The organism is Streptomyces sp. NBC_01017, from assembly GCF_045162795.1.
GTDB lineage: Bacteria > Actinomycetota > Actinomycetes > Streptomycetales > Streptomycetaceae > Streptomyces > Streptomyces machairae.
This window is the reverse complement of the sequence record NZ_CP108683.1, coordinates 7788276-7845946: the sequence shown is the minus strand read 5'-3', so window position 1 is coordinate 7845946 and position 57671 is coordinate 7788276. Positions and strand designations below refer to the sequence as shown.

Here is a 57671-nt window from a genome sequence, read left to right as displayed (position 1 = left end):
TCGCGTGCTGCGCCGGTCAGCGCGGGCAGTTCAGCGGGGCGACGGCGCGGCGGTCCGCGCCGGTCAGCGCGGCGGTGCGCACAGGCCGATCGCGGCGCCGGTCAGGGGGAACGTGAACGGGGCGACGCCGAGGCTGGTGACGGTCGGTGCTGATGACGGCCGCCAGGGACGTGCCTCGGCCGACGTGGGCCCCGTCGGACAGGGCCACGGCGACCGCCCGCCGGTCCGCGCCGGTCAGCGAGGCAGTTCCGCCCCGCGCAGGTCCCGGGCGCACAGCCCGACCGCCCCGCCGAACCCGCAGACGACCGCGCTGGCGACGAAGACCGGGCCGGTGCCCCACAGGCCGATCGCGGCGCCGGTCAGGGGGAACGTGAGCGGGGCGACTCCGAGGCTGAAGAAGGTCGCCACGGACGTGACACGACCGACGTAGGCCGGGCCGGACTCGGCCTGCAGCAGCGCCCCGCACAGGACGCCGTTCAGACCCGAGATCAGGCCGATGGACAGGGCCACGGCGACGGCGACCGCGACGTTCGGCACGAAGGCCAGGGAGCCGATCGCCGCCGCGCTGACCACGCCGGACACGGACAGCACGAGCCCCGCGCGCGGGACGCGCCCTCGGGCGGTGAGGAGCAGCGAGGCCGCCCCCGCGCCCGTGCCGAACCCGGCGAGCACCCAGCCGACTCCCCCGGCTCCCCAGCCGCGTTCGTCGGCGAGCAGGGTCAGGCCGACGTTGAGCGGGCCGACGAAGCCGAGGTCGCTGAGCGCGATGACGACGATCAGCGGCAGCAGGACGCGGTGGCCGCGTATGTGGCGCAGACCGCCGGTCAGGTCGCTCCACGCGCTGCCACGCGCGTGTGTGTCGTCCGCGGGCCGCTTCGCCACCCGGAGCGCGATCAGCAGCGGCAGCGAGGCCGCGAACAGGAGCCCGGCCAGGCCGAATGCCCCCGCGGTGCCCCCGAGGGCCACACCGAGGCCGCCGAGCGGTGCGCCGACGACGTTGGCCAGCCGTACGGCGAGGCTCCGCATGCCGTGCACCCGGGCGAGCTGGCCGCGTCCGGTGATCCGGGTCGGCAGGGCACCCAGGGCGGGCATCATCACGGCGTCGACGGCCCCGAAGACCAGCGCCAGCACGGCCAACGGCCACAGGCCCGGCCGGCCGACGAGCAGCAGCAGGGCGACCGCGAGGACCGCCGCGCAGCGCACGGCGTCGCTGCTGATCAGGACCCGGCGCGGGCCGAACCGGTCGGCGACCACTCCCCCGCCGAGCATCAGCACGGCCCGCGGCACCGCACTCAGCGCGGTGACCAGGCCGGCCTGCGCGGGCGTACCGGCCTGGACGGCGGCCCAGGACAGGGCGAGGTAGTAGACGTTGTCGCCGACGGCCGACGAGGCGTACGCGCCGAGCCAGCGCAGCACGTTGGGGTCGCGGTGGGCGGCGCGCTCCGCCCCGGCTGCGGTCGCGGAGCCGGTCTGCGTCGACGTCACGTCGGTCCTCTCACGGCCGGAACGGGAAGGCGTACGTGTGCACCGCGACGTTCTCGCGGCCCTCGGTGTCACCGGCGGCGTCGGCGGCCCGGCCCTGTTCGTCGTACCGGCGCAGGAGGGCCAGCAACTCCTTGTTCAGCTCGGCCAGTTCGTCCGCCGTGAGCCGGAGGCTGGACTCGGAGGACTCTGCCGCCCGGTTCCACTCGGGGCCCCAGTGGGCGCGCTCGTCGAGCCAGCGCCGGTACATGTCCGTGCGCTGCTCGGCGAAGAGCCGGCTGGCCGCGGTGTGCGCGGCAGCCTTCTCGGGGGCGTCGCGGAAGTCCTCGTCACGGATGCGCACACCGTCGGAGGCGGGCCGCCACCAGCGCTCGCGGCCGTCGGCGCTCTGCGGCTCCGCCTCCTCGATGAGCCCGTGTTCGGCGAGCTTGCGCAGGTGGTAGCTGACCAGCGACACCGCCTCGTCGACCTGCTCGGCGAGCTGTGAGGCGGTGGCGACCCGGGCGATCGTCAGCCCTCGGAGCAGGTTCATCCGCAGCGGGTGGGCGAGCGCCTTGAGGGTGCCCAGATCCGTGATCCGGCGGTCTCTCTCCTTGTCCGTCATGCCCTGACCGTAGATACGAAAGAAAAATTGCACAACAGATTTTGCGCAACTTCCCTTTCGTATCGGGCTACGAGAAAGCCCCGGCCGCTTCCAGCGCGGCCGGGGCTCAGCCCGATGTCAGCGGACGGGGTGACCCGCCGTCCGAAGCGTCTCCTTCACCTCGCCGATCCGCAGATCCCCGAAGTGGAACACCGACGCCGCCAGCACCGCGTCCGCCCCCGCCTCGATGGCCGGCGGGAAGTCGGTGAGCCTGCCGGCGCCGCCGGAGGCGATCACCGGGATCGTCACGTGCTTACGTACGGCCTGGATCATCTCCAGGTCGTAGCCGTCCTTCGTGCCGTCCGCGTCCATCGAGTTGAGCAGGATCTCGCCCGCGCCCAGCTCGGCCGCGCGGTGCGCCCACTCGACGGCGTCGATGCCGGTGCCGCGACGGCCGCCGTGGGTGGTCACCTCGAAGGTGCCCTCGGGCGTGCGCCGCGCGTCGACCGACAACACCAGCACCTGCCGCCCGAACCGCTCGGCGATCTCACGGATCAGCTCGGGGCGCGCGATGGCGGCGGTGTTGACGCCCACCTTGTCCGCGCCCGCCCGCAGCAGCTTGTTCACGTCCTCGGCCGTACGGACTCCGCCGCCGACCGTCAGCGGGATGAACACCTGCTCGGCGGTGCGGCGCACCACGTCGTAGGTCGTCTCGCGGTTGCCGGACGACGCGGTGATGTCCAGGAACGTCAGCTCGTCGGCGCCCTCGGCGTCGTACACCTTGGCCATCTCGACGGGATCGCCCGCGTCGCGGAGGTTCTGGAAGTTGACGCCCTTGACGACCCGGCCGTTGTCCACGTCCAGGCAGGGGATGACTCGGACCGCCAGGGTCATGAAACCGGCTCCTCCAACGTCCTTCTGAATGCTTCTATTTCCACTTCGACCAGTACGCGCGAGTCCACGAACCCCTCGACGACCAGCAGCGTCGAGACCGGGCGCACCGCGTCGAAGAGCTCCTTGTGGGCCCGGCCCACGGCGTCCACGTCGCGCGCGTGGGTCAGGTACATCCGCGTACGGACCACGGACCCGACGTCGAGCCCGAACTCGCCGATCGCCTCGATGGCGTTGGCGAAGGCCGCCTTGGCCTGTTCGTACGGGTCGCCCTCGCCGTACAGCACGTCGCCCTTGAAGGACGTCGTGCCCGCGACCAGGACGCGGTCGCCCGCCGCCACGGCACGTGCGAACCCGAAGGACTCTTCCCAGGGACTTCCGCTCTGCACACGCCGTACGGCATCCGACGTCATGACACTGTGTCCGTTTTCACGACGTAGCCTCCAAGGCCTCTTCCAGGGTGAACGCCTTCGCGTACAGGGCCTTCCCGACGATGGAGCCCTCGACACCGAGGGGGACCAGCTCGGCGATCGCGCGGAGGTCGTCCAGCGACGAGACCCCGCCGGAGGCGACCACCGGGCGGTCCGTCGCCGCGCAGACGTTCTTCAGCAGCTCAAGGTTCGGCCCCTGGAGCGTGCCGTCCTTGGCGATGTCCGTGACGACGTAGCGGGCGCAGCCCTCGTTGTTGAGGCGCTCCAGCGTCTCGTAGAGGTCACCGCCGTCACGGGTCCAGCCGCGACCGCGCAGGGTCGTACCGCGTACGTCGAGACCGACGGCGATCTTGTCGCCGTGCTCGGCGATGACCTTGGCGACCCAGTCGGGGGTCTCCAGCGCGGCCGTGCCGAGGTTCACGCGCGTGCAGCCCGTGGCGAGCGCTGCGGCCAGGGAGGCGTCGTCGCGGATGCCGCCGGACAGCTCGACCTTGATGTCCATCGCCTTCGCGACCTCGGCGATCAGGTCGCGGTTGTCGCCGGTGCCGAAGGCGGCGTCCAGGTCGACCAGGTGCAGCCACTCGGCGCCCGAGCGCTGCCAGGCCAGGGCGGCCTCCAGGGGGGAGCCGTAGGAGGTCTCGGTGCCGGACTCGCCGTGCACGAGGCGGACGGCCTGGCCGTCACGGACGTCTACGGCGGGGAGGAGTTCGAGCTTGGCCATGTCTCTACAGGGTTCCGATCCAGTTGGTGAGCAGCTGCGCTCCGGCGTCGCCGGACTTCTCGGGGTGGAACTGCGTGGCCCACAGGGCGCCGTTCTCCACGGCGGCCACGAAGGGCTTGCCGTGCGTCGACCAGGTGACCAGCGGCGCGGTCATCAGCGGGTTCTCGGTTTCCAGGGTCCAGTCGTGGACTGCGTAGGAGTGCACGAAGTAGAAGCGCGCGTCCGCGTCCAGCCCGGCGAACAGCTCGGAGCCGGCCGCCACGTCCACGGTGTTCCAGCCCATGTGGGGCACGATGTCGGCCTGCAACGGCTCGACCGAGCCGGGCCACTCGCCGAGGCCCTCCGTCTCGACCCCGTGCTCGATGCCGCGCGCGAACAGGATCTGCATGCCGACGCAGATGCCCATCACGGGGCGCCCGCCGGAGAGCCGTCGCTCGACGATCCAGTTGCCGCGGGCCTCCTTCAGGCCCTGCATACAGGCGGCGAACGCGCCGACGCCCGGCACCAGCAGGCCGTCGGCGTTCATGGCCTTGTCGTAGTCACGCGTGATCTCGACGTCGGCTCCCGCGCGCGCGAGGGCGCGTTCGGCGGACCTCACATTGCCGAAGCCGTAGTCGAAGACCACGACGTTCTTGTTGCTCAATTCCACACCTCCAGCCTCAGGACGCCGGCCACGAGACACATGGCGGCGCCTATGGAGAGCAGCACGATGAGGCTCTTCGGCATCTCCTGCTTGGCGAAGGAGATGATGCCGCCGACCAGGAAGAGGCCGACGACGATCAGGATGGTGGACAGCCCGTTCATCGGTTACAGCGCGCCCTTCGTCGAGGGAAGGATGCCCGCCGCGCGCGGGTCACGCTCGGAGGCGTACCGCAGGGCCCGCGCCAGCGCCTTGAACTGGCACTCGACGATGTGGTGGGCGTTGCGCCCGTACGGCACGTGCACGTGCAGCGCGATCTGGGCCTGGGCGACGAAGGACTCCAGGATGTGCCGGGTCATCGTGGTGTCGTACTCGCCGATCATCGGCGCCATGTTCTCGGGCTCGGTGTGCACGAGGTAGGGGCGACCGGAGAGGTCGACGGTGACCTGGGCGAGCGACTCGTCCAGCGGGACCGTGCAGTTGCCGAACCGATAGATCCCCACCTTGTCGCCGAGCGCCTGCTTGAAGGCGGCGCCCAGCGCGAGGGCGGTGTCCTCGATGGTGTGGTGCGAGTCGATGTGCAGGTCGCCCTCGGTCTTCACGGTCAGGTCGAACAGACCGTGCCGGCCGAGCTGGTCGAGCATGTGGTCGTAGAAGCCGACGCCTGTCGACACGTCGACCTTGCCGGATCCGTCGAGATCGATCTCGACGAGGACCGAGGTCTCCTTCGTCACCCGCTCTATGCGGCCTACGCGGTTCATGTGCTCTGCTCCTTCGGGGGCGTGGGGGTGTCCCCCACAAAACGCTGCAAGTCACGTACCGCGTCGAGGAACGCGTCGTTCTCTTCGGGGGTTCCGGCGGACACCCGCAGCCACCCGGGGATGCCGTTGTCCCGGACCAGGACACCTCGGTCGAGGATCTTCTGCCAGGCGGTGTGCGAGTCCTCGAACCGCCCGAACTGCACGAAGTTCGCGTCGGACTCGACGACCTCGTAACCGGCCGCGCCCAGCTCGCTCACCAACCGGTCCCGCTCCGTCTTCAGCTGCTCGACGTACTTCAGCAGGACGTCCGTGTGCTCCAGGGCGGCCAGCGCGGTCGCCTGGGTGACGGCCGACAGGTGGTACGGCAACCGTACGAGCTGGACGGCGTCCACGACCGCCGGGTGCGCGGCGAGATAGCCGAGGCGCAGGCCGGCGGCGCCGAAGGCCTTCGACATCGTCCGGGAGACGACGAGATTCGGCCGACCTTCGAGCAGCGGCAGCAGCGAGTCGCCATGGCTGAACTCGACGTACGCCTCGTCGACCACGACCATCGACGGCTTGGCGGCCTGCGCGGCCTCGTACAGCGCGAGGACCGTCTCGCGCGGGACCGCGTTGCCCGTGGGGTTGTTGGGGGTGGTGATGAAGACGACGTCGGGCCGGTGCTCGGCGATCGCCTTCCCGGCGGCCGTGACGTCGATCGTGAAGTCGTCGTTGCGGGGGCCGGAGATCCAGCCGGTGCCGGTGCCGCGCGAGATGAGGCCGTGCATCGAGTACGACGGCTCGAAGCCGATCGCCGTACGGCCCGGTCCGCCGAAGGTCTGCAGCAGCTGCTGGATGACCTCGTTGGAGCCGTTCGCCGCCCACACGTTGGCCATGCCGACCTCGTGACCGGACGTGTCCGTCAGGTACTTGGCGAGCTGCGTGCGCAGCTCCACGGCGTCCCGGTCCGGGTAGCGGTTGAGGTTCCGGGCCGCCTCACGCACCCGCTCGGCGATCCGCTCGACCAGCGGCTCGGGCAGGGGGTAGGGGTTCTCGTTGGTGTTCAGCCGTACGGGGACGTCCAGCTGGGGCGCGCCGTAAGGGGACTTGCCGCGCAGCTCGTCCCGCACGGGGAGATCGTCGATACGTACGTCGCTCACTTGCTCTCGGGTACCTTCCAGCCACGCGACATTTGTTCGTCTCCGACAAACCTGGCCTTGATCGCCGCGCCGTGCGCCGGCAGGTCCTCCGCCTCCGCCAGCGTGATCACGTGCTGCGCGACCTCGGCCAGCGCGTCCTTCGTGTAGTCGACGATGTGGATGCCGCGCAGGAACGACTGGACGGACAGGCCCGAGGAGTGGCAGGCACAGCCGCCGGTGGGCAGCACGTGGTTGGACCCGGCGGCGTAGTCGCCGAGCGAGACCGGCGCCCAGGGGCCGATGAAGATCGCGCCGGCGTTGCGTACCCGGTCGGCCACGGCGGCCGCGTCGGCCGTCTGGATCTCCAGGTGCTCGGCGCCGTACGCGTCGACGACCTTGAGGCCCTCGTCGACGCCGTCGACCAGGACGATCGCGGACTGCCGGCCCTTCAGGGCGGGCACGATCCGGTCCTCGATGTGCTTGGTGGCCGCGACCTGCGGCTCCAGCTCCTTCTCCACCGCGTCCGCGAGCTCCACGGAGTCGGTGACGAGCACGGCCGCCGCGAGCGGGTCGTGCTCGGCCTGGCTGATCAGGTCGGAGGCGACGTGCACCGGGTCGGCGGTGGCGTCGGCCAGGACCGCGATCTCGGTCGGGCCCGCCTCGGCGTCGATGCCGATCTTGCCGGTGAAGTAGCGCTTGGCGGCGGCGACCCAGATGTTGCCGGGGCCGGTGACCATGTTGGCGGGCGGGCAGGACTCCGTGCCGTACGCGAACATCGCGACGGCGGTCGCGCCGCCGGCCGCGTAGACCTCGTCGACGCCGAGCAGCGCGCACGCGGCGAGGATCGTCGGGTGCGGCAGGCCGCCGAACTCGGCCTGCGCCGGGGAGGCGAGCGCGATCGACTCGACGCCGGCCTCCTGGGCGGGCACCACGTTCATGATCACGGAAGACGGGTAGACGGACCGCCCGCCGGGCGCGTACAGCCCGACGCGGTCGACCGGCACCCACTTCTCGGTCACGGAACCGCCCGCCACGACCTGGGTCGTGTGCGTCGTACGGCGCTGCTCGCGGTGGACGAGACGGGCGCGGCGGATGGACTCCTCCAGGGCCGCGCGCACGGCCGGATCGAGTTCCGCGAGGGCCTTTTCGAGCGCCTCCGCGGGCACCTTCACCTGGTCGAGCCTGACCCCGTCGAACTTCTCCGCGAAGTCGATCAGCGCCGCGTCGCCCCGATGATGCACGGCCTCGCAGATCGGACGCACCTTCTCCAGGGCGGCCGAGACGTCGAAGTCGGCTCGGGGCAGCAGGTCGCGCAGGGCGGGACCCTCGGGGAGGGCATCGCCGCGCAAATCGATTCGGGAGATCACGGGCTCAATTCTCTCAGACCCGCGTCCGGCACTGTTCGCGCGTATCAATGGCTGATACAGAACCCTCCGGGAACGCGGAAGATCACCTTCACGTCTAGCGTTCGGGGCGTCACTCAGCGGGCATGAACGGTTGTACGAAACCCGTGAGTAGCCAATGCGGAACGAAGCGGAACCCAGCGGAGCCAAGGGGGATGGACGAGACGTGACCGAAGGTGCCGGCCTCCGCGACGGAGACCTGCCGGACGACCTGCCGAACGACCTGACCGCCGCCGAACTCGGCATGTGGCAGGCCTTCCGCAACGGCAGTGTGTACGACCTGAGCAGCGGCGACACCGTCGTCGACGATCCGCACGGCGGGCATCCCTGGGGAGACGAGCGGACGGTACGCGCGCGTATCGTCTGCTGGCTGCTGCTGGACGGCCCGCCCGCCCTCGCCGGCCGGGTCTCCTCGCTGAAGCTGGTCGGCGTGCGGATCAGCGGCACGCTGGACCTGGCGGGCGGCACGGTGGAGCCGTACCTCGAGATGCGCCGCTGCCGCTTCGACCGGGAGATCGTGCTGCCGGAAGCCCGCTTCACCACCCTGCGGCTGGTGGACTGCGCGGTGCCGCGCCTGGAGGCCGCCCGCGTGAACACCGAGGGCGACCTGCACCTGCCGCGCTGCCGCTTCCACAACGGCGTACGGCTCACCGACGCCCACATCGGTACGGATCTGCTGCTCAACCAGGCGATCGTCTACCGCGACCGCAGCGGCCGCTCGATCGCCGCGGACGGCATCAGCGTCGGCCAGGACCTCCAGGCCGAGATGCTGGAGTCGCACGGCGAGATGAGCCTGCGCGGCGCCAGCATCGGCGTGTCGCTGAGCCTGCGGGGGGCGCGGCTGGTCAACCCGTACACGCGGCTCGCACTGAACGCCCCTCAGCTGACCGTGGGACGCACGCTGTACCTGACCCCGGCGGGCGTCGGCAGCCCGCTGCTGAGCGGCCGCACCCCCGCGCGCGGGACGCGCATCCAGCGGTTCGAGTGTCAGGGCGGGGTGCGCCTCGACGACGGGCGGTTCGGGGACGCGGTCGACCTGGAGCGGGCCCGGTTCACCTTCACGGACGAGCAGGAGCTGTCGCTGCGCCGCATCCAGACGCCCGAGCTGCGCTTCCTCGGCGAGCGGGCGGAGCGCGGCGGCGTGGTGCTGTCCGGGGCGCGGGTCGTCAACCTGATGGACCGGGCGGACGCCTGGCCGGGCCCCGGCCGGCTGCACATGGGCGGCTTCCAGTACGAGAATCTGGTGCCGCGTGGCCCGTTCCCGCTGGAGCGGCGGCTGGAGTGGGTGACCGCCGCGACCGCCGAGTACAACCCGGAGCCGTACGAGCGGCTGGCCACCGTACTGCGGGCCGGCGGCGAGGACGAGGACGCGCGCGAGGTGCTCCTCGCCAAGCAGCGCCGCCGCCGCGAGACCCTGCCGCCCGCGGCCAAGCTTGTGGGATACGCGCAGGACTGGATGGTCGCGTACGGCTATCGGCCGGGCCGGGCGGCGGTGTGGATGGCCGTGTTGTGGGCGGCGAGTTCGGTGGCCTTCACCTACGCCGACCCACCACCCCTCAAGGGCGGCGAGCATCCGGCCTGGAACCCGACCCTGTTCGCCCTCGACCTGCTGCTTCCGGTGATCGACCTCGGCCAGGTCGGTTTCTGGCAGCTGAGCGGCGTCTGGCAGTGGCTGGCCGCGGCGATGATCCTGCTGGGCTGGATCCTGGCGACGACGGTGGCGGCGGGGGCGACACGGATGCTGCGCCGAAGCTGAAACTGCTGAGGTCGATGTGGATGATGAGGATGATGTGACTACAGAGCCGAAGATATAGATGTCGGACAGTTGTTGAACAGTGGACCTTTACCTGTTCTTGACCTGACTGCGTACAACTTTCCACGTCTTGCCCGTTCCCTCTGGCGCGGGCGTGACCAGCGGTCCTTCAATGGTCGACACCATGGCTCTGCTGCCCCCGTTCGGCCGGGCGTCCCGGACGACAAGGACCGTAGAACACCCCGCCGCCGGGCTCCCCGTCGACGACGAGGTGCTCCTCGACGCGCCCGACGACCGCCTCGGACCCGCGCTGGTCGCGGCCGGGCGGGGCGCGTACGACACCGCCGCCGAGCTGCTCGCCGCCACGCGCCACAAGGCGCAGTGGGACTACCGCGACGGATACGCGCTGCGCCTGGCCGCGTTCGCGCGCTCACGGCCGGAGTGGCTGGAGGCCTGGTACACCGCCGCCCCGCACGATCCGGACGTCCTGCTGGTCAGGGCCCAGGTCGCCGTGGACCACGCCTGGCAGTCCCCGGCCCGGGCCGAGCTGCTGCGCGGGGTGAGCCCGCTGATCACCGCCGCCGCTCGCGCCGACGACCGCGACCCGGTGCCCTGGCGGATCGCGCTGGACCACGCGCGCGGCTCACGCGCCGGGCACACCTACTTCGGGGAACTGTGGGAGGCGGCCCTGCGCCGCGCCCCGCTCCACTACGGCTGCCATGTGGCGGCCCTGCGCTATCTGGCGTCGTCCTGGCACGGCTCCCACCGCGAGTGCCTCGACTTCGCCGACCGGGCCGCACAGGACGCCCCGGCCGACTCCCTGGTGCAGGCCCTGCCGACCCGGGCGGTCCTCGCGTACCTGAACGACGGCTGCGGTCCGGGGGTGCCGCCCGAGCGGCTGGACGCGGCGGCCGACCGGGCGATCGCGCTCTCCGCCCGGTTCCCGGCGGCCGACCTCTGGCCGGCGGCGATCCGCAACAAGCTGACGTGCGTCCTGGTGGGGCTGGGCCGCTGGGAGGACGCCCTGGAGCAGCTGCGGCTGGTCGGCCCGTACGCCACCTCCTTCCCCTGGAGCCGGTTCTCGGACGATCCGCTGGGCGGGTTCCTGGAAGTGCGCGACGAGGTGCGGCGACGGACGGCCGCCTCCGCACAGGCTCGCGGTGCCCGCGGCGGACATCCACCAAGTGGGCTCGCCGGACGCGTTCACCACGGCGACCACTAGGCTTTGGCGCCGTGACCGTCCGCCTTCCGCTCTTCCCCCTGAACTCGGTGCTGTTCCCGGGTCTCGTGCTGCCGCTCAACGTCTTCGAGGAGCGCTATCGCGCCATGATGCGCGACCTCCTCAAGACCCCTGAGGAGGAAGCGCGCCGTTTCGCCGTCGTGGCGATCCGCGACGGCCACGAGGTGGCCCAGAGCGCCCCCGGCATGCCGGATCCCACGGCGCTGCCCGACCGCGGCCCGGCGGCGGGCTTCGGCCCGGACCCGGTCAAGGCGTTCCACGGGGTGGGGTGCGTGGCGGACGCGGCGACGATCCGGGAGCGGGCCGACGGCACCTTCGAGGTGCTGGCGACCGGCACGTCACGGGTGCGGCTGCTGTCGGTGGACGCGTCGGGCCCCTTCCTCACGGCGGAACTGGAAGAACTTCCCGATGAGACGGGCGAGGAGGCCGGGGCTCTGGCCGAAGGCGTACTCCGCGCGTTCCGCCAGTACCAGAAGCGCCTGGCGGGCGCCCGCGAACGTTCCCTCTCCACCACGGCCGACCTCCCGGACCAGCCGTCGGTCGTCTCCTACCTGGTGGCGGCCGCGATGATGCTGGACACCCCGACGAAGCAACGCCTGCTCCAGGCCCCCGACATCGCGTCCCGCCTGCGCGACGAGCTGAAACTCCTTCGCACCGAGACCTCGATCATCCGTACGCTGCCGTCCCTGCCGGCGTCGGACCTGACGCGCGGCCCGACTAGCCTCAACTGAGCGGGAACTGACCGAAACGACATGGCGAAGAAGTCAAAGAAGCAGCAGCAGTCGGGCGGCACCCCGGCGACCGTGGCCCTGACCGCAGCGGGCATCGACTACACGACCCACTCCTACGACCACGACCCGTCCCACCCCTCCTACGGCGACGAGGCGGCCGAGGCGATGGGTGTGTCCCCCGACAGGGTCTTCAAGACGCTGGTCGCGGACGTGGACGGCAACCTCACCGTGGCCGTGGTGCCGGTCGCCGGCCAACTGGACCTCAAGGCCCTGGCCGCAGCGGTCGGCGGCAAGCGCGCCGCGATGGCCGACCCGGCCCTGGCGGAACGCACCACAGGCTACGTCCGGGGCGGCATCTCCCCCCTCGGCCAGCGCAGAAAACTCCCCACGGTCCTGGACGCCTCGGCCTCCGCCCACCCCACGATCTGCATCTCCGCGGGCCGCCGCGGCCTGGAGGTCGAACTCTCCCCCACCGACCTGACCACCCTCACGAACGCGACCCTGGCCCCCATCGGGCGTGCGTGACCTCTCGACGAACCCGGCCCCCTCGGTTAAGTACGAGAGACATGTCGAAGAAAACCCGGAAACGCAAGTGGCGCACCAAGAAGGGCCGCTCAAACCATGGGCGGCGCCCGGCGTAGGGGCGAGCTCGGTAAAGAGCTTGGTTTCCGGGGCCGCACCTCATGAGTCGACCCCGGATTCCAGCCCACCCGGCACTTGAGAACGACGCCACACGGTCCCCAGCCCCCACCCACCCGTGGGGCCGCCACCTCACGACGCCGGCCCAAGCACTTCAGCCCACCCGACGCTTGAGAACGACGCCACACCATCCCCAGCCCCCACCCACCCGTGGGGGCTCCGCCTCTCGACGCCGGGCTCCAGGTATTTCAGCCCGTCCGGCGCTTGAGAACGACGCCACACCGTCCCCAGCCCCCACCCACCCGTGGGGGCTCCGCCTCTCGACGCCGGGCTCCAGGTATTTCAGCCCGTCCGACGCTTGAGAACGACGCCACACCATCCCCAGCCCCCACCCACCCGTGGGGGCTCCGCCTCTCGACGCCGGGCTCCAGGTATTTCAGCCCGTCCGGCGTTTGAGGACGAGGCCGTTCAGGCCGACAGCGGGGGTCTGGGGGCGGCAGCCCCCAGGGACCGGGGTCGAAGGGGCAGAGCCTCTTCAAGGACGGGACGGGACGGGTAGGGGCGGCGGGGGCGAAATCCACCCGGCCTACCACCAACGTGCCGTCAACCCCGCCCCACGCAAAGCCCTACGCCGGCGGCACCCCATACGGCCCCGCCTGCTGATGCCCCTCAGAGGGCCCTGGCCCCTGATACGGATCCGCATCCCGAGGCCCGAACAACGCCGTCAGCCCAAGGTGCACCACCAACGCCGCAAGCGGCCACGCCAGCCACACTCCCTTCGCCCCCAACTTCAACGGCGCTGAAAACGTAACCCCCTTGCCCACCTCCTGCGCGTGGGCGATCACATCCTCGGTAGGCCCGAGCCACACCCCGACCCGCCACGCCAGCAACGACCCGAGAAACCCCCCGACCGCCAGCGCAACCACCAACGGCACACCCCCACGCCGCCGCCACAGAAACACACCCACCGCACTGACCAGCCCGAACGCAAGCGCAAGCAGAGTGAACGTTCCGTCCACCCCGACGGCCTGCTCCCCCTCGGAGTCCTTGAAGTAGACGACCCAGCTCTTGTCGACGACGTCCCCGACCAGCGGCACACTCGGCGTCAGCCACCACCACAGCACCCCGAGCAGCGCCCCGAAGAACGCCACGACCACCGCGACCACGGCGGCCTCTCGCACTTCGGTCTTCATGCCGGGACCGTCCTGTTCGTACGAGCCAGATATGCCGTACGGGCCGTGAGAGCCATGGGGGCCATGAGGGCCATCAGGACTCGGCGCCCCGGGCGGAGCCCCGTACACGGCGTCGTGCGGAGCACCCTGCGGGGCCCCGTAGGAGGCGGAACCCGCGTGCCCACCGGCGGGCGGCTGCCACGCATCGTTCGAGGACTGGTCACGCGGGTGCGGTGGTGGAGTCAGCGGAGCGGTCACCCTGCCATCGTGCCAGGCCGCCCTGTGCGACGCGTCACCGGACGGCCGCCCGGCGGTACGCCCAGGTGGCAACGGCCAGCGAGACGACGCCGACCAATGCGCACACGGCCAGATCCCCGAGCACGAACGCCCAGTCGGGCCGTTCCCCGAAGGTCCGCGCGAAGGCCTCCACGCCGTACGTCGACGGCAGCAGGTCGCGGGTGAACCGGACCGCCTCCGGCATCCGGTCGGCCGGCAGCACACCCAGCAGCAGGGCCGCGGACATCCCCAGCTGCCCGAGGAGCGTGGCCAGTTCGGGCCGCGGCGCGAGCAGGCCGAGCGCGGCGCCCAGCCCGGCGAGCGCGGCGCCCGCCAGTGGGATCACGGCGACGAGCACCCACAGATGGGCGACCGGCAACCCGAACAGCGCACACCCGAAGGCGGCCGTCACCACGGTCCCCGGCACGGTGAAGGAGGCGTACGCCCCCGCCGCGCCCAGCACCACCGCGGCGGGCGGCACCGGCAGGGTGGCGTAGTGATCGAGCCCGCCGCTGGCCCGCAGCTGCCCGAAGTACTGCGCGAGCAGGTTCAGCGCGACGAAGGCGACCACGAGCACGGACGACCCGGCCACCACGGCCTGGGCCTCGGCCCCGCCGTCCACGACCCCGCGCATCAGGATCATGATCCCGATCGACTGGAAGGTCGCCACGAAGAGCAGCGGGATACGCGCGACCCGCGCCCTGGACAGCTGCGCCCGGTACACGGCGCACAGGGACGGCCACAGCCGCGCACGCGGTCCGAGCTCGGCCACGGCAGGCGCGGCCGTCTCGTCCACGGCCAGGGCACTGCCCGGCAGAACCTCGGCGGGTACGACACTCACGTGGCGCTGCTCCCTTTCACACGGGGGTTCACGGGGGAGGTGGCCCTGTTCCGTACGGATACGGATACGGATACGGATACGGCGGTCTGCGTGCTCAAGCCTTCACCAGCCCCTGCTGTGCGGCGCCGCCCAGCGCCAGGTAGACGTCCTCCAGGCTCGGCGTGGCGAGCGTGAAGTCGTCCAGCGCGGCGAAGGCCGCCCCGCCGGTGACGGTGGCGACGACCGCGCGGGCCTCCTCGGGGGCGAGCCGCAGCGTCCAGCGACGCCCGGACTCCACGACCCGGTCCTGCAGCGCGGCGACCTCCGGCACGTCCAGCGGCGGCCGGTCCCGCCACAGCAGGTCGACCCGGACCTCGCCCGCGACGCGCTCCTTGAGCCCGGACGGCGTGTCACAGGCGATCACGCGGCCCCGGTCGAGCACCGCGACCCGGTCGAGCACGGTCTCGGCCTCGATGACGTTGTGGGTGACGAGCAGCACCGTCGTGCCGCGCTCGGCCCGGCGCCGGTCCACGGCCGACCACACGGCCCGCCGCGCCACCGGGTCCATCGCGGCGGTCGGCTCGTCCAGCACGAGCAGCGGCCGCTCCCCCACCAGCGCGGCGGCGAAGCAGGCCAGCCGCCGCTGCCCGCCGGACAGCTTCTTCAGCGGCCGCCCCGCGAGCGGGGTGAGCCCCAGTTCGTCGAGTACGGCGTCCCGCTCGGCCCGTGCGTCCCGGACGTCCAGGCCGCGCAGCCGCCCGGTCGTCTCAGCGGCGAGCGAGACGGTCAGCTCGTCGAGGGCGGTCGACTCCTGGCCGAGGTACGCCAGAATCCGCGCGGCCCGCTCCGGGTGCCGCACGATGTCGTGCCCGAGGATCTCGACGCTCCCGGCGTCGGGCCGCATCAAGCCGGTGAGCTGGCGCACGAGCGTGGTCTTGCCGGCCCCGTTGGGCCCGAGCAGTCCGAAGATCTCGCCGCGCCGGATGTCCAGCCGTACGTCGTCGGTGGCCCGCACCTCGGGCGTGGCCGGCGCCCCGCGGCGTCCGCGCACGGCCGGGTAGGTCTTCGTCAGCCCACGCAGGGCGCACACGACATCACCATCGTGCCGAAATGCCTGTGCCGCGCGCGTACTCACAAGGGACGAGCCTACGGGGTCCGGACCCCCGTTCCGTGCCCGGGGCGGCGACTGGGCACAAATCGCCTGCTTGTCGTAAGAAACCCGCAGGTAACCCGGAATTCGCCGGGGTCACTCCCCGGCAGGCGCATGTTCCGCAGCCGTGCGTACGTCGATCTCCCGCCAGAAACCGGCACGGATCGCGTACCGGTCGTGCTCGTCGATCTGGTCGTCCTTGTGTGCGAGCAACCCGAACCGGGCCGCGTACCTCAGCAGCTCCCCGTCGATCCGGTGCGGGATCCGCGGATACATCCCGGACAGCTTCTGCAGATTGCTCTGCTCCCCCAGCCGCTCCATCCACCGCCGTGCGAAGACCTGCCCCACCTCGTAGGGATCGCCGCCGACCGTCGTGATGTCCTCCTCCCGGTCGGCCCACCGCTGCTCGGCGGTGGTCAGCTGCGCGAGCGTCGGCATGGAGGCGGCGTCGGGCGGCTCGGCCGCGACGCCGGGCCGGTCGACCCAGCCCTTGTCGGAGGACCAGCGCAGGGTCGCGCTCGCCGGGGTCGGGGCGGGCGGCACACCGGGCGCGCGCAGGGCGGCGAGGTCCTTCGGCGTGGGCACACCCTTGGGCGCGGGCACCCGCTCCTGCGTGCCGTTCTCCGAGGCGGCGGCCTGCGCGTGCTCGCTCTCCTCGGCGGGCCGCCGGGTCGTCGCGCCGAGCGCGGAGTCGGGCAGCGGTGCGGACAGGATCGCGGCGATCTCGGGCCGGGGCACGGGCGGCGGTGCGCACACCCCGGTGAGCTCCTTGGCACGTACGGCCTTGGTGATCCACGAACGGTCGAGGACGCGCCGCTCGTCCGCCTCGGCGACCAGGTCCTCGGACTGGTTGTAGTCACCGTCGGCGGCCTGCACGGCCCACAGATGTACGGCGACCCCATGCTCCTTGGCGGCCATCATGCCCGGCAGCAGATCCCCGTCACCGGTCACCAGCACGACGTCCGAGCAGGCGCGGTTGCGGGCCAGTTCGGTCAGCTCGGCGTGCATCGCGGCGTCCACGCCCTTCTGTGCCCAGCGGCCGTCGCTTCGGGTCAGGGCACCGAGCCGGACGGTGACCCGGGGCATCACCCGCAGCCTGCGGTGCTCGGGCTGGGGGACTCGGTCGGGGGCGCCGTCGAACCAGTAGATGCGCAGCAGGGGCTGCTGGGTGTCGGACTCGGCGCGTTCGCGCAGCCCCTGGATGAGGGCGGTGTGATCGACGGTGATCCGGGACCGGGATGGTTCCCCGGCGAGCAGGCTGGCGGCGGCCCCCAGCAGATACCCGGCGTCCACCAGGACGATGCAGCGGTCCACGCGACTCACCCTCTTCCCGGGAGGTTTGCTTTGGGCTTCCTTCGAGTCTGCCCGACCACGCGGAGGTTAACGGGGCGAACTCGATCTTCGGCGTGGCGTTTCGGGGCATCGAATCCTCAGCGCGCCATGCCTCACGCCCCGACAACCGCTGTTACGCACGGTAATTATCCGAAATGCGTTCTTAGTCAGCCTATGTGAATCTGGTCCCGGCCCTGGCCCCTAGATCCCCCACAGGAGGCATCACCATGGCCAAGAACAAGAAACAGGACCGGAAGCAGCCGCAGTCCGAGCGTGGTCAGCAGCAGGCTCAGCAGTCCGCGATGGAGACGCAGACCGAGCAGCGCGCCTCGCAGGTGACTCCCGGCGACATGGCCCGCAAAGGCCGGCAGAAGCGCTTCGGTCACAACTGACATCTGCATATCGGGTCGTTGAGACCCAGGCACATCAAGAGGGGCGCACCCCGTACAAGGTGCGCCCCTCTCGCGCTTTCAGCGCCGGCGCTTCGGCACGCGGTCGTTCAGCCCGCCAGACAGGACGGCCCGAGCAGCACCTTGAGGTCGCCGAAGAGCGCCGGGTCGGGCTTCACACGGTGCCGGTCCAGCCGCAGCACCGTGGTCTTGGTCGGGCCCTGGAGCTTGATGCGGACCTCGCTGTCGCCCTTGTGATGGCTGAGGATCTCGCCGAGGCGGTTGATCATCGGCGGGGTGACCCTGGTGGCCGGGATGGTGAGGATCACGGGCGCGTTGGTGCCCGCGTTCGACAGGTCGGGGACCTGGAGCTCCATCGCGACCAGCCGCGGCACGTCCTCGCGCTTGTCGAGGCGTCCCTTGACGAACACGACGGCGTCCTCGACGAGTTGGGTCGACACCAGCTGGTACGTCGCCGGGAAGAACATGCACTCGATGGAACCGGCGAGGTCCTCGACGGTGGCGATCGCCCAGGCGTTGCCCTGCTTGGTCATCTTGCGCTGGAGGCCGGAGATGATGCCGCCGATGGTCACGACGGCACCGTCCGCGTGCTCACCGCCGGTCAGCTGGGCGATGCCCGCGTCGGCCTTGTCGGACAGCACGTGCTCCAGGCCGAACAGGGGGTGGTCGGAGACGTACAGACCGAGCATCTCCCGCTCCTGGGCGAGCAGATAGGTCTTCTCCCACTCGTCCTCGGTGAAGACGACGTCAAGTCCGAAGCCGGGCTCGTTGCTCTCCTCCTCGCCCATGCCGCCGAAGAGGTCGAACTGGCCCTCGGCCTCCTTGCGCTTGACCGCGACCACGTTGTCGATCATCGGCTCGAAGTGCGCGGTGAGGCCCTTGCGGGTGTGCCCCAGGCTGTCGAACGCGCCCGCCTTGATCAGCGATTCCGTGGTCCGCTTGTTGCAGGCCACGGCCTCGACCTTGTCGAGGTAGTCGGGGAAGGAGCCGTACTTGCCCTTGGCCTTGCGGCTCCTGATGATCGACTCCACCACGTTCGTGCCGACGTTGCGGACGGCTTCGAGGCCGAAGAGGATCACGTCGTCGCCCTGCGCGGCGAAGTTGTGCACCGACTCGTTGACGTTCGGCGGGAGCACCTTGATGCCCATGCGCCGGCACTCGTTGAGGTAGACGGCCGACTTGTCCTTGTCGTCCTTGACCGAGGTGAGCAGTCCGGCCATGTACTCGGCGGGGTGGTTGGCCTTCAGATAGGCGGTCCAGTACGAGACCAGGCCGTACGCGGCGGAGTGCGCCTTGTTGAACGCGTAGCCGGCGAAGGGGACCAGCACGTCCCACAGGGCCTGGATGGCCTCGTCGCTGTAGCCCTTGTCGCGGGCGCCCTTCTGGAAGAGGACGAAGTTCTTCGCCAGTTCGTCGGGCTTCTTCTTGCCCATCACGCGGCGCAGGATGTCGGCCTCGCCGAGCGAGTACCCGGCGATGATCTGGGCGGCCTTCTGCACCTGCTCCTGGTAGACGATCAGGCCGTAGGTGACGGCCAGGACCTCTTCGAGGGGCTCCTCCAGCTCCTTGTGGATCGGGGTGATCTCCTGGAGCTTGTTCTTGCGCAGGGCGTAGTTGGTGTGCGAGTCCATGCCCATCGGGCCCGGACGGTACAGCGCCGACACGGCGGAGATGTCTTCGAAGTTGTCGGGCTTCATCAGCCGCAGCAGCGAACGCATCGGACCGCCGTCGAACTGGAAGACGCCCAGGGTGTCGCCGCGCTGGAGGAGTTCGAAGGTCTTCGGGTCGTCGAGCGGCAGAGACAGCAGGTCGAGGTCGATGCCCTTGTTGGACTTCACCATCTTGACGGCGTCGTCCATGATCGTCAGGTTGCGCAGGCCGAGGAAGTCCATCTTCAGCAGGCCGAGCGACTCGCACTGCGGGTAGTCCCACTGCGTGATGGTCACGCCGTCGGTGTGCCGCACCCAGATCGGGGCGTGGTCGACGATGGGCTCGCTGGACATGATCACGCCGGCGGCGTGCACGCCCATCTGCCGCACCAGGCCCTCGACGCCCTTCGCGGTGTCGATGACCTTCTTGACGTCCGGCTCGTTCTCGTACATCCCGCGGATCTCCCCCGCCTCGCTGTAGCGAGGGTGCGTGGGGTTGGTGATGCCGTCGAGGTCGATGCCCTTGCCGAGGACGTCGGCGGGCATCGCCTTGGTGAGGCGGTCGCCCATCGCGTACGGGTAGCCCAGCACGCGCGCGGAGTCCTTGATGGCGTTCTTCGCCTTGATCTTGCCGTAGGTGCCGATCATGGCGACCTTGTCGGCGCCGTACTTCTCCGTGACGTACCTGATCACCTCGACGCGCCTGCGCTCGTCGAAGTCGATGTCGACGTCGGGCATGGAGACGCGCTCGGGGTTGAGGAACCGCTCGAAGATCAGGCCGTGCGGGATCGGGTCGAGGTCGGTGATGCCCATGGCGTAGGCGACGATCGAGCCGGCCGCGGAGCCTCGGCCGGGGCCGACCGCGATGCCGTTGTTCTTGGCCCACATGATGAAGTCGGCGACGACGAGGAAGTAGCCCGGGAACCCCATCTGGATGATGACGTCCATCTCGTACTCGACCTGCTTCTGGCGGTCGTCGGGGATGCCGCCCGGGAAGCGGCGCTCCATGCCCCGGCGCACCTCCTCCTTGAACCAGGTGACCTCGGTGAAGCCCTCGGGGATGTCGAACCTGGGCATGAGGTCGCGCTTTTCGAACATGCCGTCGGTGTCGACCATCTCGGCCACGAGGAGCGTGTTGGCGCACCCCTCCTGCCAGGCGTCCGAGGAGTCGACGGCGTACATCTCGTCCGTGGACTTCAGGTAGTAGCCGGTGCCGTCGAACCTGAAGCGGTCCGGGTCGGAGAGGTTCTTGCCGGTCTGGATGCACAGCAGGGCGTCATGGGCGGTCGCCTCGTGCGCGTACGTGTAGTGCGAGTCGTTGGTGACCAGCGGGGGGATTCCGAGCTTCTTGCCGATCTCCAGGAGACCGTCGCGGACCCGGTGCTCGATCTCGATGCCGTGGTCCATCAGCTCCAGGAAGTAGCGGTCCTTGCCGAAGATGTCCTGGTAGTCGGCGGCGGCCTTCAGTGCCTCGTCGTACTGGCCGAGGCGCAGCCGGGTCTGGAGCTCGCCGGAGGGGCAGCCGGTGGAGGCGACGATCCCCTCGGACCACTGGGAGATCGTCTCCTTGTCCATCCGGGGCCACTTCTGCAGCCAGCCCTCGGCATACGCGTCCGAGGACAGCCGGAAGAGGTTGTGCAGGCCCGTCTTGTTGACGGCCCACATCGTCTTGTGGGTGTAACCACCGGAACCGGAGACGTCGTCACGCTTCTGGTGCGGCTGGCCCCACTGGATCTTGCGCTTGTTGCGCCGGGACTCGGGGGCGACATACGCCTCGATCCCGATGATCGGGGTGACTCCGGCCTTCTTCGCGGTGTGGAAGAAGTCGTACGCCCCGTGGAGGTTGCCGTGGTCGGACATGGCGATGTGCGTCATGCCCATCTCATTGCACGCGTCGAACATGTCCTTCAGCCGCGCGGCACCGTCCAGCAGCGAGTACTGGGTGTGGACGTGCAGGTGCGTGAACGGCGGCTTTGACACGGCGTGGCCTCCAGGGAAAACGCTCGGCAACGGGCTGGCGGACAGTTCGGGGGACAGCGTCGAAGTCTATGCCTCGGCACTGACACTCAGAGGGCTGCCCCGCGTACCTTCACAGCGAGGGACGACGGGCACTTTCGTCCGCCCCCGCCCGTTGAAGACGACAGAAACGCTGTCGTACACGTTCATGCACCAGGAGGCACCCAGCGATGTCGGTCCCCAAGCTCAACGGCGAGCAGCGCGGCGACGAGATCCTCGCCGTCTTCGACACCGCCTTCGGCGAGCTCCTGGCCGCCGACCCGGCCGCGTTCCGCGTGAAGTTCCGGAAGATGGCGGCCTCGGCCTTCGCGTTCTACCGCGGCACGGCGTGCCTCTTCTACCACGACCTGGAGCCCGAGAAGCGCGGCGGACCGTACCTCGACGAGCGCACCTCGCGCGTGTGGATCCACGGCGATCTGCACGCGGAGAACTTCGGCACCTATATGGACGCCAACGGCCGGTTGATCTTCAACGTCAACGACTTCGACGAGGCGTACGTCGGCCCCTTCACCTGGGACCTCAAGCGCTTCGCCGCCTCCGTCGCCCTGATCGGGTACGCCAAGGCGTTCGGCGACGAGCAGATCACCGAGCTGGTGCGGATCTACGCGGGCGCGTACCGCGAGCGCGTGCACGCCCTGGCGACCGGCGCCAAGAGCGACGAGGTCCCGCCGTTCACGCTGGACACCGCGCAGGGCCCGCTCCTGGACGCGCTGCGGGACGCCCGCTCGCTGACCCGCTTCGGGCTGCTGGAGTCCATGACCGAGATCCGTGACTTCGAGCGCCGCTTCGCGCCGGGCGGCGGCTCCATCGAGCTGGACGCGGCCACCCGGTACAAGGTGCTGGCCGCCTTCGACGGCTATCTGGAGACGCTGCCGGACGCGTCGCTGGCCCGCCCGGACTCGTACCGGGTGAAGGACGTGGTCGGCCGCCGCGGCATCGGCATCGGATCGGCCGGACTGCCGTCGTACAACATCCTTCTGGAGGGCCACACCGACGCCCTCGAGAACGACGTCGTGATCTACATCAAGCAGGCCCAGACCCCGGCCGTCTCCCGGCACATCACGGACCAGGCGCTGCACGACTACTTCCAGCACGAGGGTCACCGCACGGTGATCTCCCAGCGCGCCCTTCAGGCGAACGCCGACCCGTGGCTGGGCTGGACCGAGCTGGACGGCGCGGGCCAGCTGGTCGCCGAGGTCTCGCCGTACGCCGTGGACCTGGACTGGGGCGACATCGACGACCCGGAGGAGATCGCGGCGGTGGTCGCCGACCTCGGGCGGGCCACGGCCACGATGCACGCGGCGGCGGACGACACCTCCGGCGAGTCCCTGGTGCCGTTCTCCACCGAGCGGGCGATCGACGCGGCGATCGCGGCCGACGAGGACGGCTTCGCAGACCTCCTGGTCGACTTCGCGCACTCCTACGGCGCACGCGCGCGTGCCGACCACCAGACCTTCGTGGACCTGTTCCGCAACGGCCGGATTCCGGGTCTGTGACGGAAAGGCCGTTCACTGGCCCTCACCGTCTCTTCACAGGCACCCTTTAGGGGTCTCTTACAGGCCCACGTGACACACTCTCCACCGCTATGGACATATCCGGGACCCAGCTGCGAGCCGTACGCGCGGCGCTGTTCACGTCACTCGTCGTGACGCTCAGCACCGCGTCACACGTGCTGCTCTCGCGGGCGCCCCTGCCGTTGAACACGGTGGCCCTGCTCGCCGCCACCGTGTTCGTCCTCGCGTTCGCCCTGGCCGGCCGCGAGCGGACCTTCGGGCGGATCGCCGCCCTGCTGATCCCGCTGGAGCTGGCCGCCGACACGATCCTCACGACCGGCCAGCACGTCTGTTACGGCAAGGCGGGCGGACCGGTCGCCGGACCGCTGGCCTCGGTCGGCTGGGACGTCCTGTGCGGCGACGGCACCCGGGTCGGCACCCCGCTGGCCCAGGTCACCGGCACCGACCCCGAAGAGCTCGGCGGTCTCCTCGCCCACGCCGACCCGGCCACCGCCTGGCTGCTGCTCGGCGCGCACGTCGGCGTCGGCCTCCTCGCCGCCGCGTGGCTGCGCCGCGGCGAGCGGGCGCTGGCCCAGCTGGTGCGGGCGGTCACGGCGACGACGTTCCGCCCGCTGCTGCTGGCGGTGGCGGCCGTGGCCGTACGGCTGCCCCGGTCGGGCCGCCGTCTGCCGCGCCCCACCCGCCGGACGGCCGCCGCCCGCAACCGCCTCTTCGTGCACTCCCTGGGACGGCGTGGACCACCGTGCTCGCCCGCCTTCACCTGCGCGTGAACGGCACTTGAGCAGCACCTTCCACCCCATACGTATCTCGCACACACCTATGTGCGCGTCCCCATGGAGAACACCAACATGAGCAAGCGGAACAGCCAGGCGTCGAAGTCGGCGGCCCGGGAGCGGCTGCGCGCCGAGCGCGAGCGCGAGGCCAAGCGCGCGAAGGTCAGGCGACAGCTCATCGTCGCCGCCTCGGTCGTCGGCGTCCTGGCGGCGGCCGGCGGCATCGGCTACGCGGTCGTCCAGGCCAACAAGCCCAGTCACTGGGAGGCCGTGAAGGACGAGAAGGTCGTCACCCCGGCCAACACCACCGGCACGAACGGCACGACCGTCGTCGTCGGCAAGGACAGCGCCAAGAAGACGGTCAAGATCTACGAGGACCCGCGCTGCCCCGTCTGCGCCTCGTTCGAGCAGGCCGTCGGCCCGACGGTCGACAAGGACCTCGAGGACGGCAAGTACAAGCTCCAGTTCGTCGGCGGCACGTTCCTCGACGGCGACGGGCTGAAGGACGGCAAGATCGGTTCCAACGGCGAGGGCTCCAAGAACGCGATGAGCGCCATGGGCGCCGCGCTGAACGTGAGCCCGGAGGCGTTCCTCGAGTACAAGACCGCGCTCTACTCGACGAAGTTCCACCCGGCGGAGTCCGAGGACAAGCTGGCGGACGACAAGTACCTGATCGAGATCGGCGACTCGGTCCCCGCCCTGAAGAACAACGCCAAGTTCCAGAACGCCGTGAAGAAGGGCACCTACGACGCCTGGGCGCTGGCCATGTCCAAGTCCTTCGACACCAACAAGGACGGCGTGACGGGCACCCCGAGTTTCGTCGTGGACGGCAAGATCCAGACCTCCAACCCCAACCAGCCGTGGACGGCCGCCGAGTACACCAAGGCGGTGGACGCGGCCCTCAAGGGCTGACGCCAACCGGGATACCGGCCTCCGCGTGAAGAGCGGGCGAACTTTCACGAGTTCGCCCGCTCTTGCTCATACCGATCAGTAACCTGATCGGCTGTGACCAGTCGATACAGATCATCCGAGCAGCTCAATTCCCTTACCCCGCGCCGCCGTACGGTCGTCAAGGCCGCGGCGGCGACGGCTGTGCTGGCCGGCCCGCTGGCCGCCGCGCTGCCCGCCAAGGCCGCCGACGCGGTCCCCGCCTTCCTGCACGGCGTCGCCTCCGGTGACCCGCTGCCGGACGGGGTCCTGCTGTGGACCCGGGTGACGCCCACCCCCGACGCCACCCCCGGCTCGGGCCTCGGTCCGGACACCGAGGTCAGCTGGGTCGTGGCCCGGGACAAGGCGCTGATGAACATCGTCGCCAAAGGCTCGACCACCGCGAGGGCCGCCTCCGACCACACCGTCAAGGCGGACATACGCGGCCTGGAGCCGGCCACCGACTACTGGTTCCGCTTCTCGGCCGGCGGCACGGACTCCCCGGTGGCGCGCACCCGCACCGCGCCGGCGGCGAACGCGTCCGTCGCGGGCCTGCGCTTCGGCGTGGTCTCCTGCGCCAACTGGGAGGCCGGCTACTTCGCCTCGTACCGTCACCTCGCGGCCCGCGGCGACCTGGACGCCTGGCTGCACCTCGGCGACTACATCTACGAGTACGGCGCGGGCCAGTACGGCACGCGTGGCAAGTCCGTGCGGCAGACCGCGCCCACCCACGAGATCCTCACGCTCGCCGACTACCGCATCCGGCACGGCCAGTACAAGACGGACGCGGATCTCCAGGCCCTGCACGCGAAGGCGCCGGTCATCGCGATCTGGGACGACCACGAGATCGCCAACGACACCTGGTCGGGCGGCGCCGAGAACCACACCGAGGGCGCCGAGGGCACCTGGGCCGCGCGCCAGGCCGCCGCCAAGCAGGCCTACTTCGAGTGGATGCCGGTGCGCCCGGCGATCGCCGGCACCACCTACCGCAGCCTGCGCTTCGGCAAGCTCGCCGACCTCTCCCTGCTCGACCTGCGCTCCTTCCGCTCGCAGCAGGCCGCCGTCGGCAACGGCGACGTCGACGACCCGGACCGTACGCTCACCGGGCGGGCCCAACTGGACTGGCTGAAGGCGGGGCTGAAGTCCTCCGACACCACCTGGCGACTCGTCGGCAACTCGGTGATGATCTCGCCGTTCGCGATCGGCTCCCTCACCGCGGACCTGCTCAAGCCGCTCGCCAAACTGCTGGGCCTGCCGCAGGAGGGCCTCGCCCTCAACACCGACCAGTGGGACGGCTACACGGACGACCGCCGGGAACTCCTCGCCCACCTGCGCTCGAACGCGATCCGCAACACGGTGTTCCTGACCGGTGACATCCACATGGCATGGGCCAACGACGTGCCGGTGGACGCCGGTACCTACCCGCTGTCCGCCTCCGCCGCCACGGAGTTCGTGGTCACGTCGGTCACCTCCGACAACCTCGACGACATCGTGAAGGTCCCCGAGGGCACGGTCTCCGCGATCGCCTCACCGATCATCAAGGCCGCCAACCGGCACGTCCACTGGATCGACACCGACCGCCACGGCTACGGCGTCCTGGACATCACGGCCGAGCGCGCGCAGATGGACTACTACGTCCTGTCCGACAAGACCAAGCAGGCCGCGACCTCGTCCTGGGCCCGGTCCTACCGCACCCGCAGCGGCACGCAGAAGGTCGAGCGGACGTACGACCCCGTCTGACGCGGACGTACGGCCTCGCCGAACGGCCCCTAGAGGGTGTCGAGGAAGCCGAGTGCCACCCGCCAGGTGGCCTCGGCGGCCTCCTCGTCGTAGTCCGGCAGCTCCGGGTCGGTGTAGAGGTGGCCGGCCCCCGCGTATCTGTACACCTCGACGTCGGCGCCCGCCCGGCCCATCTGGAGATACCAGGCGCTCAGCCAGTCGTCCGTCTCGAACGGGTCCGGCTCGGCGACATGCAACTGCACCGGCAGCTCGTCCACCGAGGCGTTCGCCGCGATGTCCGACGTGCCGTGCAGGAGCAGCAGGCCGCGCGCCTTCTCGTCGCCGAGCGCGAGGGTCTGCGCGATGGACGCGCCGAGCGAGAACCCGGCGTAGACCAGCCCTCGGTCCGAGTAGGGCGCCGCGGCCAGCACGGCCCGCTTCAGCACCTCGTCCTTGCCGATCCGCTCGTTGAACTCCATGCCCTCCTCGACCGTCTCGAACGTGCGTCCCTCGAAGAGGTCCGGCGTCCACACCTCGTGTCCGGCGGCGCGCAGCCGGTCCGCTGCCTCCCGCACCGCGGGCCTGAGGCCATAGGTCGAGTGAAAGAGCACGATGTTCATGAAGCCATGGTGCCAGCCGGGTCCGACAACGCCGTGACCACCGCCTCACCGACGCACATGTTCATGACCCCCCTCTGCTGGTTACGTTCGGAGGCATGGAGAACATACTCCGCCCGCTGATCGTGATCGGCGGCTCGGTTCTGCTCACCCTGATCATCGGGTGGGCCACCGACCGCCTCATGCGCAAGGCCGACGAACGGCACAGTGAGACGCCCCTGTGGGGTCTGCTGCGCCGCGCCCGCGTCCCGTACCAGCTCGTGCTGTGCGCGGCCCTCCTCAGAGGGTCGTACGACGAGGCGCAGCTGCTGCTGGAACACCGGATCGCCGTCGGCCGGGTGCTGACGCTGGTGCTGATCGGGGCGGCCGCCTGGCTGGCGATCCGTATCGCGGCGGCGGTCGTGGAGACCACGTACAGCCGCTACGCCCGCGCCCACCGCGATCCGGCCCGGGTCCGGCGGGTGCGCACACAGGTGACGTTGATCATGCGTGTGGTGGCGGCGGTAGTCGGCGTGGTCGCCGTGGCGGCGATGCTGCTGACCTTCCCGGCGTTCCGCGCGGCCGGCGCCTCGCTGCTGGCCTCGGCCGGCATCCTCGGCATCGTCGCCGGTGTCGCGGCCCAGTCCACGCTGAGCAACATGTTCGCCGGGTTCCAGATCGCCTTCGGGGACATGGTGCGCCTCGGGGACACGGTCGTGGTGGACGGCGAGTGGGGCACGGTCGAGGAGATCACGCTGACGTTCCTGACCGTACGGACCTGGGACGAGCGCCGTATCACGATGCCTGTGTCGTACTTCACGTCGAAGGCCTTCGAGAACTGGTCGCGTGGCGGCGCCCAGATGACCGGCACCGTCTTCCTCCACGTCGACCACTCGGCGCCGATGGAGAAGATGCGCGAGCGGCTCCGCGACATCCTGCGCGAGTGCCCGGCATGGGACGGCCGCGACTACGGCCTGGTCGTCACCGACTCCACGCCCAGCACCATGGAGGTGCGGGCCCTGGTCACGGCGAAGGACGCGGACGACCTGTGGACGGTACGGGTCACGGTGCGCGAGCAGCTGATCCGCTGGCTGACCGACGAGCACCCGTACGCGCTGCCGCGCGTCAACGCGACGGACGCGGCCCTGCCGCCCGGTTTCCCCGCTCCCGGCCGCGTCCCGGCCCGCCGCACCCACCAGCACGACCACCAGCCGACGGCGCGCCCGGAGCGCCCCTGAGGGGTTCAGTGGCCGCGCTCGGCCCCGCCGTTGACCTGGATGATCTGCGAGGTGACGTGCCCGGCGGCGTGGGACGCCAGCCAGTGCAGGGTCGCGGCGACGTCGCCGGGCGTGGCCGCACGCCCGGTCGACGTCTCCGCGACGAGCCGGTCCCGCCGCTCCTCGTCCATCGCGCCGCCGAAGAACTCGGTGTCCTCGACGTACCCGGGTGCGACCACGTTCACGGTGATCCCGCGCGGCCCCAGCCGCCGGGCCAGATCATGGGCGTACGGATGCAGCGCCGCCTTGGACGCCGCGTACGCCACGTTGCCGGACCCCCGGAACGCGGCGATGGAGCCGATGAACAGCACCCGCCCGCCGGGGTCGGCGAGCCGGTCCTTCAGTGCCTCGGTGAGCAGGGCCGCGGTCAGGGTGTTGAGGCCGAAGTTGAGGCTCCAGTTGTGCAGGACCACGTCGAGGGGCTCGTCGCTGTCCACCTCGGGCTCCAGATGGCCGGCGCCTCCGGCGCTGTGGACCAGCACGTCCACGGTGCCGAGCTCCGCCGCCACGAAGCGCTCCACGCCCCGCGCACCGCGCGGCTTGCTCAGGTCCACGGCGTAGGTGAGGGCCCCGGGCACGCCGGCCTGCTCCAGCACCTCGGCGCGCCGCCCGAGCAGCAGCACCTGATCCCCGTCCGCCGCGAACAGCTGCGCCGTCGCGAGCCCGATTCCCGTACCGCCACCACTGATCACCACGTTGCGAGCCATGATCAGAGCGTACGGAGGGACGGCCGCGGGCGGCGGGATCACCGCAGACTGCGCACGTCCAAATGCCGCAGCACCCGGTCCACCACCTCGGGATTGGCACCCGGTTCACTGCGTGCCGCCAGTACCTCGTGCCGCGCCGCGCTGAGCAACTCGCCCTGGATCCGCCGCACCCGCTTCAGCCGCCGCACCCGCTGCTGAGAGGCCTCCCTGCGCTCCTCCTCGCCCATCTCCGGGCTGATCCGCACCCCGATCTCGAACGCCCGGCGCAGCATCTGCTCGGAGAGCTCCTCGGGGAGGTCCTCGACGTCCTCGATCTCCCGCAGCCGCCGCTTCGCCGCCTTGGCCGCGCGCACCGCCAGCTGCTTCTCGAACTCCTTCTCCTGGTCGCTGTCGGCGCGCACCCCGAGCCGCTTCACCAGCCACGGCAGGGTCAGCCCCTGCAGTACCAGCGTCGCCATGATCACCCCGAAGGCGATGAACACGATCTCGTCCCGGTCGGGAAAGGGCGCGCCCGAGTCCGTCTCCAGCGGAACCGCCAGCGCCAGGGCCACCGAGGCGACGCCGCGCATCCCCGACCACCACATCACGACGGTCTCGCGCCAGCTCGTCGGGATCTCCTCGTCGTAGTCCCGTCTCGCGTGCATGCGCTTGGTGAGCCACGTCGCCGGCAGCAGCCACAGCAGCCGCACCGCCACGACGACGCCGACCACCGCGGCCGCCCAGCCGAGCATCTCGCTCCACCGCCCGGACGCCGTCCGCACGGCGATGTGCAGTTCGAGCCCGATCAGTCCGAAGGCGACGCCGGTGACCAGCGTGTCGACGATGTCCCAGAAGGTGTGCCCGGCGAGCCGCGTCATCACGTCGTCGGCGTCGGTGGCGTACTCGGCGAGGAACAGGGCGGTGACGAGCACGGCGAGCACACCGGAGCCTTGGAGTTCCTCGGCCAGCACATACGAGGCGTACGGCACGAGCAAGGTGAGCGAGATCTGCAGGGTCGCGTCGCCCAGCAGGTCCATCAGCTTGTTGGCGCCCCATCCGAGGGCGAGCCCGACGGCCAGCGCCACCACGGCGGAGAGCACCAGGTCGAGTCCGGCCTCCCATGGGGAGAAGGTCCCGCTCACGGCGGCGGCGATCGCCACGTGGTAGAGCACGATGGCCGTCACGTCGTTGAAGAGCCCCTCGCCCTCCAGGATGGACACCAGGCGCCTCGGCAGCCCCAGTTGCCCGGCGACGGCGGTCGCCGCGACCGGGTCGGGCGGTGCGACGAGTGCACCCAGCGCCACGGCGGCGGCCAGCGGCAGCCCCGGCACGATCGCGTGGGCGACGGCGGCGACGCACAGCGTCGTGACGAAGACCAGCGCCACGGCCAGCAGGAAGATGGGCCGCAGATTCGCCGCGAACTGCCGCCACGACGTGCGCCGTACGGCCGCGTAGAGCAGCGGCGGCAACAGCAGCGGCAGGATCAGATCCGGGGGAATCTCGACGTTCGGCACGAATTCGAGCAGCGCGAGAACGATCCCGAGCAGCGTCATCAGCACCGGCGCCGGCAACCCGAGCCGCTCTCCCACCGGGACACTCACCACGGCCCCGAGCAAGAGCACGAACAACAGGGCCAACTGATCCACGGTCAGCGCTCCGGTGAGATCGGGGTCCACACAGCAGACCTCAAGCCTGCCATGGCACCCTTCCCACCAGCGCCTTAGGGGCCTTGGCTAAAGAGCGCGCCGCATCGCCCGGTGCGGTATCCCCGCGTCCGGGAACTCCGGGCCGTACGCCGCGTACCCCAGCCGCTCGTAGAACCCCAGCGCATGCGTCTGCGCGTGCAGCTCCACGGCCGCGAGCCCACGCGCGCGTGCCGCCTCCTCTATGGCCCGCACCAGGGCCGCCCCGACGCCGAGGCCGCGCGCCACCTGATTCACGGCGAGCCGCCCGAGCGAGCCCACGGACGGATCGCCGTCGACCTTCGCCGCGGCCGCCTCCCCGTACAGCAGCCGCCCGGTGCCCAGCGGCGTACCGTCCTCCCGGACCGCGAGCACATGCACTGCGCCCGCGTCGTAGGCGTCGTACTCGATCTCCTGCGGGACGCCCTGCTCGACGACGAAGACCTCCTTGCGCACCGCGAAGCAGGCCTCGCGGTCGGCGGGGTCCTCGGCAACCCGTACGGCGTACGACGGGACCGGCGACGCAGTGCTCATCCCCACGTCTCCTCGCGGACCTGGTCCAGGGCTTTCTGCAGGTCGGCCGGGTAGTCGCTCTCGAACTCGACCCACTGGCCGTCCCCGGGGTGCTCGAAGCCGAGCCGCACGGCGTGCAGCCACTGGCGGGTCAGCCGGAGCCGCTTGGCCAGCGTCGGGTCGGCGCCGTAGGTGAGGTCGCCGACGCAGGGGTGCCGGTGGGCGGCCATGTGGACGCGGATCTGGTGGGTGCGGCCGGTCTCCAGCTTCACGTCGAGCAGGGAGGCCGCGCGGAACGCCTCGATGAGGTCGTAGTGCGTGATCGAGGGCTTGCCGTCGGCGGTGACCGCCCACTTGTAGTCGTGGGTGGGGTGGCGGCCGATGGGTGCGTCGATGGTGCCGCTGGTCGGGTCGGGGTGGCCCTGGACGAGCGTGTGGTAGCGCTTGTCGACCGTGCGCTCCTTGAACTGGCGCTTGAGCGACGTGTACGCGCGCTCCGACTTGGCGACGGCCATCAGCCCGGAGGTGCCCACGTCGAGCCGGTGCACGATGCCCTGCCGCTCTGCGGCGCCGGACGTCGAGATGCGGTACCCGGCAGCGGCCAGGCCGCCGATCACCGTGGGACCGCTCCAGCCCGGCGACGGATGCGCGGCGACGCCGACCGGTTTGACGATCACAAGCACGTCATCGTCGTCGTGCACGATCTCCATGCCCTCGACCGGCTCGGCGACGATCTGCACCGGGGCGGGCGCCTGCGGCATCTCCACCTCCAGCCAGGCCCCGCCGTGCACCCGCTCGGACTTCCCGACCACCGAGCCGTCGACCGTGACCTTCCCCGCCGCGGCAAGCTCCGCGGCCTTGGTACGGGAGAAGCCGAACATGCGGGAGATGGCGGCGTCTACACGCTCGCCCTCCAGGCCGTCGGGCACGGGCAGGGTGCGGATCTCGGGAATCGTGCTCACCCGTCGAGTATGCCGGACGGGCCGGAGCCCCCAGTACAGAGCCTGTGGATAACTCAGGCAGGGCGGCCCCGGCGAACTCAGTCCTTGTGGACGGTCCCGTCCGGGTCCAGCCCCCGGAACGACAGCAGCACGATCAGGATGCCGCCGCACACGATCGCCGAGTCGGCCAGGTTGAACACGGCGAAGTGCTTGGGCGCGATGAAGTCCACGACCGCGCCCTCGAAGACGCCCGGCGAGCGGAAGATCCGGTCGGTGAGGTTGCCGAGCGCACCGCCGAGCAGCAGGCCGAGCGCGATCGCCCAGGGCAGGCTGTACAGCTTGCGGGCGAGCCGGGCGATCACCACGATCACGGCCGCCGCGATCACCGTGAAGATCACGGTGAAGGCCTCGCCGAAGCCGAAGGCGGCGCCCGCGTTGCGGATCGCCTCGAACTTCAGCCAGTCCCCGATGATCTCGATCGGCGGCTGGTGCTCCAGCTTGGCCACCACGATCATCTTGCTGATCAGGTCGAGGGCGTACGCGAACGCGGCGACGCCGAACAGCACGGCGATCCGGCGCCGGCCGCGGGGCCGCTCAGCGGTGTTCCCGGCGTCAGCGGTGTCCGTCGTGCTCCCGTCGGAATGCTCCGGCTCTGCTCCCGCCGCCTCTGGGGTGTCCGGCGTACCGATGATGCGCTCCGCCTCTGCCACGTGAGTCCCTCAACCTAGGTACCTGACTGAGGACGAGAGTACGGCACGTCCGGCGGCACCCGCCTACCGGTCAGTACCGGCGTTCCTGCTTCTGCTTGCACTCGACGCACAGGGTCGCGCGCGGGAAGGCCTGCATGCGTGCCTTGCCGATCGGGTTGCCGCAGTTCTCGCACAGACCGTACGTGCCCGCGTCGAGCCGCTCCAGGGCCCGCTCGGTCTGCTCGAGCATCTCGCGCGCGTTGGCGGCGAGCGCCAGCTCGTGCTCACGCGTGATGTTCTTGGCACCGGTGTCCGCCTGGTCGTCGCCGGCGCCGTCCCCGGAGTCCCGCATCAGGCCGACCAGGGATTGCTCGGACGACGTGAGCTCGTCGCGCAGCCGCGTCGCCTCGGCCATCAGCTCGGCGCGGGCCTCGTCGACCTCCTCCGGGGTCCAGGGGTCCTCGCCGGGGCGCACCGCGAGTTCGCCGGGCTCCACCGCCGCGGCGATGCGTGCCTTGGGAACGGCGGTCTTGGCCGCCGTGGCCGTGCCAGGAGTCTTCTTCGCAACCACCGTCGTGGCTCCCGTCTGCTCCGCGGCCTGCGCCGCGCCCGCCTTCTTGGCCCTGCTCTTGGCGCCCGCACGCTTCCCGGCCGCACCCAGGCTCCCCTTGGAGGCGCCCTTCTCCACCACGCCACCCTCCTCAAGGCCCCCTCCGGAGCCCCCCGCCCTACCGGCCGCCTTCTTACCGGCCGCTTCCTTGCCGGCCGCGACCTGACCGGCCGCCTTCTCCCGGGCGCCCTTCTCCCCAGCCACCTTCTTGCCGGACGCTTCCTTGCCGGCCACGACCTGACCGGCCGCCTTCCGGGCGCCCTTCTCCGCCGCCTCCAGTTCATGGGCCGCCTTCTTGGCGGCCGCCTTCGCACCGGCCGCTCCCTCACGGGGAGCTTCCTGACCGGCCGTCCCTGAGCCGGCCGCCTTCGTGCCGGCACCTACCTGACCGGCCACCTTCTTGCCGTCCGACGCCTTGCCGGCCGTTTTCTTCCCGACCGACTTGTTGCCGGCCGCTACCTGGTCTGTCGCCCTCTTACTGGCGGCCGCCTTGCCGGCCGACTCCTTCCCGCCCGCCTTGCCGCCACCCGCAACCCGGGCAGTCGTTCCCTTACCCGCCGCCGCCTTGCCGCCCGAATCCTTCCCAGGCTTGGCCGCCTTCGTACCAACCGTGACCTGGGCAGTCGCCCCCTTACCGGCCGCCGCCGGCCCGGCAGATGCCTCCTGAGCGGCCGCCTTGCCGGGCGCGGCCTTCCCACCCGATGCCTTCCCGCCCGATGCCTTTCCGCCCGATGCCTTTCCGCCCGCTACCTGGCTGATCGTCTTCTTCCCAGCCTTCTGCCGACCGGCTGCCTTCCCACCAGCCGCGGCCCTGCCGGCCGCCACGCGCCCAGCCGCCCTCTTGGTCGCCGCCTCCCCGGCCGCTTCCTCCTCGACGGTCGCTCTCACCGCCACCTTCCTGGCGGCGCCTTCCTTGGCCACAGCCTTCTTGGACGTACTCGCCCTGGCTGCGCCCTTCTCCGCCGTGCTCTTCCGGGTCGCTGCCTTCTTGGCTCCAGTGCCCTCGGCTGCCGCTTCCATGGCGACCGCCTTCTTTCCCGACGCCTCGTCCGCCGCCGATCCCTCGGCCGCCTTGCCCCCGGACACGGCCTTCCTGGCCCGCGCCTTCTTGGCCCCCGCCGCATTACCGGCAGCCTCCCCGACCACCGCCGCCCCGGTCACCGTCTCCTGAGCGGCCGGCTTCCTGGACCCCGCAGCCTCACCCACAGACTCCCTGTACGCCGCCGTCCCGGTCACCGCCCCCTCAGCCGCCGGCCCCCCGCTCCCCGGCGCCGTCGCTGCAACCCTCTTGGCCTCCGCCTCTTGAGCCGCAGTCCCCGGAGCTGTCCCTGACTTCGCCCCCGCCTTCTCAGCCGCCGTCCCTTTACCCACCACCTTCGCAACCGCCTTCTCAGCAGCCGCCTTGACCGCCCCCACCTTCTTGGTCGCCTTCGAGCCCCTCCCCTTCCCACCCTTCCCCGCCGCCGGCTCACCGGCCCCTTCCGACGCACCCTTCTTCGAAGCACCCCTCTTCGAAGCACTCCCCTCGGCAGCCGAGCCCGGCTCCCCCGCCCCGCCCCGGGCGACCTCCCGCACCGTCCTCTTGACCGGCTTCCCGCCCCGCGCCCCAGCGGCCCCACCCCGCGCGCTCTTCTTCCCGCCCACATCCTTGGCCGCACCGCCGGAGGCCATCAGCCCGCCGGAAGCACCCAGACCGTCGGAAGCCAGAACCCCACCGGAAGCACCCGCCCCACCAGCGACACCCGTACCGCCCGAAGCCATCACCCCGCCGGAGGCCATCGCATAGGTGGACCTGCCCGACGCCGACTGCTGTACGGCGGTCTTCTTCGCCACCATGCCGCGGCCCCTTCACATATTGTGATCTTGCTCGCGAATCGTGCTGGGACGATAAATCGACTTGAGTCCCGCGGCAACGGGGCACACCGCCCGATTCGCCCGCCTCGCGCATGCAGCGCGCCGGACCTGCATCCGTTGTGCCCAGCTCCCCGCCGGGTATGCAGACGAGCTGGACGTCCCAGAATCCGAACAGGCGTACCGCGCCATTCGGGTCATCCCGGCCCGAACCCGATCTCCGCCCCGAGGGCCGGGAAATCCGGTCGGCCGGTGTCCCCGCGGCGCCGTACACTGGGCGGAGCGAAAAGCATGGATGGGGACGAGTAGCGGCGTACGCAGCCCAGAGCGACCCGGGGACGGTGGAAGCCCGGGGGCAGGCGCGACGTGAAGATCACCCCGGAGCCGTCGGAAGAAAGCCGCAGCCGAACAGCAGCGGCCGGTAGAACCGGCATCGCGACCCCAATGAGGGGGCTCACCGACGCACACCCCGCGCCGGAGGGCCAAGGAGGGTGGTACCGCGGGAGCGCGCCGAAACCGGCGTAAGGAAAGACACGGCTCTCGTCCCTCCGGACGGAAGGCAGCAAGTCCGCCGGAGGAAGCTCGCTGATGACAACGCCGACGTACCGCCAGGTACCCGCCCAGGTCGACCTGCCCGCCCTCGAGCACGCCGTGCTCGACTTCTGGCGCGAGCAGAAGATCTTCGCCAAGAGCCTGGACCAGTCCGAGGGCCGCCCCGAGTGGGTGTTCTACGAGGGCCCGCCCACCGCCAACGGCATGCCCGGCGCCCACCACATCGAGGCCCGCGTCTTCAAGGACGTCTTCCCCCGCTTCCGCACCATGCGCGGCTACCACGTGGCTCGCAAGGCCGGCTGGGACTGCCACGGCCTGCCGGTGGAGCTGGCGGTCGAGAAGGAGCTCGGCTTCAGCGGCAAGAAGGACATCGAGGCGTTCGGCATCGCCGAGTTCAACGCCAAGTGCCGCGAGTCCGTGCTGCGCCACACCGACGCCTTCGCCGACCTGACGACCCGCATGGGCTACTGGGTCGACCTCGACGACGCCTACGTCACGATGGAGCCCGAGTACATCGAGTCCGTCTGGTGGTCCCTCAAGGAGATCTTCAACAAGGGCCTCCTCGTCCAGGACCACCGCGTCGCCCCCTGGTGCCCCCGCTGCGGCACCGGCCTGTCCGACCACGAGCTGGCACAGGGCTACGAGACGGTCGTGGACCCGTCCGTGTACGTCCGCTTCCCGCTCACTTCCGGCCCGCTCGCCGGCGAGGCCGCGCTCCTGGTGTGGACGACCACGCCCTGGACTCTCGTCTCCAACACGGCCGTCGCCGCCCACCCCGAGGTGACCTACGTCGTCGCGACGAACGGCGAGGAGAAGCTCGTCGTCGCCGAGCCCCTGGTCGCCAAGGCCCTCGGCGAGGGCTGGGAGACCACTGGTCAGACCTTCACGGGCGCGGAGATGGAGCGCTGGACCTATCAGCGCCCGTTCGAGCTGGTCGAGTTCCCGGAGGCCGAGGGCGGCACCCACTACGTGGTGAACGCCGAGTACGTCACGACCGAGGACGGCACGGGTCTGGTCCACCAGTCCCCCGCCTTCGGTGAGGACGACCTCAAGGTCTGCCGGTCGTACGGCCTGCCCGTCGTGAACCCGGTCCGCCCGGACGGCACCTTCGAGGAGGACGTCCCCCTGGTCGGCGGCGTCTTCTTCAAGAAGGCGGACGAAAAGCTCACCGAGGACCTCCAGCAGCGCGGTCTGCTCTTCAAGCACATCCCGTACGAGCACAGCTACCCGCACTGCTGGCGCTGCCACACCGCGCTGCTCTATTACGCGCAGCCGTCCTGGTACATCCGCACGACCGCCATCAAGGACCGGCTCCTCGAGGAGAACGAGAAGACCAACTGGTTCCCGGACACGGTCAAGCACGGCCGGTACGGCGACTGGCTGAACAACAACATCGACTGGGCGCTGTCCCGCAACCGCTACTGGGGCACCCCGCTGCCGATCTGGCGCTGCGAGGACGACCACCTCACGGTCGTCGGCTCCCGCGCGGAGCTCAGCGAGCTCACGGGCACCGACCAGTCCGAGCTGGACCCGCACCGCCCGTTCATCGACGACGTGACCTTCCCCTGCCCGCAGTGCCGGCAGACGGCCACGCGCGTGCCGGAGGTCATCGACGCCTGGTACGACTCGGGTTCGATGCCGTTCGCGCAGTGGGGCTACCCGTACAAGAACAAGGAGCTGTTCGAGAGCCGGTATCCGGCACAGTTCATCTCCGAGGCCATCGACCAGACCCGCGGCTGGTTCTACACGCTGATGGCGGTCGGCACCCTGGTCTTCGACAAGTCGTCGTACGAGAACGTCGTGTGCCTCGGCCACATCCTCGCCGAGGACGGCCGCAAGATGTCCAAGCACCTGGGCAACATCCTGCAGCCGATCCCGCTGATGGACCAGCACGGCGCGGACGCGGTGCGCTGGTTCATGGCGGCCGGCGGCTCCCCGTGGGCGGCACGCCGCGTGGGCCACGGCACGATCCAGGAAGTCGTCCGCAAGACACTCCTGACGTACTGGAACACGGTCGCCTTCCAGGCCCTGTACGCCCGCACGTCGAACTGGGCGCCGTCCGCGGCCGACCCGGCCCCCGCCGACCGTCCGGTCCTGGACCGCTGGCTCCTGTCCGAACTGCACGCGCTGACCGACCAGGTGACCCAGTCCCTGGAGGCGTACGACACCCAGCGCGCCGGCAAGCTGCTCTCGGCGTTCGTCGACGACCTGTCGAACTGGTACGTCCGCCGCTCGCGTCGCCGCTTCTGGCAGGGCGACAAGGCGGCGCTGCGCACCCTGCACGAGGTCGTCGAGACGATCACCAAGCTGATGGCCCCGCTGACCCCGTTCATCACCGAGCGGGTCTGGCAGGACCTGATCGTGCCGGTGTCGCCAGACGCGCCGGAGTCGGTGCATCTGGCGTCCTGGCCCGAGGCGGACCTGTCGGCGATCGACCCGGAGCTGTCGAAGCAGATGGTCCTGGTCCGCCGGCTGGTGGAGCTGGGCCGCGCCACGCGCGCGGAGTCGGGCGTGAAGACCCGCCAGCCGCTGTCGCGTGCGCTCATCGCCGCGACAGGCTTCGACGCGCTCGACCGCGAGCTGCACGCGCAGATCACGGAGGAGCTGAACGTCACATCCCTCGCGTCCCTCTCGGAGGTCGGCGGCTCCCTCGTCGACACCACCGCGAAGGCCAACTTCCGCGCCCTGGGCAAGCGTTTCGGCAAGCGCGTCCAGGACGTGGCGAAGGCCGTCGCGAACGCGGACGCGGCGGCGCTGTCCCTGGCCCTGCGCGAGGGCACGGCGTCGGTGGAGGTCGACGGCGAGACGGTCACACTCGCACCCGACGAGGTGATCATCACGGAGACCCCGCGCGAGGGCTGGTCGGTGGCGTCCGACTCGGGCGCGACGGTGGCCCTGGACCTGGAGATCACGGAGGAGTTGCGCCGCGCGGGCCTGGCACGTGACGCGATCCGCCTGATCCAGGAGGCCCGTAAGAACAGCGGCCTGGACGTGGCCGACCGCATCGCGCTCCGCTGGACGGCGACGGACGCGGCGACGATCGCGGCGCTGGGCGACCACGCCGAGCTCATCGCCGACGAGGTCCTGGCGACGGACTTCGCCCAGGGTGAGGCGGACGACACGTATGGCTCCGCCTTTGCCGACGAGGGGCTGACCCTGACGTTCCGCCTGCGTAAGGCGTAACGCCCACCGAGGAGCGTCGCGTCTGCCGGCACCGGTCGTCCTGCGACTGCGGGTGGCTCGTGGCCGGTCGCGCAGTTCCCCGCGCCCCTGAGGGGCTGGCGCCCCTCCCCAGGCCCGGGCCCGCCAAGAAAATCTTGGCCGGCCCGGGCCTTCGGCGTTGTGTACGTCGGACACCCCGCCCAACCCCGAACAAACACCGCAGAGGCCGTAAACACGCGTAGCAAAAGGGCGGGGCCCCGGATCGGAATCCGGGGCCCCGCCCTGAACGCTGCCAGCGTCTACGGCGTACTACCAACCGTCAGTTGTCGTCCTCGTCGATCAGGAACCCGCGCATCGGCGACGGGGCCTGGCCCATCGGGCCGGGACCCTGCGGCCGGACCGGAGCCATGGGCTGGGTCATCGCCGGGGACATCTGCTGCTGACCGCCGTAGGACGGAGCAGCCTGGGACGGGGCGCCGCCCATCGTCTGGTTGCCGCCGTACGACGGGGCACTCGCGCCGGCCGGAGCCATGGAAGGCGCCGGGGACGGCGGGAGAGACGCCGTGGCCGGAGTGCGCGGCGGGGCGAGCGAGTCGTCCGCCTGGGTCTCCAGCTGGCGCAGCTGGGACTCGAGGTAGGACTTCAGCCGCGTGCGGTACTCGCGCTCGAAGCCACGCAGGTCCTCGACCTTGCGCTCCAGCGTGGCGCGGGCGGACTCCAAGGAGCCCATCGCGACACGGTGCTTCTCCTGCGCGTCCCGCTCCAGGGCGTCAGCCTTGGCACGGGCGTCACGCTCGAGGCCCTCGGCACGCGAACGCGCCTCGCCGACGATCTTGTTGGCCTCGGAACGGGCCTCGGCGATCGCCTGGTCGGCGGTCTGCTGGGCAAGCGACAGAACGCGCGCGGCGCTGTCGCCGCCGGGGCCGCCCTGACCGGGACCGCCCATCGGGCCACCCATAGGACCGCCCATGGGGCCGCCCATCTGCTGCATGGGGGGCTGGCCCATCGGCCCCGGACCCTGGCCCATCGGACCGGGACCCTGGGGGCCACCCTGACCGCCGGGACCGGCGGGCAGCTGCGGGGCACCGCTAGGCAGCTGGGGCGGACCACCCATGGGGCCACCCATCTGCTGCTGCGGCGGGCCCGATATCCCAGCGGGGACGGGAGCCCCGGGACCGCGCATGCCCTGCTGGGGCATACCGCCCTGCGGCATGCCGCCCTGCTGCTGGTCCTGCGGGCCGCCGGGACCCTCCGGGGGCTTGCGCATGTTCTGCTGGTTCTGGGCAGCAGCACGCGTGGCCGCGGCCAGCTTGGCGCGCAGGTCCTCGTTCTCGCGGAGCAGGCGGGTCAGTTCGGCTTCGACCTCATCGAGGAAGGCATCGACCTCGTCCTCGTCATAGCCTTCTCGGAGGCGGACGGTCGTGAACTGCTTGTTCCGCACGTCCTCGGGGGTCAACGGCATCTCTTCACCTCAACGTAGTCGTCGGCAGTCGGCAAGACCGTATCTCTCACATCGCTCACATCGCGCTCCGCACGAGCGTGATCAGGATGTAGACGATGATCATCAATACGAAGAAGGACAGGTCGAGCGCCACGCCCCCGAGACGCAGCGGCGGGATGACCCGCCGCAGAAGCTTGAGCGGTGGATCAGTGACAGTGTAGGTGGCCTCCAGAACGACCACCATCGCCTTGCCGGGTTGCCACGAGCGGGCGAACTGGAAGACATAGTCCATGACCAACCGGAAGATGAGCACGATGAGGAGAACCATCAGCGCGATGTAGAGAACCTGCAGAACCACGCTCATGACTGGTGCTTCCCTCTCCCCTGTTCCCTGATCCGTGCGTTTACTTCCGGTGGTGCGTCTCAGCTCTGGTTGAAGAACCCGCCCTCTGCGATACGGGCCTTGTCCTCCGCCGTGACATCGACGTTAGCAGGCGACAACAGGAACACCTTCTGCGTCACCCGCTCGATGCTGCCGTGAAGACCAAACACCAAACCTGCCGCAAAGTCGACAAGTCGCTTCGCGTCTGTGTCATCCATCTCAGTCAGATTCATGATCACCGGGGTGCCTTCACGGAAGTGTTCCCCGATGGTACGGGCCTCGTTGTAGGTCCGCGGGTGAAGTGTGGTGATCCGGTACGGCTCTCGTTCAGACACGACCTTGGGCATGATCACCGGTGCGTTCTTCTCCAGGCTTGCGCGTTCTTGTGTGATAGACGCCACGGGCGCAATGCGCGCGGGACGGCCGGATTCCGCGGGGAGCGAAGTCGATCGGGCCACGGGTTCACGCGGCGCGGGCGGCTGCACGATTCGCACCTCTTCGTCCCTTTGGGACGAATGTGCATTGTGGGACTGGTGGGACGGCTCGTGCCGTCGATGGTCCCGCTCGGGCTCCGGGTCCAGTTCGGGCTCGAAGTCGTCGTCGGGGTCGAACCCCCGGCCGTCGTACCCATCGTCCTCCACGAGGCCGAGGTAGACCGCCATCTTGCGCATCGCGCCGGCCATGCTCTGAGTCCTCCGCTCTGTGGTGGATCGGCTGACGACTGCCAAATGCCCGCGATCCACACGGTCGTTACGCCCGCCTTTCGGCGACATTGACCATATTTTCTGCTGTGGTCCGACTTCTTGGCGACGTTACCCGAGCCTGGGGCGGACTCCGAGTACCGCGGTGCCGACGCGCACATGTGTCGCTCCGGCCGCCACGGCGTCCTCGAGATCCGCACTCATCCCTGCCGACACCATGTTCGCAGTCGGATGGGCGCGGCGCAGGTCAGTCGACAAATCCATCAAGCGCTCGAACGCCGCCTGTTGGCGCCCCTCGTACTCCCCGCTGAGCGGCGCGACGGTCATGAGCCCGTCCATCCGCAGCCCCGGAGCGTTCGCGACGAGGTCGGCCAACTCTGCGACCCCGCCGGGCGCCACACCACCCCTCTCGCCCCGCGCGCTCTCTCCCGCATCCAGCGCCACCTGGATGAGGCAGCCCACCTCCCGCTCCTGCCGTACGGCCTCCTTCGACAGGGCCGTCACCAGCTTGGAACGATCGACGGACTGCACGAGATCCGCGTAACCGACCACGGATCGCACCTTGTTGGTCTGCAACTGACCGACAAAGTGCCACGCGAGGGGAAGATCCGAGCAGGCGGCGGCCTTCGGGGCCGCGTCCTGATCGCGGTTCTCGGCGACATGACGCACGCCGAGCTCCGACAGCATCCGCACGTCGCTCGCGGGGTAGGTCTTGGTGACCACGATCAGGGTCACCTCCTCGCGCCCGCGCCCGGCGGCCGCGCAGGCGGCGGCGATCCGCTCCTCCACCTTCGCGAGGTTCGCGGCCAGTTCGCCCTTACGGTCCGTCATGCTCTCTCAGTCCAACCAGACATATCCCGCGAGTCTCCCGGTGGTGCGGTCGCGGCGGTACGAGAAGTGGTCCTCCGACTCCAGCGTGCAGACCGGCGACTGCTCCCGGTCGCGCACCCCGAGCCGCGCAAGCTGGGCGTGCACTCCGGCGGCCACGTCGACCGCGGGTGTGCCCCAGCTCGTCTCGGCGTGCGCCGTCGGCTCCCTGGCGGCCACCTCGGCGCGCATCGCCTCCGGCACCTCGTAGCACCGTCCGCAGACGGCCGGGCCGGTGCGGGCGACGATCCGGGACGGCTCGGCACCCAGTTCGGTCATCGCGCGTAGCGCGGCCGGGACGACCCCGGCGATCATGCCGGGCCGCCCCGCATGCGCCGCGGCGACGATCCCGGCCACCGGGTCGGCCAGCAGGACCGGCACGCAGTCGGCGGTGAGGACGGCGAGAGCGAGACCCCGCTGTGCCGTGACGACCGCGTCGACATCGGGCACCGGACGATCAAGCCATGGTCCGTCGGCCACCGCCACGTCCGTGCCGTGCACCTGGTTCATCCAGACGACCCGGCCCGGATCGAGCCCGAGCGACTTGGCGGCGAGATCGCGGTTGGTCAGTACGGCGTCGGTGTCGTCCCCGACCGCCCCACCGAGGTTGAGCTCCTCATACGGAGCGGCGCTCACCCCGCCCCACCGGTCGGTGAAGGCGAAGTGCGCGCCGCTCACGATGTCGCGCTGTCCTATCACGTCAGAAGGATCACTTAAGGAAGTCCGGAACGTCCAGTTCCTCCGCCGCGCTGTCGGCGTAGGTCCGGGACGGCGGGACCGGCGGGGCGACCGGCATGTCGGCCGCCGGCTCCGGCTCGGGCTCGGCCTCCTCCTTCGGCGTGACGCTGCCGAGGGAGCCGAACGACGGGCGGCTCTCGGTCTGCCGTGCCGGAGTGGGCTCCTCGCGGCGGGCAGAGGACGAAGAGGAGGAGGAGGCCGAGCCGAGGACGTTGTCCCGGCGGGCCGGCGGCTGGCCCCCGTCGAAGCCGGCCGCGATCACGGTGACCCGGACCTCGTCGCCGAGGGCGTCGTCGATGACCGCACCGAAGATGATGTTGGCCTCGGGGTGGGCGGCCTCGCTGACCAGCTGGGCCGCTTCGTTGATCTCGAACAGGCCGAGGTCGGAGCCGCCGGAGATGGAGAGCAGCACGCCCCGGGCGCCGTCGATGGACGCCTCCAGGAGCGGCGAGGAGATCGCCATCTCGGCTGCGGCCACCGCACGGTCGTCGCCGCGGGCCGAACCGATGCCCATGAGGGCCGAACCGGCCTCGGACATGACCGACTTGACGTCGGCGAAGTCGAGGTTGATGAGGCCGGGGGTGGTGATGAGGTCGGTGATGCCCTGGACACCGGAGAGGAGGACCTGGTCGGCCGACTTGAAGGCGTCGAGTACCGAGACCTGGCGGTCCGAGATGGACAGCAGCCGGTCGTTCGGGATGACGATGAGGGTGTCGACCTCTTCGCGGAGTTCGGCGATGCCGTCCTCGGCCTGGTTGGCGCGGCGCCGTCCCTCGAAGGTGAACGGGCGCGTGACCACGCCGATGGTGAGGGCGCCCAGCGAGCGTGCGATGTTGGCCACGACGGGCGCGCCGCCGGTGCCGGTGCCGCCGCCTTCACCGGCCGTCACGAAGACCATGTCGGCCCCCTTGAGGACCTCCTCGATCTCCTCGCGGTGGTCCTCGGCGGCCTTGCGGCCGACGGCCGGGTTGGCTCCGGCGCCGAGTCCGCGGGTGAGTTCACGGCCGACGTCGAGCTTGACGTCGGCGTCGCTCATCAACAGAGCTTGCGCGTCGGTGTTGATAGCGATGAACTCGACGCCCTTGAGACCGACCTCGATCATCCGGTTGATGGCATTGACACCACCGCCGCCGACACCGATGACTTTGATGACTGCGAGGTAGTTCTGCGGTGCTGCCACGTCGAAGGCCTCTCGCCTCGAGTTACGGGTCGTCGGATCACGGGAAGCTCTCTGCTTCGTGAACCGCGACTGATGCCGAATGGGACGGTCCGTAGCGCCGACCCGAACCCTAACCCTGAAGTTTAGGGTTACCAGTGTGTCTGTTCCTTGAAGTCTTCTGAACAGGACACTAAGTCGACAAGTGGCGCACGTTCAACGAACACGCCGAACCTCCCGTTTTTCTTTTCACCCTATGTGATCAGCCATGTCGCTGCCCAACCAGGGTGCTGGCCTGCGCGAATGTGCGTCAACTCCCTGATGACGCAGGGGCGGTGGGAACGCTGACGTCGAAGTACCGCGCATCCGGCGAGGCTTTCATGAGAGCGGTGAGTGTGCGAGCCTTCGCGGCCCCCTTCTCGCCACTCCCCCATGCGACGGTCGTGCCGCCGCTCAACACGAGTGAGATGTCGTCGTAGGAACGGACCTTGACGACCTGGGTACCGCGCGCCACGGCGTCCGGCAGGGCGTCGGCCACCCGCACCGCCTCCCGCATCAGACGGGCCTCGCCGAAGCGGCGCAGACTCGCGGCGGCGGAGCTCGACCGAGACACCGTCAATTCCAGTGCGGGAACGCCTTTCGGAGCCACAGAAACCGTGGCGAATCGGACGCCTTTCTTGTCCACTTCGATGAACTTTCCATCCTTTTGGACAATCAGAACCGGAGTACGCTCCGCCACTTTGAGGCCGATTCCGCGGGGCCAGGAGCGGTCCACCTCAACCACGTCAATTCGGGGCAATTTCCGGTGCAGCCGCGCCTCAATCGCATCGGTCTCGACGGAAATCAGCGGCGCCCCGACGGGGACGTCGGCGGCCTCAAGGACCTGTGCGGGTGTCAGCACCCGGGTCCCGGAGACGGATACGCGCTCCACGCGCAGCCATTTGGAGCCGTACAGCAGCCAGACGGAACCCGCGCCCAGGAGTACCAGTACGACGAGAAGAATGATCATCGTACGAAGTCTCCGCACCCTCAACCGCCGGGCGAGGGGCGGGTCGGACGACTCCTGCTGGCGTTCACCGCGCTCGGCGGTCGTCGGTCCGGCCACGCTCCCTGCCCTCCGTCATACGGTTACTGGCGGCGGTGCGAGGCGATCGCCTCGTACACCATGCCGACGAGCAGGTCGTCGGCGTCCCGGCGGCCGAACTCGCTTGCGGCGCGGGACATTTCGTACAGCCGGTGCGGGTCGGCGAGCACGGGCAGGACGCTCTGCTGCACCCACTCGGGCGTCAGTTCCGCGTCGTCGACCAGCAGTCCGCCGCCGGCCTTGACCACCGGCTGGGCGTTCAGCCGCTGTTCGCCGTTGCCGATGGGCAGCGGGACATAGGCGGCCGGAAGTCCGACGGCGGAGAGTTCGGCGACGGTCATCGCGCCCGCACGGCAGAGCATCATGTCGGCCGCGGCGTACGCGAGGTCCATCCGGTCCAGGTAACTTACCGGGATGTAGGGCGGCATTCCCGGCATCTGGTGCACTTGCGGCAGTTCGTTCTTCGGGCCGACCGCGTGCAGGATCTGGATTCCGGCCTGCTGGAGCCAGGGCGCGACCTGCTGGACGACCTCGTTGAGGCGGCGGGCGCCCTGCGAGCCGCCGGAGACCAGCAGCGTCGGCAGATTCGGGTCGAGCCCGAACGCGGCGCGGGCCTGCGGGCGCATCGCGGCGCGGTCGAGGGTGGCGATGGTCCGGCGCAGCGGGATGCCGATGTAGCGCGAGTTGCGCAGCTTGCTGTCCGGAGTGGAGACGGCGACCTGGGCGGCGTAGCGCGAGCCGATCTTGTTGGCGAGACCCGGGCGGGCGTTGGCCTCGTGGATGATGATCGGCACCCCGAGGCGCTTGGCGGCGAGGTAGCCGGGCAGGGCGACATAGCCGCCGAAGCCGACGACCGCGTCGGCCTTGGTGCGCTCCAGGATCTGCTCGGTCGCCTTGATCGTGCCGCGCAGCCGGCCCGGGACGGTGATCAGCTCGGGCGTGGGCTTGCGGGGCAGCGGCACGGCGGGGATCAGCGCGAGCTCGTAGCCCCGCTGTGGGACGAGTGTGGTCTCAAGCCCCCGCTCCGTGCCAAGGGCCGTGATCCCCACGGTCGGGTCCTGCCTGCGCAGGGCGTCCGCGAGGGCGAGCGCGGGCTCGATGTGGCCGGCGGTCCCCCCACCGGCGAGTACGACATGCACCGAAATTCACCGCTCTCCGGACGAGCGCGCCGCCGAGGCACGCCGTCGCATCGTGTTCCATCTCCGAGGCGCCCGGCCGGAGCCGGCGCCTCCCGCACGCTTTCTACCAAAGCGGGGTTGCCGCACGGAAAGCGCTGCCCGCGCAGCGGGCTCGTCGCGCGCAAACGCGATCAGCAGCCCGATGGCGAACATGGTCGGCAGCAGGGCGGAGCCTCCGTACGAGAACAGCGGAAGGGGGACGCCGGCGATCGGCAGCAGGCCGAGCACCGCACCGATGTTGATCACGGCTTGCGCGGTGATCCAGGTCGTCACGCCTCCCGCGGCATACCTCACGAAGCGGTCCTCCGTGCGTCCGGCCACGCGGATACCCGCATAGCCTAGAGCCGCGAAGAGGGCGAGCACCGACAGCGTCCCCGCCAGGCCCAGTTCCTCACCGGTGACGGCGAAGATGAAGTCGGTGTGGGCTTCGGGGAGTTGGCCCCATTTCTCCACACTCGCACCGAGCCCGGAGCCGAAGATTCCGCCAGAGGCCAGCGCGTAGATGCCGTGCACGGCCTGCCAGCAGTCGACGGCTCCGCTGCGCGGCTCGGTGGCGCCCAGACACTGCAAGCGGGCCATGCGGTTCGCGCTGGTCTTGATGAGGACCAGCCCGATCAGGCCTGCGACCGACAGGACCCCCACGAACAGCCGGGTCGGCGCCCCGGCCAGCCACAGCAGGCCGAACAGGATCGCCGACAGGATGATCGCCGTACCCATGTCGCCACCCAGCATGATCAGCCCGAGCAGCATGAAGGCGACCGGCACGAGCGGCACGAGCATGTGCTTCCACTGCGCCAGCAGCTTCCGGTCCTCCTTGCGGGCGATCAGGTCGGCGCCCCACAGCACCAGCGCGAGCTTGCCGAACTCGCTGGGCTGGATCTGGAAGGAGCCGCCGAGGGCGATCCAGTTCTGGTTGCCGTTGACCGCGACTCCTATCCCGGGGACCTGAACCAGCGCCATCATGAAGACGGCGCCGGCGAGGATCGGGTAGGCCAGTGCCCGGTGCAGCTTCACGGGCATGCGCGAGGCGGCGAACAGCAGCCCCGTACCGATGACCGCGGCCAGCAGCTGCTTGCGGAAGAAGTAGGACCCGGGCAGCGACATCTGCAGCGCGGTGATCTGGGAGGCCGAGTAGACCATCACCAGACCGAGCACGGTGATCAGCAGGCTGCCGCCGAGGATCAGGTAGTACGCGGTCAGCGGCCGGTCCCACGCCCTGTTCAGGCGGATGTAGAGCCGGCGTACGCCGTTGTCGCTCGGCGTCCGGGGAACGACGGGGCGCCGGACGGCCCGCTGGACGGGAGGCCGTCCCGTACGGCTACCGGGCATCGGCGCTCACCGCCCCGCCGTGGGGGTACCTACCGTCCGGCCGCATCCGAGTCACGCGTCCCTCCAAGGGTCCCGAAGCACCCGCAGTGGCCGAGACCCGCGTCAGGCGCCCGCGCCGAGTTCGCGAACCGCCTCCGCGAACGCGTCACCGCGCTGGTTGTAGTTGGCGAACATGTCCATCGAGGCACAAGCAGGTGCCAAGAGCACCGTGTCTCCGGCAACAGCGAGTCGCCGGGCTTCCTGGACTGCCGCGAGCATCGCCCCAGTGTCGGTCCGGTCGAGGTCGACGACGGGTACTTCCGGCGCGTGTCGCGCCAGGGCTTCCCGGATCAGGCCGCGATCCGCGCCGATGAGGACGGCCGCGCGCAGTCGCTTTGCCGACTTGGCGACCAGCTCGTCGAAGGCGGCGCCCTTGGCGAGCCCGCCCGCGATCCACACGATGGACTCGTACGCCGCCAACGAGGCTTCCGCCGCGTGGGTGTTGGTGGCCTTGGAGTCGTCGACGTACGCGACCCCTGCCACGTCGGCCACGTGCGCGATGCGGTGGGCGTCCGGGGTGAAGGCCCGAAGGCCGTCCCGTACGGCCTTGGGGGGCACCCCGTAGGCCCGGGCGAGGGCCGCCGCCGCAAGCGCGTTGGCGACGTTGTGCGGGGCCGGCGGGTTCACGTCGGAGACCTCGGCGAGCTCCTGGGCGTTCTTGTGCCGGTCCTCGACGAAGGCACGGTCGACCAGGATGCCCTCCACGATGCCGAGTTGGGAGGGGGCCGGGGTGCCCAGCGTGAAGCCGATGGCCCGGCAGCCCTCCTCGACGTCGGCCTCGCGGACCAGGTCCTCGGTGGCCTTGTCGGCGACGTTGTAGACACAGGCGACGCGATTGCCGTCGTAGACATGGCCCTTGTCGGCGGCGTACGCCTCCATGGAGCCGTGCCAGTCGAGGTGGTCGGGTGCGATGTTCAGCACGGCAGCGGAGTGCGCCCGGAGGGAGGGCGCCCAGTGCAGCTGGTAGCTGGACAGCTCGACGGCGAGGACGTCGTACTGCTCGTCGCCGAACACCACGTCGAGCAGTGAGACGCCGATGTTGCCCACGGCGGCGGTGCGCAGGCCGGCCGCCTTGAGGATCGAGGCCAGCATCTGGACGGTCGTGGTCTTGCCGTTGGTGCCGGTGACGGCGAGCCAGGGGGCGGCATCCGGGCCGCGCAGCCGCCAGGCCAGCTCGACGTCGCCCCAGATCTCGAGGCCCGCGGCACGGGCCGCCGCGAACAGCGGCTTGTCCGGCTTCCAGCCGGGCGTGGTGACGATCAGCTCGGTGCTTTCGGGCAGGGTCGCCCCGTCGCCGAGCCGGACCACGATACCGAGCGCCTCCAACTCGGCGGCCTGCTCACGCGCGCGTGCGTCGTCGCCGTCGTTGACGACCGTGACGTTCGCCCCGCGCGCGTGCAGCACCTTGGCCGCCGGGATCCCGGAGACGCCGAGTCCGGCGACGGTGACGTGCAGCCCCGCGACGTCGAGTGAGGTCACTTGTTGTTCGCCCAACCTGCGTAGAAGAGACCGAGACCGACGATCACGCACATGCCCTGGATGATCCAGAAGCGGACCACCACAAGGACTTCGGACCACCCCTTGTGTTCAAAGTGGTGATGCAGCGGTGCGATGCGGAAGACGCGCTTGCCGGTGAGGCGGAACACACCGACCTGAATGACCACCGACATGGTGACCAGGACGAAGAGGCCGCCGAGCAGGGCGAGAAGCAGCTCCGTACGGGAGCAGATCGCCAGGCCCACGAGGGCGCCGCCGAGCGCGAGCGAACCGGTGTCGCCCATGAAGATCTTGGCCGGCGAGGTGTTCCACCACAGGAAGCCGAAGCACGCGCCCATCAGCGCGGAGGCCACGATCGCCAGGTCGAGCGGGTCACGTACTTCGAAGCAGGCCGAGGGGTTGGTGAGCGTCGTCGCGTTGGCGCAGGACTCCTGGAACTGCCAGACACCGATGAACGTGTACGCGCCGAAGACCATCACCGAGGCGCCGGTGGCCAGACCGTCGAGACCGTCGGTGAGGTTCACACCGTTCGACATGGCCAGGATCATGAACAGCGCCCAGATCACGAACAGGACCGGGCCGATCGACCAGCCGAAGTCCTGTACGAACGACAGCTTCGTGGAGGCGGGGGTGTTGCCCCGGGTGTCCGCGAACTGCAGGGCGAGCACCGCGAAGGTGATGCCGACGATCAGCTGTCCGACCAACTTCGCCTTGGCCCGCAGACCGAGCGAACGCCGCTTGATGATCTTGATGTAGTCGTCGAGGAAGCCGACGAGGCCCATGCCCGCCATCATGAAGAGCACCAGGAGACCCGAGAACGTGGTCGGTGCTCCGGTGATCAGCTTCGTGGCGAAGTACGCGATGATCGTCGCAAGGATGAAGGCGATACCGCCCATCGTCGGCGTACCGCGCTTGCTGGCGTGCCCGCGCGGGCCGTCGTCCCGGATGTACTGGCCGTAGCCCTTCTTGGCCAGCAGTTTGATCAGCAGCGGGGTGCCGACCAGGGTCAGGAAGAGCCCGATCACACCGGCGAACAGAATCTGCCTCATCGGCCGGAGACCTCACTCTCGAGCAGTGCGAGCGCGACGTGCTCCAGGCCCACCGACCTGGACGCCTTCACGAGTACGACGTCTCCCGTGCGCAACTCGCTGCGCAGCAGGTCGACCGCCGCCTGTGCATCGGACACGTGCACCGACTCCTCACCCCACGAACCCTCGTTATATGCGCCCAGTTGCAGCCAGGACGCTTCCCTGCCCCCGACCGCGACGAGCTTGCTGACGTTGAGCCGGACGGCGAGCCGTCCGACCGCGTCGTGCTCGGCGAGCGCCTCGTCCCCGAGCTCGGCCATCTTGCCGAGCACCGCCCAGGTCCGCCGCCCCTTGCCCATCGCCGCGAGCGCGCGCAGGGCGGCTCGCATGGACTCGGGGTTCGCGTTGTAGGCGTCGTTGACGACCGTCACGCCGTCCGGGCGCTCGGTGACCTCCATCCGCCAGCGGGAGAGGGAGCCCGCCTCAGAAAGCGCGGTGGCGATCTCTTCCGCGGACATGCCCAGCTCATGGGCGACGGCGGCCGCGGCGAGCGCGTTCGACACGTGGTGCTCACCGTACAGGCGCATGGTCACATCGCTGCACCCGGAGGGTGTGTGAAGCATGAAGGAGGGCTGTCCACTGTCCGTGAGTCGCACGTTCTCGGCGCGTACGTCCGCTTCGCCGGACTCTCCGAAAAGGATCACCTTCGCCTTCGTACGGGACGCCATGGCCCGTACGAGGGGGTCGTCCGCGTTGAGGATGGCGGCGCCGCCCTCGCTCGCGTCCGGGAGGCCCTCGACGATCTCGCCCTTGGCCTGCGCGATCTGCTCGCGGCCGCCGAACTCGCCGATGTGGGCGGTGCCGACGTTGAGCACGAGGCCGATCTTCGGGGGCGTCAGACCGGTGAGGTAGCGGATGTGGCCGATGTCGCGGGCGCCCATCTCCAGGACGAGGAACCTCGTCTCCTCGGTGGCGCTCAGCGCGGTCAGCGGCAGTCCGATCTCGTTGTTCAACGAGCCCGGCGTCCACACGGTCGGCGCCTTGCGCTGGAGCACCTGGGCGATCAGGTCCTTGGTGCTGGTCTTGCCCGCCGAGCCGGTCAGGGCCACGAGGGTCGCGCCGAGCCGTCGTACGACATCACGGGCGAGGGCGCCGATGGCCTTCTGGACGTCGTCCACGACGATCGAGGGCACCCCCACGGGACGTGAGGCGAGGACGGCGACGGCACCCGCCGCCACGACCGCCGACGCGTAGTCGTGGCCGTCCACGCGCTCGCCGACGAAGGCGGCGAAGAGGCTGCCGGGCTCCACTTCACGGGAGTCCCGGACGACGGATCCAGTGACCTGGACGGACGGATCCGGTATGTCGTACGTCTGCCCGCCGACGACTTCTGCGATCTCGGCGAGAGAGAGGGCGATCACAAGTTCATCCCTGGGTCTTCTGGATAGCTTCGCGAAGCACCTGGCGGTCGTCGAAGGGACGGACTACTCCGGCGATGTCCTGGCCCTGCTCATGGCCCTTGCCCGCGATCAGCACGGTGTCGCCCGGCTCGGCGCGCGCCACGGCTGCGGCAATCGCGGCGGCCCGGTCCTCGAAGACCTGGACCTCGCCACGCTCGTGCGCCGGCACGGACGCTGCGCCCTGGAGCATGGTTGCGAGGATCGCCAGGGGGTCCTCGGAACGGGGGTTGTCGGAGGTCAGTACGGCGGTGTCGGCGAGCCGGGCGGCGGCGGCACCCATCGGCTCGCGCTTGGTCGTGTCGCGGTCCCCGCCGCAGCCGAGCACGACGTGCAGGCTGCCCTCGGTGACCTTGCGCAGCGCCTTGAGCACCGATTCGACGGCGTCGGTCTTGTGGGCGTAGTCCACGACCGCGAGATACGGCTGCCCGGCGTCCACCCGCTCCAGCCGGCCCGGCACGCCCGGCACGGCGGCGATGCCGTCGGCGGCGGCCTGTACGTCGAGGCCGGCGGCGGCCAGGGCGGTGATGGCGGCGAGGGTGTTCGCCACGTTGAAGGGGCCGGCGATCGGCGATCTGGCGGCGATCCGCTCGCCCTGGGGGCCGATCACGGTGAACGTCGAGTCCATGGGGCCGATCGCCACGTCGTCGGCGCGCCAGTCGGCGTCCGGGTGGCCCTCGGCGGAGAAGGTGACGACCGGAACGGTGGCTTCCTTGACGAGCCTGCGGCCGTACTCGTCATCGAGGTTGACGACGCCGAGTTTGCTGCGTTTCGGGGTGAACAGCTGCGCCTTGGCCTGGAAGTAGTCCTCCATGTCGGAGTGGAACTCCATGTGCTCCGGGCTGAGGTTGGTGAACACGGCGATGTCGAAGACGCAGGCGTCGACCCGGCCGAGGACCAGCGCGTGGCTGGAGACCTCCATGGCGACCGCCTCCACGCCACGCTCGAGCATGACGGCGAACAGGGCCTGGAGGTCGGTGGCTTCGGGGGTGGTGCGCTCGGACTTGATGCGCTCGTCGCCGATGCGCATCTCGACCGTGCCGATGAGTCCGGTGGCACGGGTGGTCTTGAGGGCGCCCTCGACGAGATACGCCGTGGTGGTCTTGCCCGAGGTGCCGGTGATGCCGATCTGGAGGAGGTCGCGGCCGGGGTGGCCGTAGATCGTGGCCGCCAGTTCACCCATCTGCCCGCGCGGGTTCTCGACGACCAGGGCCGGCAGGCCGGTCGCGGCGACGCGCTCGGCCCCGGTCGGGTCGGTCAGCACGGCGACCGCGCCGAGGCTCGCGGCCTGCGTCACGAAGTCGGCGCCGTGCAGGCGGGCGCCCGGGAGGGCGGCGTACAGATCGCCGGGACGCACGGCGCGCGAGTCATGGGTGATGCCCGTGACCTCGACGGCGTCCGCGCGGTCCGGCGCGGTTGCACCCAGCTGATCGGCAAGTTCCGCAAGGGGTGTGGCAGAGACCTGCGCCGGCCTGGGCGGCCCCGGATACGTCACGGGTTGCCCCTTCTGGGTGGTTTGGGACTGATCAGCGTGTGGCACGGCGGTGAGCGTACCGGGCGTACCCGCCTGGGAGCGAAGTGAGGGGCCGGGGGCGCCCTGGTTCCCGGAGTCGGGAGTGATCGTTGTCACGAGGTGGTTCCTGGCTGCTCGGTGCTGATCAGGGTGGTCAGGGTGGTGGTCAGGGCCGGTAGGCGACCGGGAGCTTCGCGGCCTTGGCCCCGGTCGGCGGGACCTGGAGGGTCTTCAGGGCGAACTCCATGACCTGCTTGTAGATGGGTCCGCAGATCTGGCCGCCGAAGTAGTTGCCCTGGGTGGCGTTCTGGATGGCGCAGTAGACCGTGATCCGGGGCTTGTCGGCGGGCGCGAAACCGGCGAACGACGACGTGTAGCCGCGGTACTTGCCGGTGGCCGGATCCACTCGGTTCGCCGTACCCGTCTTGCCCGCGACCCGGTAGCCGGGGATACGCGCCTTGGTGCCGGTGCCCTCCCTGTCGTCCACGACCGACTCCAGCATCTGCGCGAGGGTCTTCGCCGTCTTCGCGCTGATGACCCTGGTCTTCTTGGGTGCCTTGGCGGACGTGAACTGCCCGTCGGGGCCCTGGGTGCCGCGCACGATGCTGGGTTCGACGCGTACGCCGCCGTTGGCGATGGTCGAGTAGACGGAGGCCGCCTGCATCGCGTTGATGGACACGCCCTGGCCGAAAGGAATCGTGTACTGCTGCGAGGTCGACCACTTGTCCGGGGCGGCGAGGATGCCCGGGGTCTCGCCGGGGAAGCCGAGCCCGGTGTAGCTGCCGAGGCCGAACTTGCGCAGGTAGTCGTAGAGGACCTTGTTGGACTGCGGCTGGGTCTTGCCGAGCTGGCCGGTGGCGAGGATGGTGCCGATGTTGCTGGACTTGGCGAGCACGCCGTTGAGCGTGAGGTACCAGGTGTCGTGGTCGATGTCGTCCTTGAAGAGCCGGTCGCCGCGGTGCAGCCGGTTGGGCACGATGACGTGCGTGCCGGGCGTGGCCACGCCCTCCTCCAGTACGGCGGCCATCGACATGACCTTCGCGGTGGAGCCGGGCTCGAAGGCGTCCTGGAGGGCAGCGTTGCCCATGTTCGCGCTGCTGGCCTCGGAGAGGTCGTTCGGGTCGAAGCCGGGCGAGTTGGCCATGGCGAGGATCTCGCCGGTGCGGGTGTCCTGGACGATCACATAACCACGGTCCGCCTTGGACTCCTGCACCTGCCTGGTGATCGCGTTCTGCGCGGCCCACTGGATGTCGCGGTCGATGGTGAGCTCGACATCGCTGCCGGGCACGGCGGGCGTCTCGGTGGAACCCACGGTGGGGACCTGCCGGCCGCCGGACTGGGCGTAGCGGATCTCGCCGTCCTTGCCGGACAGCTGCTCGTTCAGCTGCTGCTCGACACCGCCGCCGCCCTTGCCGTCGGAGTTGACCCAGCCCAGTATCCCGGCGGCGAGGTCGCCGTTCGGGTACACGCGCTTGCTGCTGGCGACCGACAGGACGCCCGCGAGGACGTTGACGGTGCTCTTGTCGCTCTCGGACTTGGTGCCCAGCGCGGTCTTCAGGTCCTTGATCTGCTTCCAGACCTGCGGGGTCTGACGGCTCGCCAGCAAGGTGTAGCGCAGGTTCTTGTTCGCGGGCCGCAGCTTGTGGACGATCTTCTCCGGCTCCTGGCCGAGGATCGGCGCGAGGAGCGCGGCCGCCTGCTCGGGGCCGTCGTCGATCTTCAGCTGCTCGGGGGCGAACAGGGTGGGGTCGGCCGTGATGTCGTACGCGTCCACGCTGGCCGCCAGGGCCACGCCGTTGCGGTCGGTGATGCCGCCGCGCTCGGCGGCCAGGGTGTAGCCGACGTACCGGTTCTTCTCAGCCTTGGCGGCGTAGGTGCTCGCGTCGACGCCCTGCACCTGGAGGAGCCGCACGACGAAGGCGATCAGGACGAGGGTGAGGGCCAGGCCGACCATCCGCAGCCGGGGGCGGGGGCTGCCGAGCCGGATGACGCCGGTGACCGGCGGACGGGGGCGTGCCGGGCGGCGGGCCGGGCGGGCGCCGGGGCCGGGGCGTCGCTGGGCGCCTGCGGAGCGCGCGGGCTTCGCGGGTCCGGGCACGCGGCGGCGCGGCGGTTCCCTGTCGGACACTTCCGTCACCTGCCGGGGGTCGAGTACGGGGTGGTGGACTGGGCGGACGGGGCGGGCTGCTGGGCGGAGGGCGCGTCCTGGGGTTCGGCGTACGAGGGCGCGGGCTGCGGCACGGCGGGGGTGGCCTCGGGTGCGGACGTCGTGGGCGTCGCACTGGCCGCCGAGGGCACTCCGGGCTCACTGACCAGGGCCTCGGGGGGAAGGACGAGGGTGTTGTACGCCGCGGTCCGTCCGGCGGGCGCGGGGCTGGGGACGCCCTTGACGGTGCCGTCGGGGTTGAGGAAGGCGGGGTCCCCGCCGGGGACCATGCCGAGTTCGCGGGCGCGGCGCTGGAGGGCCTCGGGGGCGGAGTAGGCGTCGATGTCCCGCTGGAGCGACTGCTCCTCGTCGGTGAGGGACTTCGTCTCCTTCTGCAGGTCGTCGAGTCTGAACGCGCCTTCGCTGAGGGCGGAGTTCAGCACGAGGAGCCCGATGAGGCCGCCGCCGAGAAGGAGGACGACCAGGAGGACGAAGGGGGCGCGGGCGGCATGCGCCACCCCCGCGGGGAAGAGCCGCGCGAGCCGGGCGGCCCGGCCCCTCAGTTCGGGTTTCCTACTCACTCACCCTCCCCCGAGACCGGTTCTCCCACTCATGGGTTTGAATTCTGGACCCTGACATCCGTCCCCGCCCCCATCCCCGCGTTGCGCCCCTCATTCGATGGACTCCCTGATGCGTTCGGCGCCCCGCAGGCGCGCCGGTGCCGCGCGCCGGTTCTCGGCGACCTCTTCCTCGGTGGGAAGTTCGGCACCGCGCGTCAGCAGCTTGAGCCGGGGCTGGTACTGCTCGGGGACGACCGGCAGCCCGGGCGGGGCGGTGTTGGCGGCGCCGGCCGCGAACACCTGCTTGACCAGCCGGTCCTCCAGCGAGTGGTACGACAGCACGGCGATCCGCCCGCCGACGTCGAGGGCCGCCACGGCGGCCGGGATCGCCCGCTCCAGGACGGAGAGCTCGCCGTTGACCTCGATGCGCAGCGCCTGGAAGGTGCGCTTGGCCGGGTTGCCGCCGGTGCGCTTCGCGGCCTGCGGCAGCGCGTCCCGGATGAGCTCCACCAGCCGGGCGCTGTTCGTGAACGGCTCCTTGTCCCGCGCGCGCACCACGGCGGCCACGATCCGCTTGGCCTGCTTCTCCTCGCCGTACGCGCGCAGGATCCGTACGAGTTCACCGGCCGGGTAGGTGTTGAGAACCTCGGCGGCGCTGATGCCGCTCGTCTGGTCCATGCGCATGTCGAGGGGGGCGTCCTGGGCGTAGGCGAAGCCGCGGTCGGCCTCGTCGAGCTGCATGGAGGAGACGCCGAGGTCGAACAGGACGCCCTGCACGCGCGCGATGCCGAGCCTGGCCAGGACGTCCGGCAGCTCGTCGTAGACGGCGTGCACGAGGTTGGCGCGCTCGCCGTACGGTGCGAGCCGCTCGCCGGACAGGCGCAGGGCCTCCTTGTCCCGGTCGAGCGCGACGAGCCGCGCCTCGGGGAACCGCTCGAGGAGAGCCTCGCTGTGGCCGCCGAGCCCGAGCGTGCAGTCGACGACCACGGCTCCCGGCCGCTGCAGCGCGGGGGCCAACAGGTCCAGGCACCGCTGGAGCATCACCGGGACATGTCGACTCTGGCTCAAGGGGCCCTCTCAGATCCGGCGGGCGTGCACGCACCGCCGGGTCCCCGCCCGCTCGTGAAGGGGAGGCCTGCCGGCGCCGGAAGCGTCAGCCGACCGGGAGCGGGAGGAGGCCGAGCCGTACGTACGCGCCGCGCACGCGGGGAGATCTCCGGAAAGTCGCCGGGTCTCCGGGGAATTCAGTCCAGCAGGGAGTCTCGCCTCCCGCTTCGCGTCACTTTAGTCCACCGTGTGTCGCGGTCAATCAACCGGCCTGCGCGTCGCCGCTTCGGGTTCCGCCGGCGCCGCGCTGCGGTCGAATTCGCTCGTATGGGCGCACTCACGACACCCCTGTGGGTTAGCTCACAACAAGGCTCGATGGCGTTCTTTGTCCCCTCTCACAACGGGACCGTTCGGGACGTGACCAGTACCGTCATGGGTATGACGACTTCTGCATCGGTTCCCACTGGCCCCCAGGGTGCGATAGCCGACCGCGGCACGGTCACCGACCGTCTCGTCGAGGCGAACGAGCGCTATGCCGCCGCCTTCACCGACCCGGGCATGGACGCCCGGCCCGTGCTCCACGTCGCCATCGTCGCCTGCATGGACGCCCGTCTCGACCTGCACGCCGCGCTCGGCCTGGAGCTCGGCGACTGCCACACCATCCGCAACGCGGGGGGCGTCGTCACCGACGACGTGATCCGCTCGCTCACCATCAGCCAGCGCAAGCTCGGCACCCGCAGCATCGTGCTGATCCACCACACGGGCTGCGGCCTGGAGTCCCTCACCGAGGACTTCCGC

General features: G+C 70.4%; 50 protein-coding genes (1 of these 50 only partly in view). 12 read left to right on the top strand and 38 right to left on the bottom strand.

Annotated elements, in window-relative coordinates:
- Positions 1 to 234: 234 nt before the first annotated feature.
- The 10 genes from OG331_RS36000 to hisD form a co-directional block, all read right to left on the bottom strand.
- Positions 235 to 1485 carry an MFS transporter gene (locus OG331_RS36000; protein ID WP_406204220.1) on the bottom strand — a complete coding sequence of 417 codons (1251 nt, stop codon included), beginning with the start codon at positions 1483 to 1485 and terminating at the stop codon, positions 235 to 237.
- A 10-nt stretch (positions 1486 to 1495) separates the two neighbouring features.
- Positions 1496 to 2086 carry an ArsR/SmtB family transcription factor gene (locus tag OG331_RS35995; RefSeq protein WP_406204217.1) on the bottom strand — a complete coding sequence of 197 codons (591 nt, stop codon included), beginning with the start codon at positions 2084 to 2086 and terminating at the stop codon, positions 1496 to 1498.
- 117 nt (positions 2087 to 2203) lie between these two features.
- Positions 2204 to 2959: an imidazole glycerol phosphate synthase subunit HisF gene (hisF, locus tag OG331_RS35990; RefSeq protein ID WP_328882273.1), complete on the bottom strand. Its 756-nt coding sequence runs from the start codon at positions 2957 to 2959 to the stop codon at positions 2204 to 2206.
- Positions 2956 to 3369 carry a RidA family protein gene (locus tag OG331_RS35985; RefSeq protein WP_406204214.1) on the bottom strand — a complete coding sequence of 138 codons (414 nt, stop codon included), beginning with the start codon at positions 3367 to 3369 and terminating at the stop codon, positions 2956 to 2958. Before OG331_RS35985 ends, hisF begins: the two co-directional genes overlap by 4 nt.
- A gap of 16 nt (positions 3370 to 3385) precedes the next feature.
- On the bottom strand, positions 3386 to 4108 hold the full coding sequence (priA, locus tag OG331_RS35980; RefSeq protein ID WP_328882271.1) for a bifunctional 1-(5-phosphoribosyl)-5-((5-phosphoribosylamino)methylideneamino)imidazole-4-carboxamide isomerase/phosphoribosylanthranilate isomerase PriA: 723 nt from the start codon (positions 4106 to 4108) through the stop codon (positions 3386 to 3388).
- Positions 4109 to 4112: 4 nt separating this feature from the next.
- Positions 4113 to 4757 carry an imidazole glycerol phosphate synthase subunit HisH gene (gene hisH, locus OG331_RS35975; RefSeq protein ID WP_406204210.1) on the bottom strand — a complete coding sequence of 215 codons (645 nt, stop codon included), beginning with the start codon at positions 4755 to 4757 and terminating at the stop codon, positions 4113 to 4115.
- Positions 4748 to 4912 carry a hypothetical protein gene (locus OG331_RS35970; RefSeq protein WP_301979194.1) on the bottom strand — a complete coding sequence of 55 codons (165 nt, stop codon included), beginning with the start codon at positions 4910 to 4912 and terminating at the stop codon, positions 4748 to 4750. Before OG331_RS35970 ends, hisH begins: the two co-directional genes overlap by 10 nt.
- A 3-nt stretch (positions 4913 to 4915) precedes the next feature.
- On the bottom strand, positions 4916 to 5509 hold the full coding sequence (gene hisB, locus OG331_RS35965; RefSeq protein ID WP_062719038.1) for an imidazoleglycerol-phosphate dehydratase HisB: 594 nt from the start codon (positions 5507 to 5509) through the stop codon (positions 4916 to 4918).
- Positions 5506 to 6648, bottom strand: a complete 1143-nt coding sequence (locus OG331_RS35960; RefSeq protein WP_406204206.1) for a histidinol-phosphate transaminase — start codon at positions 6646 to 6648, stop codon at positions 5506 to 5508. Before OG331_RS35960 ends, hisB begins: the two co-directional genes overlap by 4 nt.
- Positions 6645 to 7994 carry a histidinol dehydrogenase gene (hisD, locus tag OG331_RS35955; protein WP_406204203.1) on the bottom strand — a complete coding sequence of 450 codons (1350 nt, stop codon included), beginning with the start codon at positions 7992 to 7994 and terminating at the stop codon, positions 6645 to 6647. The genes OG331_RS35960 and hisD overlap by 4 nt, the downstream gene beginning before the upstream one ends.
- A gap of 202 nt (positions 7995 to 8196) precedes the next feature.
- On the opposite strand from hisD, the gene OG331_RS35950 reads away from it, so the two are divergent.
- From OG331_RS35950 to ybaK, 4 genes are all read left to right on the top strand, one after another.
- The gene (locus tag OG331_RS35950) at positions 8197 to 9786 is read left to right on the top strand and encodes an oxidoreductase (RefSeq protein WP_406204200.1); all 1590 of its coding nucleotides are present in this window, start codon (positions 8197 to 8199) and stop codon (positions 9784 to 9786) included.
- Positions 9787 to 9955: 169 nt separating this feature from the next.
- The gene (locus tag OG331_RS35945) at positions 9956 to 11005 is read left to right on the top strand and encodes a hypothetical protein (RefSeq protein WP_406210514.1); all 1050 of its coding nucleotides are present in this window, start codon (positions 9956 to 9958) and stop codon (positions 11003 to 11005) included.
- Positions 11006 to 11016: 11 nt separating this feature from the next.
- Positions 11017 to 11754: an LON peptidase substrate-binding domain-containing protein gene (locus OG331_RS35940; protein ID WP_406204197.1), complete on the top strand. Its 738-nt coding sequence runs from the start codon at positions 11017 to 11019 to the stop codon at positions 11752 to 11754.
- 21 nt (positions 11755 to 11775) lie between these two features.
- A complete protein-coding gene (gene ybaK, locus OG331_RS35935; RefSeq protein ID WP_406204194.1) occupies positions 11776 to 12279 on the top strand; it encodes a Cys-tRNA(Pro) deacylase in 504 nt (167 codons plus the stop codon).
- Positions 12280 to 13019: 740 nt separating this feature from the next.
- Here the strand turns inward: ybaK and OG331_RS35930 are convergent.
- From OG331_RS35930 to OG331_RS35915, 4 genes are all read right to left on the bottom strand, one after another.
- Positions 13020 to 13823, bottom strand: a complete 804-nt coding sequence (locus tag OG331_RS35930; protein WP_406204191.1) for an AAA family ATPase — start codon at positions 13821 to 13823, stop codon at positions 13020 to 13022.
- Positions 13824 to 13857: 34 nt separating this feature from the next.
- Complete coding sequence (locus tag OG331_RS35925) at positions 13858 to 14682, bottom strand: ABC transporter permease (RefSeq protein ID WP_406204188.1); 825 nt, start codon at positions 14680 to 14682, stop codon at positions 13858 to 13860.
- 94 nt (positions 14683 to 14776) lie between these two features.
- On the bottom strand, positions 14777 to 15751 hold the full coding sequence (locus OG331_RS35920) for an ABC transporter ATP-binding protein (RefSeq protein WP_406204185.1): 975 nt from the start codon (positions 15749 to 15751) through the stop codon (positions 14777 to 14779).
- 156 nt (positions 15752 to 15907) lie between these two features.
- Positions 15908 to 17125 (bottom strand): NYN domain-containing protein, encoded by a 1218-nt coding sequence (locus tag OG331_RS35915; RefSeq protein WP_406204182.1) that lies wholly within the window; start codon positions 17123 to 17125, stop codon positions 15908 to 15910.
- A 245-nt stretch (positions 17126 to 17370) separates the two neighbouring features.
- Here OG331_RS35915 and OG331_RS35910 point away from each other — a divergent pair, with 245 nt between their 5' ends.
- Complete coding sequence (locus tag OG331_RS35910; protein ID WP_328882260.1) at positions 17371 to 17535, top strand: hypothetical protein; 165 nt, start codon at positions 17371 to 17373, stop codon at positions 17533 to 17535.
- 107 nt (positions 17536 to 17642) lie between these two features.
- On the opposite strand, the gene dnaE is transcribed toward OG331_RS35910, so the two are convergent.
- Positions 17643 to 21182 carry a DNA polymerase III subunit alpha gene (dnaE, locus tag OG331_RS35905; protein ID WP_406204178.1) on the bottom strand — a complete coding sequence of 1180 codons (3540 nt, stop codon included), beginning with the start codon at positions 21180 to 21182 and terminating at the stop codon, positions 17643 to 17645.
- A gap of 206 nt (positions 21183 to 21388) precedes the next feature.
- Here dnaE and OG331_RS35900 point away from each other — a divergent pair, with 206 nt between their 5' ends.
- The 4 genes from OG331_RS35900 to OG331_RS35885 all read left to right on the top strand — a co-directional run bounded on the left by OG331_RS35900 (position 21389) and on the right by OG331_RS35885 (position 26172).
- Positions 21389 to 22714 (top strand): DUF2252 domain-containing protein, encoded by a 1326-nt coding sequence (locus OG331_RS35900; protein ID WP_406204175.1) that lies wholly within the window; start codon positions 21389 to 21391, stop codon positions 22712 to 22714.
- Between the two features lie 89 nt (positions 22715 to 22803).
- Positions 22804 to 23502, top strand: a complete 699-nt coding sequence (locus tag OG331_RS35895) for a hypothetical protein (RefSeq protein ID WP_406204173.1) — start codon at positions 22804 to 22806, stop codon at positions 23500 to 23502.
- Between the two features lie 78 nt (positions 23503 to 23580).
- Positions 23581 to 24417, top strand: coding sequence for a thioredoxin domain-containing protein (locus OG331_RS35890; RefSeq protein WP_406204170.1), 837 nt, complete (start codon positions 23581 to 23583; stop codon positions 24415 to 24417).
- A gap of 93 nt (positions 24418 to 24510) precedes the next feature.
- The gene (locus OG331_RS35885; protein WP_406204167.1) at positions 24511 to 26172 is read left to right on the top strand and encodes an alkaline phosphatase D family protein; all 1662 of its coding nucleotides are present in this window, start codon (positions 24511 to 24513) and stop codon (positions 26170 to 26172) included.
- A gap of 29 nt (positions 26173 to 26201) precedes the next feature.
- Here OG331_RS35885 and OG331_RS35880 read toward each other — a convergent pair whose 3' ends face one another.
- A complete protein-coding gene (locus tag OG331_RS35880) occupies positions 26202 to 26771 on the bottom strand; it encodes a dienelactone hydrolase family protein (RefSeq protein WP_406204164.1) in 570 nt (189 codons plus the stop codon).
- A 95-nt stretch (positions 26772 to 26866) separates the two neighbouring features.
- Here OG331_RS35880 and OG331_RS35875 point away from each other — a divergent pair, with 95 nt between their 5' ends.
- Positions 26867 to 27985, top strand: coding sequence for a mechanosensitive ion channel family protein (locus OG331_RS35875; protein WP_406204161.1), 1119 nt, complete (start codon positions 26867 to 26869; stop codon positions 27983 to 27985).
- A 5-nt stretch (positions 27986 to 27990) separates the two neighbouring features.
- Here OG331_RS35875 and OG331_RS35870 read toward each other — a convergent pair whose 3' ends face one another.
- The 6 genes from OG331_RS35870 to OG331_RS35845 form a co-directional block, all read right to left on the bottom strand.
- On the bottom strand, positions 27991 to 28731 hold the full coding sequence (locus OG331_RS35870) for an SDR family NAD(P)-dependent oxidoreductase (protein ID WP_406204158.1): 741 nt from the start codon (positions 28729 to 28731) through the stop codon (positions 27991 to 27993).
- A gap of 38 nt (positions 28732 to 28769) precedes the next feature.
- Positions 28770 to 30356: a Na+/H+ antiporter gene (locus OG331_RS35865; RefSeq protein WP_406210511.1), complete on the bottom strand. Its 1587-nt coding sequence runs from the start codon at positions 30354 to 30356 to the stop codon at positions 28770 to 28772.
- Positions 30357 to 30443: 87 nt separating this feature from the next.
- Positions 30444 to 30926: a GNAT family N-acetyltransferase gene (locus OG331_RS35860; RefSeq protein WP_406204155.1), complete on the bottom strand. Its 483-nt coding sequence runs from the start codon at positions 30924 to 30926 to the stop codon at positions 30444 to 30446.
- Positions 30923 to 31867, bottom strand: coding sequence for an RluA family pseudouridine synthase (locus OG331_RS35855; RefSeq protein WP_406204152.1), 945 nt, complete (start codon positions 31865 to 31867; stop codon positions 30923 to 30925). Before OG331_RS35855 ends, OG331_RS35860 begins: the two co-directional genes overlap by 4 nt.
- Positions 31868 to 31944: 77 nt before the next feature.
- Positions 31945 to 32556: a signal peptidase II gene (lspA, locus tag OG331_RS35850; protein ID WP_406204150.1), complete on the bottom strand. Its 612-nt coding sequence runs from the start codon at positions 32554 to 32556 to the stop codon at positions 31945 to 31947.
- Between the two features lie 70 nt (positions 32557 to 32626).
- Positions 32627 to 34351 carry a TraR/DksA C4-type zinc finger protein gene (locus OG331_RS35845; RefSeq protein ID WP_406204147.1) on the bottom strand — a complete coding sequence of 575 codons (1725 nt, stop codon included), beginning with the start codon at positions 34349 to 34351 and terminating at the stop codon, positions 32627 to 32629.
- A 1233-nt stretch (positions 34352 to 35584) separates the two neighbouring features.
- On the opposite strand from OG331_RS35845, the gene ileS reads away from it, so the two are divergent.
- Complete coding sequence (gene ileS, locus OG331_RS35840; protein WP_406204144.1) at positions 35585 to 38731, top strand: isoleucine--tRNA ligase; 3147 nt, start codon at positions 35585 to 35587, stop codon at positions 38729 to 38731.
- Positions 38732 to 39029: 298 nt separating this feature from the next.
- Here the strand turns inward: ileS and OG331_RS35835 are convergent, their stop codons facing one another.
- The 16 genes from OG331_RS35835 to rsmH all read right to left on the bottom strand — a co-directional run bounded on the left by OG331_RS35835 (position 39030) and on the right by rsmH (position 56894).
- A complete protein-coding gene (locus tag OG331_RS35835) occupies positions 39030 to 40172 on the bottom strand; it encodes a DivIVA domain-containing protein (RefSeq protein ID WP_362378221.1) in 1143 nt (380 codons plus the stop codon).
- A 55-nt stretch (positions 40173 to 40227) separates the two neighbouring features.
- A complete protein-coding gene (locus tag OG331_RS35830) occupies positions 40228 to 40515 on the bottom strand; it encodes a YggT family protein (protein WP_328428366.1) in 288 nt (95 codons plus the stop codon).
- A 59-nt stretch (positions 40516 to 40574) separates the two neighbouring features.
- On the bottom strand, positions 40575 to 41216 hold the full coding sequence (locus OG331_RS35825) for a cell division protein SepF (protein WP_363039253.1): 642 nt from the start codon (positions 41214 to 41216) through the stop codon (positions 40575 to 40577).
- A gap of 129 nt (positions 41217 to 41345) precedes the next feature.
- Positions 41346 to 42065, bottom strand: coding sequence for a YggS family pyridoxal phosphate-dependent enzyme (locus OG331_RS35820; protein WP_362378219.1), 720 nt, complete (start codon positions 42063 to 42065; stop codon positions 41346 to 41348).
- Between the two features lie 6 nt (positions 42066 to 42071).
- Positions 42072 to 42800 (bottom strand): peptidoglycan editing factor PgeF, encoded by a 729-nt coding sequence (gene pgeF / locus OG331_RS35815; protein WP_406204139.1) that lies wholly within the window; start codon positions 42798 to 42800, stop codon positions 42072 to 42074.
- A 10-nt stretch (positions 42801 to 42810) separates the two neighbouring features.
- Positions 42811 to 44019 (bottom strand): cell division protein FtsZ, encoded by a 1209-nt coding sequence (ftsZ, locus tag OG331_RS35810; protein ID WP_406204136.1) that lies wholly within the window; start codon positions 44017 to 44019, stop codon positions 42811 to 42813.
- Between the two features lie 286 nt (positions 44020 to 44305).
- On the bottom strand, positions 44306 to 45100 hold the full coding sequence (locus tag OG331_RS35805) for a cell division protein FtsQ/DivIB (protein ID WP_406204133.1): 795 nt from the start codon (positions 45098 to 45100) through the stop codon (positions 44306 to 44308).
- Between the two features lie 23 nt (positions 45101 to 45123).
- Positions 45124 to 46218, bottom strand: coding sequence for an undecaprenyldiphospho-muramoylpentapeptide beta-N-acetylglucosaminyltransferase (gene murG / locus OG331_RS35800; RefSeq protein ID WP_383596616.1), 1095 nt, complete (start codon positions 46216 to 46218; stop codon positions 45124 to 45126).
- A gap of 6 nt (positions 46219 to 46224) precedes the next feature.
- Positions 46225 to 47586, bottom strand: coding sequence for a putative lipid II flippase FtsW (gene ftsW / locus OG331_RS35795; protein ID WP_406204130.1), 1362 nt, complete (start codon positions 47584 to 47586; stop codon positions 46225 to 46227).
- Between the two features lie 102 nt (positions 47587 to 47688).
- A complete protein-coding gene (murD, locus tag OG331_RS35790; RefSeq protein WP_406204127.1) occupies positions 47689 to 49119 on the bottom strand; it encodes a UDP-N-acetylmuramoyl-L-alanine--D-glutamate ligase in 1431 nt (476 codons plus the stop codon).
- Positions 49101 to 50171 carry a phospho-N-acetylmuramoyl-pentapeptide-transferase gene (mraY, locus tag OG331_RS35785; RefSeq protein ID WP_406204124.1) on the bottom strand — a complete coding sequence of 357 codons (1071 nt, stop codon included), beginning with the start codon at positions 50169 to 50171 and terminating at the stop codon, positions 49101 to 49103. Before mraY ends, murD begins: the two co-directional genes overlap by 19 nt.
- A complete protein-coding gene (murF, locus tag OG331_RS35780) occupies positions 50168 to 51571 on the bottom strand; it encodes a UDP-N-acetylmuramoyl-tripeptide--D-alanyl-D-alanine ligase (RefSeq protein ID WP_406204121.1) in 1404 nt (467 codons plus the stop codon). Before murF ends, mraY begins: the two co-directional genes overlap by 4 nt.
- Before the next feature lie 4 nt (positions 51572 to 51575).
- Positions 51576 to 53102: a UDP-N-acetylmuramoyl-L-alanyl-D-glutamate--2,6-diaminopimelate ligase gene (locus tag OG331_RS35775; protein ID WP_406204118.1), complete on the bottom strand. Its 1527-nt coding sequence runs from the start codon at positions 53100 to 53102 to the stop codon at positions 51576 to 51578.
- A gap of 184 nt (positions 53103 to 53286) precedes the next feature.
- A complete protein-coding gene (locus OG331_RS35770) occupies positions 53287 to 55248 on the bottom strand; it encodes a peptidoglycan D,D-transpeptidase FtsI family protein (protein WP_406204115.1) in 1962 nt (653 codons plus the stop codon).
- Positions 55249 to 55253: 5 nt separating this feature from the next.
- A complete protein-coding gene (locus OG331_RS35765) occupies positions 55254 to 55847 on the bottom strand; it encodes a septum formation initiator family protein (RefSeq protein WP_406204112.1) in 594 nt (197 codons plus the stop codon).
- A 90-nt stretch (positions 55848 to 55937) separates the two neighbouring features.
- Positions 55938 to 56894 carry a 16S rRNA (cytosine(1402)-N(4))-methyltransferase RsmH gene (gene rsmH / locus OG331_RS35760; protein WP_406204109.1) on the bottom strand — a complete coding sequence of 319 codons (957 nt, stop codon included), beginning with the start codon at positions 56892 to 56894 and terminating at the stop codon, positions 55938 to 55940.
- A gap of 354 nt (positions 56895 to 57248) precedes the next feature.
- Here rsmH and OG331_RS35755 point away from each other — a divergent pair, with 354 nt between their 5' ends.
- Positions 57249 to 57671 carry the 5' portion of a beta-class carbonic anhydrase gene (locus OG331_RS35755; protein ID WP_406204106.1) on the top strand. It continues 189 nt past the right edge of the window, so 423 of the gene's 612 nt are visible here — the first part of the coding sequence; its start codon is at positions 57249 to 57251; its stop codon lies off the right edge, out of view.

Coding starts and splice junctions, on each gene's coding strand:
- OG331_RS35995 (WP_406204217.1), bottom strand. CDS start 2,086: ATGACGGACAAGGAGAGAGACCGCCGGATCACGGATCTGGGCACCCTC.
- hisF (WP_328882273.1), bottom strand. CDS start 2,959: ATGACCCTGGCGGTCCGAGTCATCCCCTGCCTGGACGTGGACAACGGC.
- OG331_RS35985 (WP_406204214.1), bottom strand. CDS start 3,369: ATGACGTCGGATGCCGTACGGCGTGTGCAGAGCGGAAGTCCCTGGGAA.
- priA (WP_328882271.1), bottom strand. CDS start 4,108: ATGGCCAAGCTCGAACTCCTCCCCGCCGTAGACGTCCGTGACGGCCAG.
- OG331_RS35970 (WP_301979194.1), bottom strand. CDS start 4,912: ATGAACGGGCTGTCCACCATCCTGATCGTCGTCGGCCTCTTCCTGGTC.
- hisB (WP_062719038.1), bottom strand. CDS start 5,509: ATGAACCGCGTAGGCCGCATAGAGCGGGTGACGAAGGAGACCTCGGTC.
- OG331_RS35945 (WP_406210514.1), top strand. CDS start 9,956: ATGGTCGACACCATGGCTCTGCTGCCCCCGTTCGGCCGGGCGTCCCGG.
- ybaK (WP_406204194.1), top strand. CDS start 11,776: ATGGCGAAGAAGTCAAAGAAGCAGCAGCAGTCGGGCGGCACCCCGGCG.
- OG331_RS35910 (WP_328882260.1), top strand. CDS start 17,371: ATGGCCAAGAACAAGAAACAGGACCGGAAGCAGCCGCAGTCCGAGCGT.
- OG331_RS35900 (WP_406204175.1), top strand. CDS start 21,389: ATGTCGGTCCCCAAGCTCAACGGCGAGCAGCGCGGCGACGAGATCCTC.
- OG331_RS35895 (WP_406204173.1), top strand. CDS start 22,804: ATGGACATATCCGGGACCCAGCTGCGAGCCGTACGCGCGGCGCTGTTC.
- OG331_RS35890 (WP_406204170.1), top strand. CDS start 23,581: ATGAGCAAGCGGAACAGCCAGGCGTCGAAGTCGGCGGCCCGGGAGCGG.
- OG331_RS35880 (WP_406204164.1), bottom strand. CDS start 26,771: ATGAACATCGTGCTCTTTCACTCGACCTATGGCCTCAGGCCCGCGGTG.
- OG331_RS35875 (WP_406204161.1), top strand. CDS start 26,867: ATGGAGAACATACTCCGCCCGCTGATCGTGATCGGCGGCTCGGTTCTG.
- OG331_RS35870 (WP_406204158.1), bottom strand. CDS start 28,731: ATGGCTCGCAACGTGGTGATCAGTGGTGGCGGTACGGGAATCGGGCTC.
- OG331_RS35860 (WP_406204155.1), bottom strand. CDS start 30,926: ATGAGCACTGCGTCGCCGGTCCCGTCGTACGCCGTACGGGTTGCCGAG.
- ileS (WP_406204144.1), top strand. CDS start 35,585: ATGACAACGCCGACGTACCGCCAGGTACCCGCCCAGGTCGACCTGCCC.
- OG331_RS35835 (WP_362378221.1), bottom strand. CDS start 40,172: ATGCCGTTGACCCCCGAGGACGTGCGGAACAAGCAGTTCACGACCGTC.
- OG331_RS35830 (WP_328428366.1), bottom strand. CDS start 40,515: ATGAGCGTGGTTCTGCAGGTTCTCTACATCGCGCTGATGGTTCTCCTC.
- OG331_RS35825 (WP_363039253.1), bottom strand. CDS start 41,216: ATGGCCGGCGCGATGCGCAAGATGGCGGTCTACCTCGGCCTCGTGGAG.
- OG331_RS35820 (WP_362378219.1), bottom strand. CDS start 42,065: ATGACGGACCGTAAGGGCGAACTGGCCGCGAACCTCGCGAAGGTGGAG.
- ftsW (WP_406204130.1), bottom strand. CDS start 47,586: ATGCCCGGTAGCCGTACGGGACGGCCTCCCGTCCAGCGGGCCGTCCGG.
- mraY (WP_406204124.1), bottom strand. CDS start 50,171: ATGAGGCAGATTCTGTTCGCCGGTGTGATCGGGCTCTTCCTGACCCTG.